This is a genomic window from Alteribacter natronophilus, assembly GCF_006007885.1.
Taxonomy (GTDB): domain Bacteria; phylum Bacillota; class Bacilli; order Bacillales; family Salisediminibacteriaceae; genus Alteribacter; species Alteribacter natronophilus.
In genome coordinates, this window is sequence record NZ_VCRO01000004.1 from 115343 (window position 1) to 170176 (window position 54834).

The 54834-nt window shown below is 50.5% G+C and carries 69 protein-coding genes (2 of these 69 only partly in view); 46 read left to right on the forward strand and 23 right to left on the reverse strand.

What is annotated here, in order from left to right; genetic code table 11:
• On the forward strand, positions 1-168 hold the 3' end of the coding sequence (locus tag FGB90_RS13370) for an MGDG synthase family glycosyltransferase (RefSeq protein ID WP_138811349.1). The gene continues 945 nt to the left of window position 1, outside the view; 168 of the gene's 1113 nt are visible here — the last part of the coding sequence; its start codon lies beyond the left edge, outside the window; the stop codon is at positions 166-168.
• Positions 169-845: 677 nt separating this feature from the next.
• Here the strand turns inward: FGB90_RS13370 and FGB90_RS13375 are convergent.
• Together FGB90_RS13375 and FGB90_RS13380 are read right to left on the reverse strand one after the other, a co-directional pair.
• Complete coding sequence (locus tag FGB90_RS13375; RefSeq protein ID WP_138811350.1) at positions 846-1952, reverse strand: class II aldolase/adducin family protein; 1107 nt, start codon at positions 1950-1952, stop codon at positions 846-848.
• Between the two features lie 5 nt (positions 1953-1957).
• Entirely contained in the window at positions 1958-3205 is a 1248-nt protein-coding gene (locus FGB90_RS13380; protein WP_138811351.1) for a zinc-dependent alcohol dehydrogenase, read from the reverse strand.
• Positions 3206-3392: 187 nt separating this feature from the next.
• On the opposite strand from FGB90_RS13380, the gene FGB90_RS13385 reads away from it, so the two are divergent.
• Positions 3393-4250, forward strand: coding sequence for a diacylglycerol/lipid kinase family protein (locus FGB90_RS13385; protein ID WP_171051822.1), 858 nt, complete (start codon positions 3393-3395; stop codon positions 4248-4250).
• Between the two features lie 216 nt (positions 4251-4466).
• Positions 4467-5204: a class I SAM-dependent methyltransferase gene (locus FGB90_RS13390; protein WP_138811353.1), complete on the forward strand. Its 738-nt coding sequence runs from the start codon at positions 4467-4469 to the stop codon at positions 5202-5204.
• 37 nt (positions 5205-5241) lie between these two features.
• Here FGB90_RS13390 and FGB90_RS13395 read toward each other — a convergent pair whose 3' ends face one another.
• The 4 genes from FGB90_RS13395 to FGB90_RS13410 form a co-directional block, all read right to left on the reverse strand.
• Positions 5242-6702: a hypothetical protein gene (locus FGB90_RS13395; RefSeq protein ID WP_138811354.1), complete on the reverse strand. Its 1461-nt coding sequence runs from the start codon at positions 6700-6702 to the stop codon at positions 5242-5244.
• Positions 6689-7252 (reverse strand): RNA polymerase sigma factor, encoded by a 564-nt coding sequence (locus FGB90_RS13400; RefSeq protein WP_138811355.1) that lies wholly within the window; start codon positions 7250-7252, stop codon positions 6689-6691. Before FGB90_RS13400 ends, FGB90_RS13395 begins: the two co-directional genes overlap by 14 nt.
• Before the next feature lie 146 nt (positions 7253-7398).
• The gene (locus FGB90_RS13405) at positions 7399-8265 is read right to left on the reverse strand and encodes a transglutaminase family protein (RefSeq protein ID WP_138811356.1); all 867 of its coding nucleotides are present in this window, start codon (positions 8263-8265) and stop codon (positions 7399-7401) included.
• A 233-nt stretch (positions 8266-8498) separates the two neighbouring features.
• Positions 8499-8936 (reverse strand): RDD family protein, encoded by a 438-nt coding sequence (locus tag FGB90_RS13410; RefSeq protein WP_138811357.1) that lies wholly within the window; start codon positions 8934-8936, stop codon positions 8499-8501.
• A gap of 211 nt (positions 8937-9147) precedes the next feature.
• Here FGB90_RS13410 and FGB90_RS13415 point away from each other — a divergent pair, with 211 nt between their 5' ends.
• Complete coding sequence (locus FGB90_RS13415) at positions 9148-9285, forward strand: lmo0937 family membrane protein (RefSeq protein WP_138811358.1); 138 nt, start codon at positions 9148-9150, stop codon at positions 9283-9285.
• A gap of 71 nt (positions 9286-9356) precedes the next feature.
• Here the strand turns inward: FGB90_RS13415 and FGB90_RS13420 are convergent, their stop codons facing one another.
• Both FGB90_RS13420 and FGB90_RS13425 read right to left on the reverse strand, forming a co-directional pair.
• On the reverse strand, positions 9357-10169 hold the full coding sequence (locus tag FGB90_RS13420; RefSeq protein WP_171051823.1) for an STAS domain-containing protein: 813 nt from the start codon (positions 10167-10169) through the stop codon (positions 9357-9359).
• A gap of 121 nt (positions 10170-10290) precedes the next feature.
• Positions 10291-10674, reverse strand: coding sequence for a DUF1761 domain-containing protein (locus FGB90_RS13425; protein WP_138811360.1), 384 nt, complete (start codon positions 10672-10674; stop codon positions 10291-10293).
• A gap of 216 nt (positions 10675-10890) precedes the next feature.
• On the opposite strand from FGB90_RS13425, the gene FGB90_RS13430 reads away from it, so the two are divergent.
• Positions 10891-11139 carry a hypothetical protein gene (locus tag FGB90_RS13430; RefSeq protein WP_171051824.1) on the forward strand — a complete coding sequence of 83 codons (249 nt, stop codon included), beginning with the start codon at positions 10891-10893 and terminating at the stop codon, positions 11137-11139.
• 156 nt (positions 11140-11295) lie between these two features.
• Here FGB90_RS13430 and FGB90_RS13435 read toward each other — a convergent pair whose 3' ends face one another.
• Positions 11296-11631, reverse strand: coding sequence for a hypothetical protein (locus FGB90_RS13435; protein WP_138811362.1), 336 nt, complete (start codon positions 11629-11631; stop codon positions 11296-11298).
• A 45-nt stretch (positions 11632-11676) separates the two neighbouring features.
• On the opposite strand from FGB90_RS13435, the gene FGB90_RS19720 reads away from it, so the two are divergent.
• Positions 11677-11844 carry a hypothetical protein gene (locus FGB90_RS19720; protein WP_171051825.1) on the forward strand — a complete coding sequence of 56 codons (168 nt, stop codon included), beginning with the start codon at positions 11677-11679 and terminating at the stop codon, positions 11842-11844.
• An 8-nt stretch (positions 11845-11852) separates the two neighbouring features.
• Here the strand turns inward: FGB90_RS19720 and FGB90_RS13440 are convergent, their stop codons facing one another.
• On the reverse strand, positions 11853-12101 hold the full coding sequence (locus FGB90_RS13440) for a hypothetical protein (RefSeq protein ID WP_138811363.1): 249 nt from the start codon (positions 12099-12101) through the stop codon (positions 11853-11855).
• A gap of 131 nt (positions 12102-12232) precedes the next feature.
• On the opposite strand from FGB90_RS13440, the gene FGB90_RS13445 reads away from it, so the two are divergent.
• From FGB90_RS13445 to FGB90_RS13460, 5 genes are all read left to right on the forward strand, one after another.
• The gene (locus FGB90_RS13445) at positions 12233-13393 is read left to right on the forward strand and encodes a hypothetical protein (RefSeq protein WP_138811364.1); all 1161 of its coding nucleotides are present in this window, start codon (positions 12233-12235) and stop codon (positions 13391-13393) included.
• A gap of 144 nt (positions 13394-13537) precedes the next feature.
• Entirely contained in the window at positions 13538-14341 is an 804-nt protein-coding gene (locus FGB90_RS13450; protein WP_171051826.1) for a class I SAM-dependent methyltransferase, read from the forward strand.
• A 71-nt stretch (positions 14342-14412) separates the two neighbouring features.
• Positions 14413-14559 (forward strand): hypothetical protein, encoded by a 147-nt coding sequence (locus FGB90_RS19725; RefSeq protein WP_171051827.1) that lies wholly within the window; start codon positions 14413-14415, stop codon positions 14557-14559.
• Positions 14560-14718: 159 nt separating this feature from the next.
• Positions 14719-15774: a hypothetical protein gene (locus FGB90_RS13455; RefSeq protein WP_138811366.1), complete on the forward strand. Its 1056-nt coding sequence runs from the start codon at positions 14719-14721 to the stop codon at positions 15772-15774.
• Positions 15775-16008: 234 nt separating this feature from the next.
• The gene (locus FGB90_RS13460; RefSeq protein WP_281280060.1) at positions 16009-17193 is read left to right on the forward strand and encodes an MFS transporter; all 1185 of its coding nucleotides are present in this window, start codon (positions 16009-16011) and stop codon (positions 17191-17193) included.
• 81 nt (positions 17194-17274) lie between these two features.
• Here FGB90_RS13460 and FGB90_RS13465 read toward each other — a convergent pair whose 3' ends face one another.
• Together FGB90_RS13465 and FGB90_RS13470 are read right to left on the reverse strand one after the other, a co-directional pair.
• Positions 17275-17901, reverse strand: a complete 627-nt coding sequence (locus FGB90_RS13465; protein ID WP_138811368.1) for an FMN-dependent NADH-azoreductase — start codon at positions 17899-17901, stop codon at positions 17275-17277.
• 100 nt (positions 17902-18001) lie between these two features.
• Positions 18002-18433, reverse strand: a complete 432-nt coding sequence (locus FGB90_RS13470; RefSeq protein WP_138811369.1) for a MarR family winged helix-turn-helix transcriptional regulator — start codon at positions 18431-18433, stop codon at positions 18002-18004.
• Between the two features lie 184 nt (positions 18434-18617).
• Here FGB90_RS13470 and FGB90_RS13475 point away from each other — a divergent pair, with 184 nt between their 5' ends.
• From FGB90_RS13475 to FGB90_RS13500, 6 genes are all read left to right on the forward strand, one after another.
• Positions 18618-18827 carry a helix-turn-helix transcriptional regulator gene (locus FGB90_RS13475; protein WP_138811370.1) on the forward strand — a complete coding sequence of 70 codons (210 nt, stop codon included), beginning with the start codon at positions 18618-18620 and terminating at the stop codon, positions 18825-18827.
• On the forward strand, positions 18824-19327 hold the full coding sequence (locus tag FGB90_RS13480) for a hypothetical protein (protein WP_138811371.1): 504 nt from the start codon (positions 18824-18826) through the stop codon (positions 19325-19327). The genes FGB90_RS13475 and FGB90_RS13480 overlap by 4 nt, the downstream gene beginning before the upstream one ends.
• A 187-nt stretch (positions 19328-19514) precedes the next feature.
• Positions 19515-19937 (forward strand): YhfM domain-containing protein, encoded by a 423-nt coding sequence (locus FGB90_RS13485; protein ID WP_138811372.1) that lies wholly within the window; start codon positions 19515-19517, stop codon positions 19935-19937.
• A 105-nt stretch (positions 19938-20042) separates the two neighbouring features.
• Entirely contained in the window at positions 20043-20504 is a 462-nt protein-coding gene (locus FGB90_RS13490; protein ID WP_138811373.1) for a VOC family protein, read from the forward strand.
• A complete protein-coding gene (locus tag FGB90_RS13495) occupies positions 20497-21738 on the forward strand; it encodes an MFS transporter (protein WP_138811374.1) in 1242 nt (413 codons plus the stop codon). The genes FGB90_RS13490 and FGB90_RS13495 overlap by 8 nt, the downstream gene beginning before the upstream one ends.
• Positions 21722-22174 carry a pyridoxamine 5'-phosphate oxidase family protein gene (locus tag FGB90_RS13500; RefSeq protein WP_138811375.1) on the forward strand — a complete coding sequence of 151 codons (453 nt, stop codon included), beginning with the start codon at positions 21722-21724 and terminating at the stop codon, positions 22172-22174. Before FGB90_RS13495 ends, FGB90_RS13500 begins: the two co-directional genes overlap by 17 nt.
• A 55-nt stretch (positions 22175-22229) precedes the next feature.
• Here the strand turns inward: FGB90_RS13500 and FGB90_RS13505 are convergent, their stop codons facing one another.
• Positions 22230-22493: a type II toxin-antitoxin system RelE family toxin gene (locus FGB90_RS13505; RefSeq protein WP_138811376.1), complete on the reverse strand. Its 264-nt coding sequence runs from the start codon at positions 22491-22493 to the stop codon at positions 22230-22232.
• Positions 22486-22725, reverse strand: coding sequence for a hypothetical protein (locus FGB90_RS13510; RefSeq protein WP_138811377.1), 240 nt, complete (start codon positions 22723-22725; stop codon positions 22486-22488). Before FGB90_RS13510 ends, FGB90_RS13505 begins: the two co-directional genes overlap by 8 nt.
• Positions 22726-22836: 111 nt before the next feature.
• Here FGB90_RS13510 and yqeK point away from each other — a divergent pair, with 111 nt between their 5' ends.
• From yqeK to FGB90_RS13630, 26 genes are all read left to right on the forward strand, one after another.
• Positions 22837-23499: a bis(5'-nucleosyl)-tetraphosphatase (symmetrical) YqeK gene (yqeK, locus tag FGB90_RS13515; RefSeq protein ID WP_138811378.1), complete on the forward strand. Its 663-nt coding sequence runs from the start codon at positions 22837-22839 to the stop codon at positions 23497-23499.
• A 60-nt stretch (positions 23500-23559) separates the two neighbouring features.
• A complete protein-coding gene (locus tag FGB90_RS13520) occupies positions 23560-23754 on the forward strand; it encodes a hypothetical protein (RefSeq protein ID WP_138811379.1) in 195 nt (64 codons plus the stop codon).
• A gap of 10 nt (positions 23755-23764) precedes the next feature.
• Entirely contained in the window at positions 23765-24187 is a 423-nt protein-coding gene (gene fosB / locus FGB90_RS13525) for a metallothiol transferase FosB (RefSeq protein WP_138811380.1), read from the forward strand.
• 12 nt (positions 24188-24199) lie between these two features.
• The gene (locus FGB90_RS13530; RefSeq protein WP_138811381.1) at positions 24200-24862 is read left to right on the forward strand and encodes a class I SAM-dependent methyltransferase; all 663 of its coding nucleotides are present in this window, start codon (positions 24200-24202) and stop codon (positions 24860-24862) included.
• A gap of 258 nt (positions 24863-25120) precedes the next feature.
• Positions 25121-26323: an MFS transporter gene (locus FGB90_RS13535; RefSeq protein WP_138811382.1), complete on the forward strand. Its 1203-nt coding sequence runs from the start codon at positions 25121-25123 to the stop codon at positions 26321-26323.
• 177 nt (positions 26324-26500) lie between these two features.
• A complete protein-coding gene (locus FGB90_RS13540; RefSeq protein ID WP_138811383.1) occupies positions 26501-26794 on the forward strand; it encodes a hypothetical protein in 294 nt (97 codons plus the stop codon).
• A gap of 93 nt (positions 26795-26887) precedes the next feature.
• The gene (locus FGB90_RS13545; RefSeq protein ID WP_138811384.1) at positions 26888-27616 is read left to right on the forward strand and encodes a hypothetical protein; all 729 of its coding nucleotides are present in this window, start codon (positions 26888-26890) and stop codon (positions 27614-27616) included.
• A 33-nt stretch (positions 27617-27649) separates the two neighbouring features.
• On the forward strand, positions 27650-28264 hold the full coding sequence (gene lepB / locus FGB90_RS13550) for a signal peptidase I (RefSeq protein ID WP_138811385.1): 615 nt from the start codon (positions 27650-27652) through the stop codon (positions 28262-28264).
• A gap of 37 nt (positions 28265-28301) precedes the next feature.
• Positions 28302-28832, forward strand: a complete 531-nt coding sequence (locus tag FGB90_RS13555; protein WP_138811386.1) for a histidine phosphatase family protein — start codon at positions 28302-28304, stop codon at positions 28830-28832.
• A 365-nt stretch (positions 28833-29197) separates the two neighbouring features.
• Positions 29198-30331 (forward strand): S8 family peptidase, encoded by a 1134-nt coding sequence (locus FGB90_RS13560; protein ID WP_138811387.1) that lies wholly within the window; start codon positions 29198-29200, stop codon positions 30329-30331.
• Positions 30332-30554: 223 nt separating this feature from the next.
• Complete coding sequence (locus FGB90_RS13565; RefSeq protein WP_171051861.1) at positions 30555-31829, forward strand: amidohydrolase family protein; 1275 nt, start codon at positions 30555-30557, stop codon at positions 31827-31829.
• Between the two features lie 900 nt (positions 31830-32729).
• A complete protein-coding gene (locus tag FGB90_RS13570; RefSeq protein WP_138811389.1) occupies positions 32730-33107 on the forward strand; it encodes a hypothetical protein in 378 nt (125 codons plus the stop codon).
• Positions 33108-33682: 575 nt separating this feature from the next.
• Positions 33683-34813 (forward strand): S8 family peptidase, encoded by a 1131-nt coding sequence (locus FGB90_RS13575; protein ID WP_171051829.1) that lies wholly within the window; start codon positions 33683-33685, stop codon positions 34811-34813.
• A 199-nt stretch (positions 34814-35012) separates the two neighbouring features.
• A complete protein-coding gene (locus FGB90_RS13580) occupies positions 35013-36269 on the forward strand; it encodes a tetratricopeptide repeat protein (protein ID WP_138811390.1) in 1257 nt (418 codons plus the stop codon).
• Positions 36270-36287: 18 nt separating this feature from the next.
• Positions 36288-36428: a hypothetical protein gene (locus FGB90_RS19730; protein ID WP_171051830.1), complete on the forward strand. Its 141-nt coding sequence runs from the start codon at positions 36288-36290 to the stop codon at positions 36426-36428.
• Between the two features lie 63 nt (positions 36429-36491).
• Positions 36492-37067 carry a hypothetical protein gene (locus tag FGB90_RS13585; RefSeq protein WP_138811391.1) on the forward strand — a complete coding sequence of 192 codons (576 nt, stop codon included), beginning with the start codon at positions 36492-36494 and terminating at the stop codon, positions 37065-37067.
• A gap of 119 nt (positions 37068-37186) precedes the next feature.
• Entirely contained in the window at positions 37187-37747 is a 561-nt protein-coding gene (locus FGB90_RS13590) for an NUDIX domain-containing protein (RefSeq protein WP_138811392.1), read from the forward strand.
• A 62-nt stretch (positions 37748-37809) separates the two neighbouring features.
• The gene (locus FGB90_RS19735; protein ID WP_171051831.1) at positions 37810-37974 is read left to right on the forward strand and encodes a hypothetical protein; all 165 of its coding nucleotides are present in this window, start codon (positions 37810-37812) and stop codon (positions 37972-37974) included.
• A 325-nt stretch (positions 37975-38299) separates the two neighbouring features.
• Positions 38300-39283, forward strand: a complete 984-nt coding sequence (guaC, locus tag FGB90_RS13595; protein ID WP_138811393.1) for a GMP reductase — start codon at positions 38300-38302, stop codon at positions 39281-39283.
• A gap of 73 nt (positions 39284-39356) precedes the next feature.
• Positions 39357-40118, forward strand: coding sequence for a RibD family protein (locus FGB90_RS13600; RefSeq protein ID WP_138811394.1), 762 nt, complete (start codon positions 39357-39359; stop codon positions 40116-40118).
• A gap of 214 nt (positions 40119-40332) precedes the next feature.
• Complete coding sequence (locus tag FGB90_RS13605; RefSeq protein ID WP_138811395.1) at positions 40333-40731, forward strand: VOC family protein; 399 nt, start codon at positions 40333-40335, stop codon at positions 40729-40731.
• A gap of 59 nt (positions 40732-40790) precedes the next feature.
• On the forward strand, positions 40791-41399 hold the full coding sequence (locus tag FGB90_RS13610; RefSeq protein WP_138811396.1) for a hypothetical protein: 609 nt from the start codon (positions 40791-40793) through the stop codon (positions 41397-41399).
• Between the two features lie 245 nt (positions 41400-41644).
• Positions 41645-42163 (forward strand): PH domain-containing protein, encoded by a 519-nt coding sequence (locus tag FGB90_RS13615; RefSeq protein WP_138811397.1) that lies wholly within the window; start codon positions 41645-41647, stop codon positions 42161-42163.
• Positions 42160-43110, forward strand: a complete 951-nt coding sequence (locus tag FGB90_RS13620) for an alpha/beta fold hydrolase (RefSeq protein ID WP_138811398.1) — start codon at positions 42160-42162, stop codon at positions 43108-43110. The genes FGB90_RS13615 and FGB90_RS13620 overlap by 4 nt, the downstream gene beginning before the upstream one ends.
• Positions 43031-43816, forward strand: coding sequence for a carbon-nitrogen family hydrolase (locus tag FGB90_RS13625; protein ID WP_138811399.1), 786 nt, complete (start codon positions 43031-43033; stop codon positions 43814-43816). The genes FGB90_RS13620 and FGB90_RS13625 overlap by 80 nt, the downstream gene beginning before the upstream one ends.
• Positions 43817-43836: 20 nt before the next feature.
• Positions 43837-44601: a putative hydro-lyase gene (locus tag FGB90_RS13630; RefSeq protein ID WP_210237241.1), complete on the forward strand. Its 765-nt coding sequence runs from the start codon at positions 43837-43839 to the stop codon at positions 44599-44601.
• Between the two features lie 115 nt (positions 44602-44716).
• On the opposite strand, the gene FGB90_RS13635 is transcribed toward FGB90_RS13630, so the two are convergent.
• The 3 genes from FGB90_RS13635 to FGB90_RS13645 form a co-directional block, all read right to left on the reverse strand.
• Positions 44717-45634: a peptidylprolyl isomerase gene (locus FGB90_RS13635; RefSeq protein ID WP_138811401.1), complete on the reverse strand. Its 918-nt coding sequence runs from the start codon at positions 45632-45634 to the stop codon at positions 44717-44719.
• A gap of 65 nt (positions 45635-45699) precedes the next feature.
• Complete coding sequence (locus FGB90_RS13640; RefSeq protein ID WP_138811402.1) at positions 45700-47703, reverse strand: M6 family metalloprotease domain-containing protein; 2004 nt, start codon at positions 47701-47703, stop codon at positions 45700-45702.
• Between the two features lie 379 nt (positions 47704-48082).
• Complete coding sequence (locus tag FGB90_RS13645; RefSeq protein ID WP_138811403.1) at positions 48083-49057, reverse strand: D-2-hydroxyacid dehydrogenase; 975 nt, start codon at positions 49055-49057, stop codon at positions 48083-48085.
• 191 nt (positions 49058-49248) lie between these two features.
• Between FGB90_RS13645 and FGB90_RS19740 the strand changes: the two genes are divergently transcribed.
• A complete protein-coding gene (locus FGB90_RS19740) occupies positions 49249-49407 on the forward strand; it encodes a hypothetical protein (RefSeq protein ID WP_171051833.1) in 159 nt (52 codons plus the stop codon).
• A 278-nt stretch (positions 49408-49685) separates the two neighbouring features.
• On the opposite strand, the gene FGB90_RS13650 is transcribed toward FGB90_RS19740, so the two are convergent.
• Positions 49686-49880: a hypothetical protein gene (locus FGB90_RS13650; RefSeq protein WP_138811404.1), complete on the reverse strand. Its 195-nt coding sequence runs from the start codon at positions 49878-49880 to the stop codon at positions 49686-49688.
• A gap of 22 nt (positions 49881-49902) precedes the next feature.
• A complete protein-coding gene (locus FGB90_RS13655) occupies positions 49903-50082 on the reverse strand; it encodes a small acid-soluble spore protein H (protein ID WP_138811405.1) in 180 nt (59 codons plus the stop codon).
• 78 nt (positions 50083-50160) lie between these two features.
• Between FGB90_RS13655 and FGB90_RS13660 the strand changes: the two genes are divergently transcribed.
• Positions 50161-50379, forward strand: coding sequence for a hypothetical protein (locus FGB90_RS13660; protein ID WP_138811406.1), 219 nt, complete (start codon positions 50161-50163; stop codon positions 50377-50379).
• Between the two features lie 22 nt (positions 50380-50401).
• Here FGB90_RS13660 and FGB90_RS13665 read toward each other — a convergent pair whose 3' ends face one another.
• The 4 genes from FGB90_RS13665 to FGB90_RS13680 form a co-directional block, all read right to left on the reverse strand.
• Positions 50402-51556, reverse strand: coding sequence for a Ger(x)C family spore germination protein (locus tag FGB90_RS13665; RefSeq protein ID WP_138811407.1), 1155 nt, complete (start codon positions 51554-51556; stop codon positions 50402-50404).
• On the reverse strand, positions 51553-52644 hold the full coding sequence (locus tag FGB90_RS13670; RefSeq protein WP_171051834.1) for a GerAB/ArcD/ProY family transporter: 1092 nt from the start codon (positions 52642-52644) through the stop codon (positions 51553-51555). Before FGB90_RS13670 ends, FGB90_RS13665 begins: the two co-directional genes overlap by 4 nt.
• Positions 52641-54077: a spore germination protein gene (locus tag FGB90_RS13675; RefSeq protein ID WP_138811409.1), complete on the reverse strand. Its 1437-nt coding sequence runs from the start codon at positions 54075-54077 to the stop codon at positions 52641-52643. Before FGB90_RS13675 ends, FGB90_RS13670 begins: the two co-directional genes overlap by 4 nt.
• 162 nt (positions 54078-54239) lie before the next feature.
• The gene (locus FGB90_RS13680; protein ID WP_138811410.1) at positions 54240-54575 is read right to left on the reverse strand and encodes a YolD-like family protein; all 336 of its coding nucleotides are present in this window, start codon (positions 54573-54575) and stop codon (positions 54240-54242) included.
• Positions 54576-54719: 144 nt separating this feature from the next.
• Here FGB90_RS13680 and FGB90_RS13685 point away from each other — a divergent pair, with 144 nt between their 5' ends.
• On the forward strand, positions 54720-54834 hold the beginning of the coding sequence (locus tag FGB90_RS13685) for a ribokinase (RefSeq protein ID WP_210237242.1). The gene runs 584 nt beyond the window's last position; 115 of the gene's 699 nt are visible here — the first part of the coding sequence; it begins with the start codon at positions 54720-54722; the stop codon falls past the right edge of the window.

Consider the following 54834-nt stretch of genomic DNA (forward strand, 5'->3'; position numbering starts at 1 on the left):
GTAAAAGCAGAACAGGCCGCGCAGATTCCCAACATCCTGAACACGCTGCTCCATGATGGGGAAACCTACAATGCCATGGCGGCGAGCGCCAGCCGGTTAAAAAGACCGGACGCAGCTGGAGAAATTGTCCGGGTGATCTGCGGCCGGCAGAAGGAAATACTGCAGTAAAAGGCTGATCGACCGATGTATGATGCAGACGGCGATCAGCCTTTTTGTCGGTCTTTAGCGTACTTTGGTCGTTCAATGGATTGACTGTTTGAAGCCGGATGGTATTAAAACTCGAGGGAGCAAGAGGAGATTTAATACGAAAAAGGCATAATCGTATTAAAACGTCCTGCAGCATGAGGAGTTATGATATGAAAAAGGCATAATCGTATTAAAACTCGTGGGAGCAAGGGGAGATATGATACGAAGAAGGCGTAATCGTATTAAAACGCCCATCAGCAAGAGGAGTTTTGATGCGAAAAAGACATAATCGTATTAAAACGCCCTTCAGGAAGAGCAGTTATGATACGAAAAAGGCGTAATCGTATTAAAACCTCCATTAGCAAGAGGAGATATGATACGAAAGGGGCGTAATCGTATTAAAACTCGTGGCAGCAAGGGGAGTTATGATACGAAAAAGGCGTAATCATATTAATATAGCAGCAAGAGGAGTTATGATACGAAAAAGGCATAATCGAATTAAAACGTCCTGCAGCAACAGAAGTTTTGATTCGAAAAGCCCGAAATCATATTAAAACCCCTGCCGGTAAGGACAGCCGGACCACCGCTGCAAGCGTCGGCCTGCAGCGGAGCCTGAAAACGGCACATTAATTAATCAGTCCACTCACCCGTGCCCCCCTCTACGACATCGGCACCTGTTTAATAATCTTCCCGTCAATCCGGTCAAAAATCTCATCGAGGGACGGTCCGGTAATCGTGAGACCATGGTTTTTCAGGCCGATCACGGCTCTGGCGGGATCTTCGGACTTCCGGATCAGCTCGGCCACATTTTCCGCAAGCTCGTACGTGCCGCACGGGTAGTTGATTTCCGTTGCCTCAATGCCGTCCATCCAGGCATGAATATGAACGATGGCGCCCACTTCTGGGTGTTCCCGGTAAATCATCCAGTGCTCGATCGCGTCAACACTCGCTCTTTTCGGCTGCACACCCTCGGGGATACTCACTTCAATCTGGTTGTTCTCTTCGTCGTACCCTTTGATGAAAAGCATGTCCCTTCCGATTTCCTTCATATCCGCCTTGTTGATACCGCTGGCGCTCATCCAGAAGTGCTGCTCGTCCTGGCGGGCACTGAGGTTGCCGTAGCTCAGTCCGCCGATGCCATACAGCTTTTTCAGATGGCGCATATCCTTGTCGCTCAGGTAGTTTTCAAGCGGAAAAGGAGCGGGAAGGAGATCGAGTTCATCAAGACGCTTGCCGGACTCCCTGAGCTGGGAGGTGACGTCACAGCCTTCCCACAGTTCGGAGGCAAGGTCTTCGTCAAAGTGGTTATTAATGACAAGCCTGGCCATGGCGAGCGGCTCCAGCCGGCCGAACACTTTCTCAAAGAAATGAGCATCTTTATCTCCACCTGCTGTACGACGATGAGTGAGCGTATAACATCCCTGCTCGGGGGTCATGAATGTGACCTTCATCTCGTCACCCTGATGATTGATATAGATCAGGTGATTGGAAAGAGAGCGGATGAGCAGTGGATAAACCTCTGTAAAAATATCAAACGGCTGGCCGCGGGTCTCCAGGATAGAGACGACAAACGTGGCCTGGGATTTACGGCGGAACGGGCGGACACGGTCTTTACTTATCAGGTTGAAAACGAGCTGGAGCGAATCGCATTTGGTATCGTCTTCTTCATGCTCAAACCCCCGTCTGCTGAATTCGTTTTTCAGGCCGGAACAGAACCATGACAATGTGTCTGTTGCCGGGGTTCCTTGAATATGAAAGTTCTTCATGCGGATCAGCCTCCTGTAGTGGTTTTGTTATGATCAAACACAACTTTCAGTACGTTCTTTGACTTTTTGCTCAATACGGTCTGAAATGCCTGGCGGTACTCGTGAAGCGGATATTGATGCGTAATCAGCGGCGAAAGATCGACTCGTCCTTCCTTCATAAGATCCACCGCAATTCGGAGTGTGTCCTGCTCTTCGCCCTTGTACATGTTTGTACTGTAGGCAAAGCATCCTTTGACGGCGAGTTCATTAAGCCACACTGTTGTCCAGTCAATGGAGTCAATGATGCCGGCAAGGCCCACCAGAACGACAGTCCCACGGCTGCGGGTAAACCGGAGGGAATCCTGTACACTCTGTTTTTTCCCCACACATTCATAAACAAGGTGAGCCCCTCCCTGCACAACGGATGGGCCGATCACGGGCTTCAGCTGCTCCGCCCCGAAGATCTCAGCTGTTTCCTTTACGTATGTCTCGCCTCTGGAAAGATAGACCACTTGGTCCGCACCGAATTTTTCTGCCAGCTCGCCCTGGAATTTGTGCTTGGCCAGCACAGTAATCCGGCAGTCGTAGTCGAGGGCGCGAAGAGCAGCCACAACAGACAGGCCAATCATCCCGCTTCCAATGACGAGAACGTGATCACCCGGTGACGGCGGATTACGAAGCACCGCGTGCAGTGCGCAGCTGAACGGTTCAATAAGGACGCCGTTCAGATCATCCACCTCTTCCGGAAGCGGAATGACCTGCGTCTTATGGGAAACGAGGTACGGCCCCCAGCTGCCCCCGGTGTCCCGGCAGGCACCGATTAACAGGCCGGCACCCACATCGCCTTTGGTTTTGCTGTAGCACAGGCTCTCGTTTCCGTTTTCGCACGCTTCGCATTTCGGAGAGATGCCCCTGCTTTCACAGGAGAGGACCGGATTGATGACAACGCGCTGGCCCGTCTCCACGTGCTCCACATTTTTACCGGTTTCAGTTACGACACCGACTGCCTCGTGCCCAACCGTAAACGGAAACGAGGCAAAAGGAGATGTAGCCGGACTGTCGTGAAGAAATATAAGGTTCATATCGCTTCCGCAGATTCCGCCGTACCTGACCTTGATCTTCACCCAGTCGTCGTTTGGCAGTTCAGGCTCCGGTGCCTGCTGCCATTTCAGACACGATAGTTTCGGGTGCCAGAAAACGGACGGCATCCATCTGCCTGCCAGTTTCGTAATGACATAATTGGAAAGTTTGAAATCGAACTGCAAAACTTTCATCAGGATTCACCTCTTATAGTTCTGCTTATTAGAATGCTGGAAAAACCGGTAATTTATTCTTCTATTATGAGGGTATTCGGGTTACGATATCAAACAGAAGATTCAGAACATTGCCAGGACGGGGTTTATCAAAGTATACTCGGAATTTGAAAGGGAAATGATGGGGGAAAGATCAGGGGGAGATTGTATGTACATCGTGATTGTGAACGAGAAGGCAGGGAACGGAAAAGCTGCCGGGAAGTGGAGAAGGATTGAAGAGGAGCTGCAGAAAGAAGGCGTGCCCTACCGTGCCACTTCGGCTTTTCCGGTAAATAAGGATCTTTTTAAGAGGGGGGACATCTCGGGGATCGTCGTGATCGGCGGGGACGGCACGTGTCATGAAGTGATCAATCTGCCGGAGACAGATGATATCCCCCTCGCCATCGTTCCGGCAGGTTCGGGAAACGATTTTGCCCGCTCAATCGGAGCAGACAGCAGTGCTGCCGAAGTGGTCGGGAGGCTTAAAAACAGGGATATACGCATGACCGATGTCCTTCAGGTAGATGGAAGACGATGCATGACCGTCTGCGGAATCGGTTTCGACGGCACGGTGGCGTCCCTGACGAACAAATTCCGGCTTAAAAAGTATCTCGGCCGTCTTTCCTATGTAATCAACGTCCTGCGGGCGCTTGGATCCTACGTGCCGGAAGACGTAACGGTAACGGTGGACGGAGAAGCCAATACATACAGCGGAGTCTGGCTCGTTGCTGCAGCCAACTTCCCATTTTACGGAGGTGGCATGAAAATCTGTCCGGAAGCCGACGCCCAGGATGATCAAATTGACATCTGCCTCGTCCACGGCATGAACAAGCCCCGACTGCTAAAGCTGTTTCCGCGGGTCTTCAGCGGAAGTCATATCGGGGCAGAAGGGGTCATAACCGTCAGGGGGAGGGATATAAAAGTGGAAAGCACGGCCCCTCTCGTAATCCATGGAGACGGGGAAATCCTCGGTACTACCCCGGTGAATGTGACTGTCTCTAAAAAGAAAATCCCGCTGATCTACTGAGGATCAGCGGGTACCGGCTTTTCTGCCGCGGATTACTCGTTCCAGCACGTCCCTGTATTCATGGAGAAAACAGGCGGAGAAGAACTCGAACAGCTTCTGTTTCCATTTTTTTTCGACAGGCATTCTAATGGCACGCTCCTTTGCAAACCTGATGTACCTGTTACTATGGTCTGTGAGAAGCTGATTTATTCGAGTAAATAAGAGGAGAATGCAGTAATGAAAATGTTTACAGAAAATATGGACCCCTACAGAAATCCTGTCCGCTACGATGAAGACTACGGCTCCTACACTCGCGATAGGGCTCTTCTTTTTGAGTGGGCAGAAAAGCAGGGAGGACCGGTAGTCGATCTTGCATGCGGTACCGGCCGCACAGCAATCCCTCTGGCAGAGAAAGGATTTACGGTAACCGGCATCGATCTCAACGAAGGAATGCTCGAACGGGCCCGCCAAAAGACAGCGGAGCAGAATCTTCCTGTCACCTGGTCACGCCAGGACTGCACCGACTTTACAGTGCCCTCACCGAGTCCGTTTATCTATATGACCGGCAATTCATTTCAGCATTTTCTCACGAACGAGTCCCAGGAACAGCTGCTCCAGTCTGTCCGCCGCGCACTCACTCCGGGCGGCGTGTTCATCTTCGGTACCCGATTTCCACTGCACGAAGATACCGGACCCGAAGAGATTTCGCAGTACGCAGACGAAGAGGGGGGACGCATCAGGCTCGAGGAGAAGTACGATCCCATCACACAGCTGCTGGAAAGTCTCACTGTACGTACTGCAGAGGACGGCACTGTCACCAGACAGCGCATTACGCTCCGCTACACGTATCCCCAGGAGATGGAACGCCTCCTTGGCACCTGCGGATTCACTGTCCTTCATCGCTACGGCACTTGGGAAAAGGACCCGCTTGAAGCGGGAAGCTGGGAAATGATTTATGTTTGCAGGAACGCATGAAAGTGGCACCGCCCCGGGTGGGACGGTGCTTTTTAGATTAATGTTTTTCAAGATTGTCCATAAAAAAATCAAGCCTTTTTGTAAATTCCCCGCTATTATAGTCTACTCTGTCAGCATGCTTATGAGTAAAATAATATTCTCCGAACCTCTCGACAATGCGGAAGTAGCCATCAATGAACTCCTCATGTGAGGAACCCGTGGATCCTGCATAGGAAAAAATGTACGGATCGCTGCCTCCAAGGTTTTCTTTAAAATCCAAATCGATCCCAAATGAGCTGTGAAAGATTTCACGGGCATTATCCAGGTCAAAACTGTCGTCCAGTTTACCGAATACATAGTAGCTGTTTTCTGATATTTCAGGATCGCTGAACCGGTAGAAATTGAAGTGTTCTCCCTGTATTTCCTCCACCTCGGTATTAGACGGGAGGTATGAGCTTAAATGCCATTCAGGAAATTCCATGAGAGACATTTCAACCACTTCATATTGACCGGTAAAGTGGGCTAAAATTGTATCTTTACTTTCTGGTCTCATTATTTCCGGATGCAATTCGCCTTCAGAGCCGTATACAGGGCGATTTTTAGTTATACTCATTTCAGACAGAGCAACCCAGGAAAGGCGGTCATCGTTTTTCTCTTCTATCTGAGATTCAGCAGTCAAAATGATCGGCTGACCAAAGAAGTCGAAAATGAAAAGTTCATACAGGCGGCCGTTCTCTTCATTTACAAACGCATATAGTTCCACCTCATTTATATCAAACTGGTTACTGTTACTGATGTATTCCTTCCCCGGTAAGCTGCTTACAAAGCTTTTCACCTCACCGATGTTTATGGTGCTTCCAGCTGTATAGTCCCAATTATTCAATATCTGCTGGACTTCCACGTCTACTTCGTCAAAACGGTCTTCAGGGAGGAAAGTGAAAGTCATTTTATCTGTACCGGATCCTTTGAATTCGGAACGGTAAACTCCATCATCATAATCCTCTCTCACTGACCAGTTACGGGGAAGTCTGACTGAGTAATGATCGTTACGTATGTTGAAGTACTCGAATTGGTGAACGTTGTAATTTATCATTTCATGGTTAAGGATATGCCGAAGGACACGATCATCCTTGCCAAGCTGGGGAAGATCATCAGGAGTTAGTGATTCTGAATTCCAGGGTTCGTCAGTTATTACAGCAGCATCCTCAACAATATCGTTGTCGTGATTGTCCTGATTGTACTCCGTCGATTGAAAGTCTGTCTGCCCATCAGTGAGGGTAGTGTGAAGAATGAGTATCGCTCCAACCCCCGCAGCCACTACCGTCGCCAGTCCTCCGAAAATTCCGTGCTTCCAGCGCGTGCGCCGCTTTTCTTTTTCCCTTGCATTGTGATTTTCCCCTAACCCCCGCGTGAATGCCTGGAGACTTGCTTCCTTTGTTTTTTCCGGGGCTTTTACCTGCTTTGTCTGCTTTTTCGTGAGCGATCGCAGCATGTCTTCTTCATGGTTATTTTTCCTCATAGGATGTCACCTCCATGCTGATGGATTCTGACAGGGCGGTTCGGGCCCGGCGCTGCATCGCTTTGATGGCGAGGACCGACTTGCCCATAATTTCGGCAGTTTCCTTCAGGGAAAAATCCTCGATAAACCGCAGATGGAGAACTGTTCTGTACTGGTCTGGAAGCTGGTCGATTGAATCGACGACATTTTCCATATGTAATTTCCGTAAGGCGGTATGTTCGGCAGATTCATCCCTGCCTCCGAGGGTTTCAAGTGCAGCTGATTCGGTTGAGACGGTCCGTCTTGCTTTATTTTGTTTCCGGTAGAAGTCGATCACCGCGTTTCTCGCGATTTTAAAAAGCCACGTCTTAAAGGACGATTTGCCTTCGAAACGTTCAAGCTGGCAGGCAGCTTTGAAAAAGACGTCCTGAAGCAGCTCTTCCGTATCGTGATGACTGCTGGTCTGATTATAGATGTAGTGAAACACGCGGTCGACGTAGCGTTCGTGCAGCAGTCTTACTGCCTGCTGGTCGCCTGCGAGTATATCCTCAATAAGTTCGTAGTCGGTCATCAGCGTTCCTCCTGTTTCTTTTTCACATATGTAGACGCAGAGGCGAAGGAAAAGATGCTCGTTTATGGAAAAGTTTATCATGTTTGCGGGACTGGGGAATTAAAAAAAAAGCGAAACCGCCGAGGGTTTCGCTTTGCTGTTTCTATTTACTTCTGAGCAACCGGTGCATCGAGGAGGGTACAGCTTACTTTCACCTCGAGATCCTGTCCGCCTCCGCGGTAAACGCCCTGAAGCGGGCTCAGATCCGAGTAATCCCTGCCGGTGCTGATGATGATGTGATTTTCAAGTGCCTCCACGTTGTTCGTAGGATCCAGGCCGACCCAGCCGATGCCCGGTACCATCATTTCAACCCAGGCATGGGTCGCCGCATCACCGACTAAGGCGGAATCCTCGCCAACGTAAAGATAACCGCTCACGTATCTTGCCGGAATCCGCTGGGAACGGAGCACCCCGAGCATCACGTGGGCAAAGTCCTGACAGACGCCGCCTTTGTTCGGAAACGACTCGTGGGCTTTCGTTTCAACACCGGTCACCTCGGTGTTGTAGGCGAAATTCTCGCTGATATAGCGCATCACACGGATGGAGCATTCAATCGGGTTATCACAGTCACCAACGGCGCTGATGATCTCATCGATCTGTTCGTCAAACAGAAAGGTGTACGGCGTGTCTTTCAGAAACGCCAGGTAATGACTTTTGAAAAGAGAGGAATGGAAAATTTCCTCCATCTGCGGCGTATATTCAATGTTATGGATGAACGGGCTTTTCTGGATACTCACCACCGATGTGGTTTTGACCTCCAGCTTTTCGTGGACTTCAGGAATAAAAAAAGTCTCCACTGTGTTGCCCCACAGATCCACGTATTCTTTCGTGAGTGACGACGGCTTTATTTTTGAGTCGTAGGCGAGAAGCCGCTGACATTCATCGGTCTTCGGCTTCAGGCGGACGTAGTTCAGGCTCTGGTCGACTTTTGTTTCATAATGGAATGTATTCGTATGTTCGATCCGGTACTTCATTTTTATTTCTCCTCTCGGGGGTCTGGCTCGGACGGCGGGTCAGCTGAATAACGGAAAGAGCATGAATGGCAGCGGGCAGGCCTCCCGTGGCTGTCGGTACGCGGTGCGGCATGCCCTTCCTCCCCCCCCTCTGCAGAATAAGTTACGCTTCTTTTCCCTTAAAGTCCCGGGGTTACACCTGCGCCGGCGGACAAAATAAAAACCCTTCCGCTGAGGGGAGGGTTAAATTTCTGCTATTCACTTTTTTCCTCACTCGTATGAGGCGGGTCATAGGTTACATAAGTGCCGGCAATAAAGTCGTGAATCGACCGTTTGTCTTCCCGAAGACCAACCATAAACGCACTGACGATGACGGCAATGCCAATGGTGATAGCATATACGAGACCGCTGATAAGGTCTCGCTTGATCATCGTCCAGAGCGTGACGTTGGAGCCGTCCATCTGCACGATCCTTACTCCGACAGCTCTTTTTCCAACCGTGTAACCGTACCAGAAAACCGGCACAAGAAGGAAATAAAGCAGGCTTAGCAGGTCAAGCGCTGAGTAGCCATCAAAGAAAAACTGTCCGTAGATGATGAGTCCGAGGATTCCCAGCACTATGGTGACGAGAATCCCATCGACAATCGCCGCCCCGAGACGGATCCAGAAACCTGCAGGTCTGTTCACATCCATACATATCACCTCCTTTTATAAAATGGTATAAAAAACCATTCCCTCCCCTAAACAGATTAAACTACTTACTCATCATGTACTAGGTCCTTGGGAATAGTTTTGAAAACGATGGTTAAAAGTAAATTCGACAGGGAATAGTGAGCCCAACGGCAATTATCTTATATTTGGAAAGACATCCTACTAACAATCATATTAAAGGAGGAAGATTTTCATGCTTTGGACCATTATTGGTATTCTGGTTTTACTCTGGCTTTTCGGCTTTTTATTCGAGGTGGCAGGCGGCCTGATTCACGTGCTGCTCGTCATCGCTCTGGTGGTGTTCATCATCAATCTCATCCGGGGCCGCTAGCTTTTGAAGCGCGCGCCAGTGTAAACATCAGAAAGCCCGTTTTCCTTTTAGAAGGGAAACGGGCTTTTTCTTTATGACGTCCGGCTCAGGTACTCAGCGAGAGTGCCGTGGGCGTTCAGGTTTTTGAAGTTAATACCGAGCTGAACGGACGTCTGGGCCACGGACGGCCGGATGCCTGTCACAACCATCTCCACTCCCACAAGCTGGAGGACGTCACGGATGCTGAAGAAGTTCTGCGCCACGTAAGTATCAAACTCAAGAATCCCTGACAGGTCGATCACAAGAGTTTCAATTTCCGAGTCGATAATTTTCGGAATGACGTTCTCCATAATATGCTTTGCCCGCTTTTCATTGAATTCACCCACCATAGGCAGTATGGCGGTGCCTCTTTTAATGGGAACAACCGGTGCGGAAAGCTCAACAACTTCTGCTTCCATGGTGTCAAGACGTTCCTGGTTGTTTATGTTAAAACGTCTTGTTGTGTTGCGGATTACATCATCAAAAACAAAGATGACTTCTTCGTAGAGCTCGGTAATTTCGCTCACGGTCATTCGGTCAAACAATCCATCGTCCTTAAGTTCGTTCATTAAAGAAAGGCGGAATGTGCTGATCAGATCGATGGTGTCCCGAAGGAAAGTGCCGTCTCGGAAAAAGGAGGTGTCCAACTCGTACGTAATGTTCATTTCCTCCGTTTCCTCCTGACTGCGGGTCAGGCTTTTGGCCACCTTGCTGATCAGCACCGGCAGCATTTCCCGGTGTTTCGTCAAATAATCGGTAGTCAGGTCGGTATCCAGTTTCCTGCATGCGTCATCAATCAGCCGTTCGGTCAAAGCGTCTTTTTTCGTCTCGAGATAACTCGCGATTGAATCAAGAATATATTCCACTTCCACTCTCTCCATTTATTAGGAATTGTGTTCTTTAACGAGTGTAACTTACAATCCGCGCCACTACAATAAAATAGGTGAGATAGCGGGAAAAAATTTGAATTGTTCCAGTTTTATAGACTTAAAACAGGCTCATTACAGTGCCGGCAGCAGTCAGAGCGATGAGATGATAGCCTGCCCCGATCATAAATGTCGTTCTCGCATCCCTGGTGGCATGCCCCAGACCGAAAAGAAAGTCCTTACTGTAGGCAAAAACGACGATCAGTCCAGTCAGAAAACCGAGAAAAGCGCCATCCAGTGCGGTCTCGGCACCGGATACGACCAGCAGCGAGTACAGAACAGCCACTGTAAAAAGCGTAACAAGGCTCACCAGGCCGTAATTCGGCTGTTTCGCATCACGGATGTTCAGCAGGTCCACCCATCTGCTGCCAAAAAGCAGAGGGGAGTAATAGAGCATCCCGATTGCGATGTAGAGAATTGTACCAATCAGAATGGGAAGGATCACAGAAAACCAGTCCTTTTTTTCTTTTATAATAGCATATCATCCTGTAAAAAGATGGTTGATTTTCATCTGCTGGTGTATAGTGGAAATAACAAAACCAGGAAGCGGGTGGGGAGCATAAGGTACCTGTTGAAGCCTTTTAAGACGTTCACGCTTTATTTTTTCCTGCTGGGGACAGCGATTTCTCTTTTCACATTTATGAGGGGAACCGGAGGCACGGTGTTTTTAAGCTACGACCTGCTGCTTGCCCTGCTCATGAGCCTGGACTTTATGCAGCCGCTGCTGTTTAACCAGGAGACAGTCGGGATGGAGCTGAATCCGGCGGCATTTGTGATCAAGCCGCTCACGTTTTCCTTTTACGGTGTTGTGATCGATCTCCTCATCCGGCTCGGGCAGAGGAACGGACGACGCAGGCTTACGGTGGCAGAGATGCAGGAGCTCACCCGGGACGAGCTTCCGAAACAATAGGGAAAAGGACAGTCTGACGCGGAGTCAGCGCTGTCCTTTTTTGTGGTAATGTATTGCAGCCTTCTTTAACAGCATATACGCTCCGGGTTTGCAGAAAGTTTCGCGTGTGTGAACATGAAAAAAACCCGGCTTCGGCAGCTCCGGGTTTTCAGTCTTTTACACTTCATCCGGGTCCTTAGTCGTAAACGCAATAAACACCGTAGCCGCAATGATGGACAGCCCCTGGTAAATGAGCACGTCCACGAGCGTGCGGACGCCGTCACCACCGCCGGTTATGGCGGTGAAAAGAATCGCAGCTGTATAAAAAGCAATAAATGAGGCCAGACCGCTCCAGACACTTTTTCCAATCCTGTTGGCTGCATAAACGGTAGCAAGCGTCAGCGCCACGAGGAAAACAGTGGAACCTTCCAGGACAAACTGATACACCAGTACACCGGTCAGCAGAAGCAGCATACCAGCAGCAACAGAGACAACAAACCTCGGCATCACCATGCATGATCCCCCCTTACCCGAATGTATGACGGGGAGGGACAGGAAATGCCTGCTCTTATCCCTCACTTCTGCTGGCAAATGGGGGAACAGTGTGTGGCTGGCGGTTATTTAGCGGTTAGCGGCTGCTATTTGGTATTTAATAAGGATGATTTAGCTTTTAATTTTATTCATTTAGTGGTTAATTCGTTTATTCAGCTTTTAGCAAGCCCATAAATCCTTAATTAAGCGGTCTCCCGCCTCCGGAAAAACGTAAATCCTGCCACGATGATCAGCGCTACCGCTACATTTGATGTCCACGTCCAGTCCCGTAAAAAAGGCACGAATCCTGCAGCGTAAGCCACTACCGCCATGACGAGAAACGAGGCCGCCTTAGTAAGTCGCGTCGACGGAACATTAAATATATATTTGGGAATCTCCACAACCGCCATGACGGCAAAGAGAAACACGAGCATCCACACAAACTCCATCACGTTGATCACTCCAGTCAGTGCCAGTTTACCACGGTAGCGCCCCCCGAAAAAGGTATGTGAAGCGTTTGCAGCGAATGTTACGATAGATCCCCTGCAGGGAAGAGGGTAGATACGAAACGGAGGCGATGCAGATGACGGCAAAAATTACGAGCAAGCTCGATGCGACGGGACGGGTGAGTGTGCCGCGGACGGTGCGGGACAGCTGGGAGATGGGTAGTGCTGTTCGGCTCGAAGTGCTGAAAAACGGGGATGGCCTGCGCCTGTCCAGGGCCAGACAGACAACCGGGGATTGTTACACTCTAAACAGCCAGAACCGCCTGTTCGTCCCTGCTGAACTTCGTGAACAGGCAGGATGGGAAGCGGATCTCATACTCGAGTGGAAGGTGGCGGACGACTTTGTCCTTATCGGCAGAGACCTCCAGGTATGCGAGATCTGCTACAGCGACCGGGCGCTGGCTCCGGTCCGGCAGACGTTTCTATGCGCAGACTGCCTGGATGAAGCGGGAAAAAACAAGCTTTACGCCTGGGAGAAGCCACTCGACCGGCTCGTTTCACGATTTACCGAGGCATGCAGTTATGCGTCCGACGGTGAAATGGCCGATTTAAACGAAGCAAGGGAAGTGGGCGGTGAGCTGCACGCTGTACTGCATTTTCTCGGTGTACCTGCGGATCACGAACTTCTTATAACGCTGGACAAAGCAGACCGGCGCCTGCGAAAAGTAATTGAGCCTGCCAGGATGATGGAAGCCTTTGAGGCGTGGCAGACAAAGACAGGAAAGAAAAAGCGGGCGCTTGTTTATGAACACCTCACCCGGACTGCTGGGAAAAAACAACGGAAACAGTCGGGTAAACTCGGGAAGCTGAACCGCATTGTCAACGAGGACTTCGAAGAGTCCTGGCACACGTTTAAGGTGGAAGAACTGTACAACCTGTTTGAAGCGTGCGATGTGGACACGAGGCGAAAAGCATACGAGCTGGCCGTGGAGGAAGCGGAAGCAGAGTGGAACCAGGCCAGGGGAGCAGGGGAGGATCACTTTCAGGCTTCGCTTGCGTCAGCAGCATCACTGGAGCAATCCGTCAGCGAGCTGATCGCGGTCTGCCGCTACCTGGAGGAAGCCGGTGAACATAGCGACGGAAACGATCTTGACAGACTTCAGGACCGCCAGCTGGAACTGTCCCGGCTCTGCGACATTAAGACCCGCCTCGATGAAGTGGACCGTCGGAAAGAGGAGCTGGATGTAAAGCAGAAACACATTCGCGGCGTAAAGAAGGAGATGCTCGGGGAAGTGTAAGGAGTGAGGGCGGCAAGACCCTGAGGGAGCCCGGTGGTTTTGCCCTCCCTCACATAACCCCCGCCCGGCAGTCAGCCGCCGTAAAACCGGTTCTACCTCGAAATGCTATACTTAATCCATCACCCTCAGAGGAGGCAGACAACGATGACTGACTACGGAGATAGTCTTTTTAAAGGTACAGCAGGCTACTATTCCCGCTACCGGCCTGTCTACCCCGCATCCCTTGTGCGTTTTCTCGTCCAGCGCTTTTCCCTCGACGGCACCGGCAGCCTGCTCGACCTCGGCTGCGGAACCGGCCAGTTTGCAATCCGCTTCAGCGACTGGGTGGACGGGATCGTCGGCATCGACCCGGAGCCGGAAATGATTAACGAAGCCGCCCGGCTGAGCCGCGAAGGGCGGATCAATAATGCAGAGTGGTTTAACGGTACGCTCGAAGACTACGAAAATGACGGAGGGCCCTTCCGCCTCGTGACGATTGCCAAGGCGTTTCACTGGATGGACAGAAGAACAGTGCTTGATCAGCTCCACCCCCAGGTCACTCCCGGTGGCGGCATCGCCATCATCGATACATACCCGGTGGGCCAGGCCCGGCCGAAATGGAAATCAAAGCTGGAAGAGGTCATTGCCCGCTGGTACGGACCGGAGCGCCGGGCCGGAAACACGACCTACTCCCGGCCCGAAACGAATCACGAAGACATCATCCGCCAGTCCCCGTTTGAGCTGGAGACGGCCACCCTGCCGCCGCACGAGCACGTCTGGACGATCGATTCGATTCTCGGACACCTGTACTCTACCTCCTACGGTGCCAGACACTTCCTCGGCGACCGCATACCGGACTTTGAAGACGACCTCCGGAACACCCTCCTGACCACCGAGCCCTCCGGTGTGTTCTGGGAAAAAACCGGCACGTCGGTTAAGCTTGCGCTGAAGACGGAGAAAAACAGGTAAAAATACGCTTTAATGGTTGTTTTATCCTCCTTTTGTCCCTATAATGAAAGAAAGTTAAAGGGGGACTAAAGTTGGGTGACGATGTAACTTTTTTTAACGGGTATGGGTTGGATAAAGTAGACTTCAGCAAAGCAGAAAAGGGTAAGACTGTTCTCGTCAAACCGGAAACGAATGGAGCCACAGCACTGAAGTACCCATTCTTTCCATACATGAAGTAAACAGAAACAGGGGTGCCGACTGGTTATCGGTACCCCTGTTTTTTTATATCTTCCGGCTGTGTACTCAGCTTTCATCGGGCCATTCGGCTGTCCTAATCACTCATCGTACATTGGTTGAATACGATATTACCGTCACTACATTGGGCGGGAGAGTGGAAAATGAGCCATTATTTTTTGCGGGCACATACAAGTAAAGGATACGTTTCCTTTGCAGAAGATACGATGAAGAATTTTAAAGATACAATTGTTTTAACAGGCGGAAGCAAAAAGCTGAGGGAAGATTTATTAATCCGGCTGCTGAATAAGGATGGCCAGGGACCGGCTGCGGACACAAGGTATATACATCTGGTGGACGGGAAAACCGTTGACGGGATTTCAATTGGAAGGGAGCTTCTGATTCTCGCAGAACATCCTCAGGACCATTTGGAAGTTAAAGACGTTCAGCGGATGAATCTGGACGAATGTATCCATTTAAATGGGAATCGATCATCGCTGGGGGAGAGTTTCAGTCAGATAGGGGAAGCGGAATCAAGAGTTCATCGCTCTTTCCGTGAAGGAGTAGCGATTCATGAAAAAAAGGAAGAACTGTACCTGAAAGGCATGGATTTCTCCAAAGCAGATCAGGCAGCCGAAGATGTGATTGACATTATGTTTCAAAATGCCGGGCAGGTCAGAAAATCTGCCTCACCCTTATCGGAAGAAATCCTCTTTGGAGGAGCCACAGCCTTTGGACCGGTCAATTTTATCAATGAAATAACCAGACCGCTTAATCACCGGCTGATCATTAAAGGCAGGTCAGGAAGCGGAAAATCCACTCTCATGAGAAAAGTGGTTAAAAATGCTCAAGCGAGCGGGCTGTCTGTAAAGGTTTTTCCGTGCGGCCTTGATCCTGAAAGCCTGGACATGGTGGTTCTGCCTGAACTCGGCTTTGCTTTACTGGATGGTACTGCGCCCCATGTGATCAACCCTTCAGGAGAAGGGGACCAGGTCATTGATATGTTCGAACGCTGTATGGACCCTGAAGTGGAACAGACATATGCAAAGGAGCTTCAGGACCTGTCCCTTGCGTACCAGCATAAAATGAGAGAGGGTACAGCCGCACTGAAAGAAGTGCTGGAATTAGAGGAGGAGATTGACCGGAAAATTGCCGCTTGTGTTGATCAGGCGGGTTTTAACAGTCTTGCAGAAAGACTATTGAAAAGAATTTCAGGATAATAGTATTCACCAGAACGTCCGGCGTGTTTGCCCCCGATAATCGGAGACAAACACGCTTTTTATTTGTGGTTATGTTTACAAAGCCTGAAGGTATTTGCCGGCCCGGGTCTTTACCGTGCTATAATGATATTATTTGTCCGTCCTTTTTGGGCAACCAGGACAGCAGCAGAGGAGCCTGAACCTGTTTTCAGCCAGGTGCAGGCTTTCTCTGATTGGGGAGAAAGGATGGGTGAAATGCAGGCAACCTGGAAATTAAAAGGAATGTTATTTTTTATACATTCGGCAATGACAATTCTCGTAAGCTACCTTCCGGTTTATTTTCAGCACCTGGGTCTTGCGGGTTCCCAAATTGGGATTCTGCTGGCGGTAGGGCCGCTTGCATCTATCATGTCCCAGCCGTTCTGGGGGTTTATGAGTGATAAATGGCAAACCGTAAAGCGGGTTTTGCTGAGCTGTCTTATAGGAGGATTAATTACCGGCTTTGTTGTATTTCAGATGACCGCTTTTCTGTGGATTATGCTGCTTTTATTTTTCTTCTTTGTATTTATGGCTCCGGCTGGAGGGCTTGGCGATAGTCTTGCCCAGAAAGTATCCTACCAGCGCGGGGTTTCTTTTGGGAGCATCCGTATGTGGGGATCCCTCGGTTTTGGGACTTCTTCCCTTCTTGCCGGTTTTCTTCTTGTGAGAATCGGAATCGAAAATATCTATTTTATATTTGCTTTTTTACTTTTAATAGCAATATTTTTCTGTACCAGGGCACCGGATAGTGAACCGGCCAAAAAGAAGGCAAGCCTCAAGGAGGCGTTAAAGCTGGGGAAAAATCCTTTACTGGGCTTCTTTTTGCTGATGATTTTCTTCATTAGTCTGACTCACAGGGTTAACGACTCTTTCCTCGGACTGTACATCGTGGAACTTGGAGGGAGCGAATCCCTTATTGGGACTGCATGGTTTATAGGCGTAATTACGGAAGCAGTCGTCTTTGGCATGAGTGCTTTCTGGCTTCGCCGTTTTCACCCGCTTACCTTTATCAGCATTGCTGCTTTCGTATACGTTGTAAGGTGGCTGCTGCTGATGATGGCAAACAGTCCGGCAGATGTCCTGTTTATTCAGGTACTCCACGGTCTGGCTTTTGGACTGTTTTATTTAACTGCTTTCCAGTTTATCGCACGGCTCGTGCCGGAAGAGCTGGAATCTACCGGTCACCTGCTTTTTATAAGTGTATTTTTTGGCGTTTCCGGGGTGATTGGCTCTCTTGCGGGGGGAATGATTATTGATTTATTTGACTTCAGAACCTTATATCTAGCCATGTTTTATTTTGCCATTGCAGGATTGGGTGCCTCGTTTATTTACAGGCGTTTTTATTTCAGGAGCGATCAGGGTAAAGCTGAACAAAAGACAGCAGCCGGGCTGGAACAGTAACCGGTTTGTCGGGGAAAAAGCAAAACAGGGGTGCCGCATTTTGAGCGGCACCCCTGTCTGGTCTGCTGCACGGAGTGTGTTTTAAAATTCCTTCGCTGTGTCAGCGGCTTTCTGTACACCCTGTGCAATGATTTCGTCTGTTTTGTCAGGGAACTGGTTGTGACCCTCAACGATCACTTTCGTAATATCTTCGATGCCCCAGAACCCGAGCATGTTGCTCATATAGTTTACGGCCATCTCGGCAGCCTGTGCCGGACCTTCGGAGTACACGCCTCCACGGGCGTTGAGCAGCGCCACTTTTTTACCGCCGAGAAGCCCTTCAGGACCTTCAGCCGTGTAGCGGAACATTTTGCCCGCCTGCGCCAGGTAGTCCATGTACGTGTGGAGAGCAGCCGGTACCGTGAAGTTCCAGAGCGGGAACGCGAAGACTACTTTGTCCGCTTCGAGGAACGGGTTCAGGTAGCTTTCCACGAATTCCGCGTCTTTTTCCTCTTCGGCAGTCAGCTCCATGCCCTGGCCTTTTTTGAACATTGCAGTGATTTTATCGTTGCCGTAGTAAGGAAGATTTTCCTCGAACAGGTCGATCTCCGTGATCTCGTCCTGCGGGTTAGCCTCTCTATAGCTGTCCGTGAACGACTTGTAGAGCTTCACGCTCACTGCCTGTTCGATCGGACGGTTGTTTGCTTTTACGAAAAGTACTTTTGCCATGGTGAATACCTCCAGAGATGTTGTTTTGTATAAAAATGGTTGTTTATACAACCTTTAGATCTGGTTCAGGTTGCTGTAGCAACCTCTGTAACGCAGAATTCTACAGCTGTGCTTCTGCGTTGGCTTTCATTTTCAAAAGCAGGCGCTCCAGTTCCGCCAGCTCCTCGTCTGTGATCCCCTCTGTGACTGATTCGTTGAATTTCTCGGCTACGGGAATCACTTTTTCCCCAAGCTCGCGGCCCTCGTCCGTGAGAAAGACTTTAACAGAACGCCGGTCCTCGGTGCAATGAACACGCCTCACGAATCCCTTTTTCTCAAGATTCGATGCCATCCGGGCGATGTTGGTCTTGTCCTTGTCCAGCGCGTCAACGAGCTGGTGCTGGGACTGGCCGTCCTTTTCCCAGAGAAGCATCATGATCAGGTTCTGCTCCGGCGCCAGGTTGTACGGCGCGAGCTTGGCCTTGATGAGACTCGTCATCATCAGATCCGCCTTATGCACTTTTATACTGATATAGTCTTTAAACGGGAGCATCGGTGGATCAGTCCTTTTGTGAAAAAATAGTTGCTATGGCTACTAAATCAACAGTTTCCATTGTAACGAGCCGGAGATTCTCTGTCAACTGGAGTGTATCTGGTTAATTATGGTTGACAAAATGTTAACTATTATTTACATTAAGCATAGGATAATTAACATAGGGATCAGAAAGGAGCGGGAGATGCTCAGAAATCGCGTAAAGGAGCTTCGGGCGCGCCACGGGTTTTCCCAGTCGGAACTGGCAAAACGGGCGGGCGTCACCCGGCAGACGATCGGCTTTATTGAAAAAGGGGAGTTTTCCCCATCCATTACACTGTCACTGCGTCTGGCAAAACATCTGAAAGTAAACATCGATGAGCTGTTCTGGCTCGAAGGGGAGGATGAAGAATGAACAAAAAGGATTTCCGGGTCCGGGTGCCGCTATGGAACATCGCAATATTTGCCGCACTGGCATTTTGGGCGTACGGCGGGGTGTACGCCGTTGACATGATGTGGAACGGGATTGAGGTCACTGTGGAAAACGGGGAAGCTTCCGTCCTGTGGAACATGCCGGCACTTGCTGCAGCCTTTGGCGGAATGGCCCTGCTGCTCATTGTTGTTACGGCATACTTCATTCAGGTGATCAGGCATAACCGCAGGAATCCTGAAAAAAAGCTCGGCGCCATCTACTTTTTCAAGCCGGTTGAACTGCTGGAGGATGACGAAATGGTTAGTCAGATCACCAACCGTGCTGCAAAAAAAGTGTACGCGTTTTACACGTCGCTGCTGCCACTGCTCGTTCTGCTCATGCTGTTTCCCCTTCCCAGGTACACCTTTATTCTGATCGTCTGCTTAGGTATTATGGCGCACAATGCCATCATTTATCGGGAGATGCGCAGGTTTGTTTCATAGGAAAATAGAAGCAATCGTGTCTGATTTTAAGGTTAGGAGGGGAAATCCCCATCCTCCTGTCGAAAGTAATAGCCAGGGATAACAAAAGGGATTTTTTCTCAGTTTAAATAACTGAATTGTGAATCTTTCATCATGCTTCATTCGTCTATATAAACAGAGGAACTACAGACCGGAGGGAGAGAGACGGGTGCAGAAGAAACAGGTATGGATCATGGGTGCTGCTGTGCTGCTTTTCGGTGGTATTGCCGGTGTGTTTTTTGCAGTGAATGCCATGTCCAAGGGAGAAGTGGCGGCGGTTGAAATTTCGGAACTGGACCGCCTTGGGAACCACGAAGTCATGAGAACGGTGGAAAGTGGAGAGCAGATCGAGAGGATTGTCCATGCGGTGCATTCAACCAGCGAATTGGATGGCGTCGTTGACTTTACCGGCGGGGACTACAAAATCGCTCTCATTTATGATGACGAAGTACGGGAGTGCTATCATGTCTGGCTCAACGAATACACCACTTCCGGGGCAGTGATGAACGTGGAACAGGGGAATGCCCTTTATGAACTATCCGAAACGAAAACAGAGGAATTAAAGGAGCTTCTACTGGACGGCGGTCTCTAGTACCCGCCCGGCCACTTCAGACCAGGGTCTTAGAATAAATCATTCCCGGCCTCCGTGAGGGAAAGCGGCTTTAACGGTACGCTTTCCTTAAAGGAGGTTTTTGGCATGATTAAAGGTTTGTACGAAGCACATCTGCCGGTCAGAAGCCTGGAGCATTCCGTGACATTTTACAAAGGGCTGGGCCTTACATACAGTCATTCGGTGGAAGACAGGCTCGCGTTCTTATGGATCGAGGAGGGGAAAAGCTGGCTCGGTCTGTGGGATTCGGAAAACGTGGAGCTTCCCTATCACCCGTCAACCCGCCATATCGCATTTGAAGTGACACTGCCTGACCTGAAGAAGGCGGTGGAGTGGCTCTTGGGACTGGGGCACGAACCAAGGGAGGTGTTCGGCTTTGAACCGGTCGAGCCGTTTGTGATTGCCGGAGAGGCATCGGCACACGCAAAAATTCATTTTAATGACCCGGACGGAAATAGTCTGGAGCTGATCTGCCGAGTTCCAAATCCCCTTCAACTGGAAGGCATGATGTACTTGAGCGAATGGGAGCAGGTGAACAGCGGTGTATAAGCGGGTTCTGAAAAACCGTAATGTCCGCATTTATCTCGCCGGAGCAGGCATCTCCCGGATGGGAAACGTGGTGGCCGGCATGGCGTTTCTCTTTCTGGCCTACGAACTGACCGGCTCGGCTGTTCTTACAACGGGCATCGCCGCTGCACAGGCGCTTCCCTATCTGTTTTTCGGCCTTATCGGAGGTGCGGTTGCCGACAGGGCGGATAAAAAGAGGCTTATGATTGCCATGGACCTGCTTCGTGTCCCGCTCGTTTTGTCACTCGTGGTGTTTTACCAGCTCGATCTGCTGGGTTACGGCGGCCTTGTGGCAGCAGCGTTTGCCCTCCAGACGTGCGGCTGTTTTTATAACCCGGCGTACCGGGCTGTCCTGCCGCTCATCACCGCGGAAGAGGAACGCACCACCGTTAACGGCCTGTACGATTCGGTGACCCGGGGCGTCCAGGTGGGAGGGCCGGTCATCAGCGTCGTGCTTTTAACTTTTGCCGAGACGATTCACTTTTTTACATTTGATGCGATTACATACGTCATCAGCGCTGCGCTCATTTTCCGGCTGAGCTGGCGGGAGCCCGTCAGGAATGTTGAGGAAAAAACAGAAAGCATTTTCAGTTCGCTTGCGGAATTTTTCCGCTGGGTGAAAAGACAGCGGGAGGCTCGTACGCTTTTTCTTGTAACGTTTGTGATGGTGTTTTTCAACACATGGGTATGGCAGGTTGGTCTGCTGATGCTCATGACAGAGACGACGGTTCGGGCAGAGGAGTGGTACAGCGGGCTGATGGGCTGGTTCGGGGCCGGTGTCATCACGGCGAACCTGCTCGTTCCGTTCATCTGGAAGCGGATGAGCCTTGGATTATACCTGGCAGGTTCTGCAGTGTGGGGTGCAGGAATTCTTGTAATTGGGCTGGGTACGGCACTTCCGGTCTATTTTATCGGCGCAGGGATCGTGGCGCTTGGGCTGCCGGTTGCAGGTCTTGCACGGGTTTATCTGCTTCAGACGCTTGTACCGGCAGGGATGCTCGGGCGCGGGTTCAGTTTTAACGCGGTGCTTCTGTATGGGTCGAACGTGATTTCCCTTGGCGTTTACGGTGTGCTGGCTCTCGCTTTTCCGTTGAAAGTACTGTTTGTTTTCAGCGGTTCAGTGATGATCCTTGCAGCATGTGGGGGGCTCCTGCTGGAGAGGAAACGAAGAGGCATACAGTTACAGGAAGGAGCGTTCTATGAGAATAATAGATGAAAGAGATCATTCCAGGCGTTTGCTTGAAGAGGTGCTTGCACGACCGCTTTTTGCCCATCTGTCGACCCTTCATGAGAACGTTCCCCGGGAGTCGCCGGTGTGGTTTTTGTGGGAGGACCGGTGCCTCTGGATCGTCGGGAACTATAAATGGGATTCTTTTCCGAAGCGCATTGAAAAAGAACCTGCATGCGCTGTTGGGATCGTGGATTTTAACCCTGAAACGGGCCTCGTTCAGCATGTGGGCTTTCGGGGGCGGGCTTTTCTTGAGCCTCAGGAGGCTTCACGTGTCGAGCGTCTGTTCAATCGTTACATGGGTGAAAAAGAACGGTGGGACCCGCGGTTTCAAAAAGTTCTGGGGGACCGGGACTGGGTGTTTGTCCGGTTTGAGCCGGAAACTGCTGTGGTGAGGGATCAGTCATACAGCGTTGGGGAGTGAAGTGTGCGTGTCATAGGGAAATGCACTGTCAAAATAGCAGAAGGGGATTTATGTATTATTTGTAAACATCTCCTCTGTTACCTGCAGTGATAATATAAATAACCAGCTCTTCCTCAATAACTTCATAAAGAATTCTGATTTTACCAATCCGAAGGCGAAATACGCCGTTTGTTCCTTTGAGGTACTTAATATCGAGGGTCGTAGTGGCAAATGGGGCTTCCGCAAGGGTGAGAAGAGTGTTTTCAATTCGTGTTTTCAGAGGCCTGTCCTGCTTCTTAATAAATTTGGCAGCATGTTTGGAATAAAGAAGTTTATACATCCTTGTCTTCTCCAAAGACATCGTCATGAGTGCAGAAATTCCCTTTTCCGTACTCCTTTCTTGCCTCGTGGATTAAGTCAAGTTCCTTCTGATCAGGGTCGTCAACTGGATGGGAGTTCTTGTCCTGTTTCTGCTGAAGTTTCTTTATACTTGCGACTGCATCGGCGAGCTGCTCGTCTTCAAGTTTATCAATCATACGGTGAGCCAGTCTGCGCAGGTCATTGATCGCCAATATTCCTTCACCTCCAGAATTTCGGGTTATTTATATTATATGCTGTTTTCCGGTGAAGTTCTATAAAAAACAGAACGGACCGGGGTGAAGTCTTTTAAAGAAGGAGGAAATATGAAAAGTATATTTGAAGAATACACAGCCGGTTTTCAGCTTACGGGAGATACAGTGAGGGATACCGTTACTTTTTTAAAGCATAACGGTTTTCTCGATACAGCCGAACATTCCATGAGAGTCGCAGAAGAGACGGTCAGGATTGCAAAAATGTATCAGGGCAACGAAGAAGCAGCAGAAGCAGCCGGTTATCTCCATGATATCAGCGTGGTCATACCGAACCGGGAACGTGCGCCAGTTGCAGAGAGACTCGGCCTCGAAGTTCTCGACGCCGAGAGACAGTTTCCTCTCATTATCCATCAGAAGATTTCCAGGTACATGGCCAGAGAGATTTTCAACGTGGATGACGAGGAAATCCTGAGTGCCATCGAGTGCCATACAACTCTCAAAAAGAACGCTTCACAGACGGATAAAATCGTATTTACTGCCGACAAAGTCGAGTGGGACCAGCCCCATAAAGCCCCTTATCTGGATGAGGTGAAAAAGGGGCTGGCTGTGTCGGTGGACCGGGCCGCTTTCGCTTATCTTGATTACATGTGGCAGCGGAGAAAGCAGCTGAGGGTGGTGCACCCCTGGCTTGAGGAGGCGCACAGTGAGCTGGCTGGGACGGTTTTTCTGCAGAGGGGGAGGGGGAATGATTGTGAGCTCAGTTGGAAATGGTGAAAGGTGGTGCGTGATAAACTGTCAGTAATTTCAAAATTCGGACGTGGAGGAAGAGGACTTATGAAAAAGAACCGGTCTTTGCTCGCAGGGCTTCTGGTGGGGCTGGCCGCTGCGGGCGGTTTTTACGCCGCAAATGAGCGGCTGGATTACAGACTGGGGACCGGCTTCTTTTTTACTGCTTTTGCAGTAAATTTTGCCGCTGGCTCCCTGGCTTCGAAGTTCTTCATGAATTTTGGCAGAATAAACGAAAGTTAAGGTGATGATCATGCAGGTAACCGGAATCAGTCATCTCTGCTTTTCCGTCTCTGATCTCGAGCGTTCCGTGGAATTTTACCGGGAGGTCTTTGGCGCCAAACTGCTTGTGAAGGGGCGGAGTACGGCTTATTTTGACCTCGGCGGCATGTGGCTTGCCCTTAACGAGGAAAAAGACGTGCCGCGGCGGGGAGCGGGCGAAACCTACACACATACAGCATTTTCCGTAAATGAGGATGAATTTGCTGAGACGCTTCTGAAACTTGAGGAGCTGAACGTGAACATACTCCCGGGGCGGGAGCGGTCTGAACAGGACGGCCGTTCTGTTTATTTCACCGATCCGGACGGGCACATGTTCGAGTTTCACACCGGAACCCTTGAGCAGCGTCTCGACTACTACCGGCGGGAGACGCCGCATATGACTTTTTACGAATAGGGAGTTTTTAGATTGGACAAAAAGAACAGTCTTTGGGAAAAACAGTATCTTAATACCGATCAGCTCTGGGCGTCTGAGCCTGAGGCGGTTCTTTCAAAATATGCCGACCTTGTGGATAAGGATGGGAAAGTTCTCGATCTCGGCATGGGTGAGGGGCGGAATGCCCTTTACTATGGGGGGAAGGGGTTCGATGTAACGGGAATCGACTACTCTCCAACTGCGGTGGAACGGACGCAGGAAAAGGCACAGCAGCTGGGCGTTAAACTCGACACCTCATCAGGTGATTTAAAAGATTACGAGATCACTCCCGGCAGCTGCTCACTCATCATCATGGCGAGCGTGTTGAACTTTTTCCGGGACGATGAGATTGACGCGATTCTGGATAAAGTGGAGAAGGGTCTGAAAAAGGGTGGTCTGCTGTATCTGAATGTCTTTGACACTGGGGAACCAGGCATGCAGAAACTGAAGCAAAATGCAGAGGAAGTGTCTCCGCACACTTTTTACCGGAAAAAATCGGACAGCTATGTGCATTTCTTTACACGTGAGGAGCTGGAAAAGAGGCTTGTGGGTTTTGAGATGGTACATAGAAGCGACTATCAGTCTCTCGATTTATCACACGGCGAGCCGCACATGCACTCCGGGATTGAGCTGTTCGTTCGTTTGAAGAAAAGTTAGCGGTAGTTAGAATAAATCGGAAATCCGTTAGAATAATAGAAAAAGTAGTTAGAATAAATCAATAATCCGTTAGAAAAAATTCATATTCAGTTAGAATAATTAAAAAACGCACGACTACTCTCCATTGGAGGTGACATAAACCATATGAAACCTTTCTGCAACCCGTTTGAGCATTAGCTCGTTTGATCCCGTGGCCCGCCTTTGAATGTGTGCATCCAGACGAACAATCCACACATTTCAAAGGAGGATCCTAAACCTATGCATAATCAGCTCAAACTGTTACTCAGTGGACGAATCATTACGAATCTTGCAGATAGCTTTTACTTAATCGCCGCGGTCTGGTACGTGTCGGTCACGAGCGGATCACCGCTTCTCGTGGGCGTCACAGGTGCCGTGGCGACGCTGCCGGCAGTGCTTTCATTTATTCAGGGACCGCTCATCGACCGCTACGAAAAACGGACGATTCTTGTGAGCGCCATGCTCGTGCAGGCGGCCTGCACAGGAGCGATGATGTCTGCCTTTTTCGCCGGACAGCTGTCGGTTCCGCTGCTTCTCGTGCTTCTTTTTACAGCACTCATGGCATCGAGCATCATGAGCCCGACGGAAAACACGCTTATCCGTAAATGGACAGAAAAAGACGAACTGACGAGAGTGAACAGCTGGTTTTCCTTTTCTTATCAGACCGTGGATATTATCGGCGATGCGCTGGCAGGTGTTGTCGTGGCTGTGGTCGGCGTCGGGATCATTTTCGGCGCCAATGCGGTGGTGCTGGGCGGGATCGGAGTTCTGTTCATCGTTTATATGAAACGGGACCGGATCCGGGAAAACACGTCGGCGGCTTCGTTTCTTGTAAACTACCGGCGTGACTTTGCCGACGGCTTCCGCTATGTGAGCAGGCAGCGTACACTCCTGAGTGTGTTTGCCGGTATTATCATCATGAACGTCTCAGGCGCCATGGGACTCGCAATGATTCCTGCGTTTGCCAAAGCGCCGGAGGAATACGGTTTCTGGCTCATGGCCACATCTGCAGGAGCCCTTACCGGCACGCTGCTCTCGTCAAAATTGAAGCATCTGCCGGTACAGCGGCTGTTCCCTTTACTCGGCTTCGGGATTGGGGCGGCGTGGATCGCCGCGTTCAGCGTCAGTCTTCCCGTCGTGCCGTTCGTTCTTTTTGCACTCGCCTGGATCGGGATCGGCATGTTCGGCGTTTACCTGCCGACGATGATCCAGGTCAACATCCCGGAGGAAAAGCTGGGCATCGGCTTCAGCTTTCTCTTCTCGTTTCTTGCATCCCTCACGCCCCTTGCGTTTCTGGCAGGCGGCGTGCTGGGAGAGTGGATCGGCCCCGGTGCCGTACTTCTAGTGAGCGGCAGTGGGTACCTGCTCTTCAGCGTGTACATGCTCGTGCACCCGCGAATGCGGAGGCTGGAGAATAAGGTGGAAGAGTCGTTTGTTTCGTAGATTAGGGTTTTGGCAGAGAGGTTTCCTTACCGGGAGGCCTTTTTGCTTTTATCCGGTTATTTGGTGGTTAATTATGGGGATTTGGCGATTAGTTTTTTTATTCAGCGGTTAGTGGAGAGGATACAGCTTTTACACTGCGGGATAGGGTGTTCGGCTTAAAAAAAGGAGTGATCACACGTGCTGGAAAAAAACCAGCTGGCTGCCGCGACTGTTTTTACGGCTGGCGTGATGCTGCTTCTGGCAGATCTGGTTGATGTGATGGACGTGTCGGTTCTGCAGTATCTCCTCATAGTGGCAGGGGGTGCCGCTTTAGCGGTCATCTCTCTCGTTTCGAAAAAAGAGAAAAGCCTGCTCTGCAGGGTCGGTCTGCACAAATACAACCGGACAGGGTGGGACGATGAGATGCCGTCCGCCGCAATCTACCAATGTGATCAGTGCGGCCGCCGAAAACGGGTCGTAAAGGCGGGTTGATCCGGCAGTATTGCAAAATTGTGAAAATGGGAGATTCCGTACTCATTTCATTGGAAGAAGGTGTTAAACTGGAGTTGTGGAGAGGTGAACAGAATGAATAAAACAGCTTTACTGACAGTGACACACGATCCCGATGGAAGGAATACCGGGATTTTTAATAAAGTACGATCCGAGCTTGAGGAAATCTATGATTCTCTTTTTATTACCGTAAGTGCGGAAACCTCCCCTCTTTTAACAGAGGAGCTGGAGGACAGCAGGTTTGCAGTCAGAGTCATCCCTAAACAGGGGGCGGCACATGCGAGGCGCCAGGCGGTGGATCTCGGTCTTACGGGAAAAAGTCAGTATTACCATTACTGCGATTTTGACCGGATCCTCACGTGGGCGACGAGGCATCCGGAAGAATTAAAAAAGACGGTGAACCGGATCCGGAGTGACTACGTGATCCTGGGGCGCACGGCTGAAGCCTTTGCCACTCACCCCGAAGAGTGGCGGGAGACCGAGAAAATCACAAACAAGGTATGTTCGATCGAACTTGGAAAAGAAGTGGATGTAACTGCGGGCTCCTGCGGGTTTTCCAGAGAGACTGCGGAAAAGCTCCGTCAGTACTCGGAAGCGAAAATGACAGATGCAGAGTGGCCGATGATTGCTTCAAGAATAGCCGGGAAAAACGTAGAGTATCTCGTCTGTGAAGGCCTTGAGTATGATCCGCATTTTAACAGTCCGAATCGGAAAACCACAGATTCTGACGCCTGGCTCAGCCGGCTCAGGCTCAGTTATATTATCAGTGAAACAGCCTGCCGGACCGGTAAAGAGCATGCTTAAAAAAGGCAATTTTACGAGAGGAGCCACTGCATCATGAGCACATCGGAAAAACTGGTACATAACGTGTCCAGCTGGGCAAAAGCGATTTTTATCAGTCTCTTTATTGCGATCCTCGTGACGGTTTTTATTGTGCAGCCATACACAGTGGACGGAAGCTCCATGGAGCCGTCACTAGCCGGCCTCGGCACGGAGGAATCGGGAGACCGGGTCATGGCGCTCAAAACACCGTACGTGTTCGGGAGTGCACCTGAGCTCGGTGAGATCGTCATCGTGGACAGCCGGGTCGACCGTGAACGGACGCTGAAAGATGTCTTCCTGGAAAGTCCGTTTCTCTCGTTTTTTAACAAGGACGAACACCCGGCAAATCATAAGTGGATTAAGCGCGTGATCGGCGAGCCAGGAGACCGGATTGAAATCCGGCGCGGGATTCTGTACCTGAACGGGGAAGCGCTCGACGAGGATTATCTGAAGGGCGGCATGCAGCAGGACTTTCCCGAGATCACGGTGCCGGACGATGCCATCTTCGTGATGGGCGACAACCGGAACGGCAGCAGGGACAGCCGAAACGTGGGGCCGGTGCCTGTGGAAAATGTGATCGGAAAAGTTGTGCTCCGCTATTATCCGCTTGACCGCATCGGCGGGCTGTAATTCAGCAAGAAATCAAATAGACGGAGGGGGATAAAACATGATCTACGTTGTCAGACACGGTGAAACCGATTTGAATAAAGAGGGCAGAATGCAGGGGCGGCAGGGTCTGCCACTTAACGATACCGGCCTAAGGCAGGCGGAGGACCTCCGCCGGCAGCTGAACGGTATGACGTTTGACTGCGTTTATTCCTCTCCTCAGGCCCGTGCCGTCCGGACTGCTGAAATTGTTTCGGGAAAACAGGCCGATACGGCAGCCGACCTCGATGTCTTTGATCTCGGCGAGGCCGACCGCCTGAAAACAGGGGAAGTCCGGATGAACGGCATTGTGCCCGATGCCTCTGTGTACCCGGGGCTGGAAGACGTTAATCAATTTGTGAAAAGAATCTTCCGCTTCATGACCGGTCTCGAAAAGAGATACAGAGGCACGGAGAAGAACGTTCTTATAGCCGGCCACCGTTGCACAACCGGGTGCATCGGTGCGTATTTTGAAGGTTTGCCGGAAGACGGCAATATTCTGCGTTTTTCGTCAGATACAGGTAAGTATAAAGTCTATCAGTTTCATGATTGAAGCAGTGAATTTGCAGTACTGTAAAAAGCTTATATGATGTTAAAACCTTAGTACTACAGTGTTTAAAAGTCGGAGATAGACGTCCGACTTTTTTATTTTCCTGTAAATCAGCCTTTAGTCCCGTTTTTGGAATAGTGATTTCACATTGTTGAACATTCGACAATAAACGACACGTCTGACCTCCATAAACACCCTGAAAATACTATTAAATTCCAAGCTTTATCGTGATAATATTTCAAGTATTCAGAAAATGGTGTGTATTTACCGTTGGATGGATGACTATATCGAAAGGGGTTTTGGGGAGAGGAGTTTTTAGTTCTGCACTGATTTATCCGACTAAACCTATGGAAATGGAGAGGATTATTATGAAGAAGTTTTTAGCTGCAGTCATTACGGCTGCCATGGTAACGGTACCTTTTCAGGCGGGAGCGTCCAACGGAGCAGGGGACGATCTTCAGGAATATCTTGTTCAGTTTAATGGTGCGCCGGCCAATGGCCTGCTTCAGGCGTTTGGTGTAAGTGAGGATCGCGTTCTCACGGAATTTAACCACCTCGATGTCGTCAACGTGGAGCTTTCCGAAGCCCAGGCCCGCGGTCTCAGCAATAACCCTCACGTAGAAGCAGTTGAGGAAAACGCGGAAGTGCACGCCCTTGGACAAACCGTTCCGTGGGGAATCCCGCACGTTCAGGGGACTGATGCACAGGATGCCGGTTATACCGGAGCTGGCCTGAAAGTGGCGATTCTGGATACAGGGATCGAAGCGACTCACGAGGATCTGGCTGATAACGTAAAAGGCGGTTATTCAGTATTCACGGATGCGGACAACAGTGACCCATATTACGACCCTAACGGGCACGGCACACACGTGGCGGGAACCGTTGCGGCTGTGGATAACGACCTTGGCGTCATCGGTGTGGCTCCTGAAGCGGACCTTTATGCAGTTAAGGTACTGAGCAATGCAGGAAGCGGAAGTATTGCGGGAATCGCGGAAGGAATCGAATGGTCCATCGATAATGATATGGACATTATCAATATGAGTCTGGGTGCGTCCCAGGGATCATCCATCCTTGAACAATTCTCCAACCTGGCTTATGACGAAGGTCTTCTCGTTGTAGCAGCAGCCGGCAACAGCGGAAACCGGGGCGGAAACAACAACACGGTCGGCTACCCCGCGGCCTATGACTCTGTCATCGCCGTAGCAGCTGTGGATCAGAACAACAACCGTGCCACGTTCTCCAGCACCGGACCGGCTGTTGAAATTTCTGCACCTGGTGTAAACGTACTCAGCACGACGCCTGGTGATAATTACGCATCCTACAATGGAACGTCCATGGCGTCTCCACATGTAGCGGGTGTGGCAGCACAGGTATGGCAGGCGAAACCTGGGCTTTCCAATACAGAGCTTCGCCAGCTGCTTAATGACACAGCAGTAAACCTCGGCCCGGCCCATCAGTACGGCCATGGCCTTGTCCAGTCGCTGGACGCAATCAATCAGTAATATAATGCATGAAGACACTTCGGGTGCGCTCCCGGGGTGTTTTTTGCGGTGAAAATATTTAACCGGTTACCTGAACAGACGCCCAGCGGTGAGTTCCGGCATCCCCGCCTCAAATCCGTACTTGAATTATCCCGGTGAAATCCGGTACAATCGTAAAAATGCGAACGGACGACTGAGGAGGATACACGTGAAAACTGCCTACACGAATGGAACAGTATTTACAATGAATGAAGCCCACGACTTTTACAAAAACGGCATCCTCGTTGTGGAGGACGGCAAAATTGTTTACGCAGGTCCGTCCAACGACCTGGAACTGAAGGACGTGGACGAAACCGTCGATTTAAAAGGGAAGTGGGTACTTCCGGGTCTTGTGAATACCCATTCCCACATCGTCATGACGATTCTCCGCGGCACAGGTGACGATATGAACCTGAAGGCCTGGCTCGAGGAGAAGGTGTGGCCTTTAGAGCAGCAGTTTACCCCGGAGATCGGGACGGCAAGCGCCCGGCTCGGTATTCTGGAAATGCTTAAATCCGGTACTACCACGTTTTCGGATATGTTTAACCCGAGCGGCATCGACAGCGATGAAGTGATTCACGCGATAGCGGACAGCGGCATCCGCGGCGCTTTTTCCCACACGGTGTTCAGCGCAGGAACCTCTGACGAGCAGCGGGCGAACCTGGAGGAGGCGGAGCGCTTTGCAAAAACATATCGCGACTTTGCTGATGGACGAATGACGACGATGGTGGCGCCTCACAGCCCGTACACGTGTACCCCGGAAGCGCTCGAGGAGTGCGCCCGCCTGGCAAAAGAGTACAGCATTATGGCTCACATCCACGTAGCTGAGACACACGGGGAGATCGAGGAAATCGAGAACCGGTACGGTGCCCGGCCGGTGGAGCATATCAGCAGAACCGGCTTATTCGATGTGCCTGCGATCATGGCCCACGGCGTCGTCCTGAACGATGAGGAACGGGCATTTATGCGGGAGCGTGACATTCGCGTGGCACACAACCCTGTAAGCAACCTGAAGCTCGGATCCGGTGTAGCGGACGTGGCAAGCCTCGTGGATGCCGGAATCAAAGTGGGCGTGGCAACGGACGGCGTCATGTCCAACAATAATTTTGATATGTTTGAAGAGCTTCGCCTGGCTGCACTACTGCAGAAAGGGACGTACCAGGACGCCACCCGCCTTCCTGCAGAACAGATTCTTGCCATGGCGACCCGCATCGGCGCGCAGGCGATCGGCATGCCGCACACCGGTGCACTCGTATCAGGAAAGCGCGCGGACTTTATCACGATCGACCCGTCGGACAAACCGCATCTCCAGCCGGAAGCGGAAGCATTCTCCCACCTCGTATATGTCGCCGGCGGAAGGGACGTGAGCGACGTATTCGTTGACGGCCGCCAGCTCGTAAAAGACGGCCGCTGCCTCACGATGGACGAGGAAAAAATCATCGCCGACGCGAACCGCCTGCGCGGGGATCTGCAGGCGTAGGAGTAAACGATTGGAACCCGGAGAAATCCGGGTTTTTTGATTGTTTATGGAGTAGGAGTCCGGCAGTGCTGTGGGATAAAGGTGAATCGCATCATAACGCGGGGGAACGAAAGGGTTTTAATACGAAAACGGGCGGGTCGTATCATAACGCGGTGGACCGATGGAGTTTTAATACGAAAAAGGGCGAGTCGTATCATAACGGAGGGGGAGCGAAGAGGTTTTAATACGAAAAAGGGCGAATCGTATCATAACGGAGGGGGAGCGAAGAGGTTTTAATACGAAAAAGGACAAATCGTATCATAACGCGGGGGAACGAAAGGGTTTTAATACGAAAACGGGCGGGTCGTATCATAACGCGGGGAAACGAAGGGGTTTTAATACGAAAAAGGACGGAACGTATCATAACGCGGTGGACCGATGGAGTTTTAATACGAAAAAGGGCGAGTCGTATCATAACGGAGGGGGAGCGAAGAGGTTTTAATACGAAAAAGGACAAATCGTATCATAACGCGGGGAAACGAAGGGGTTTTAATACGAAAAAGGGCGAGTCGTATCAAGTCGAGGGAAAACCAAGTAGTTTTAATACGAAAAAGGGCAAATCGTATCATAACGCGAGGCAATAAAGAAGTTTTAATACGAAAAAGAGCAAATCGTATCATAACACGTAAAGCAGGAACGAGTTATGATACGACTCAGCTGCCCTCCGGCCCAAAAATCACACCCACACCAACACTCTCCAACCCCACCTACTCCCCCTGTTCAAAAACTCAAAGTCACCTGCGGTTTAGTCAAAACGCGCCGGCGCTCTTCCGGAATTTTCAAACCCGGGCCCGCAAATCTGTAAGACAATGTTAAAATAAAGGAGCAGACTTACGGGTAAAGGTAGTGGTTGGATTGCAGATGAAAAAGCTTTTCTGGCGGAAACTGATGGTTTCTTTGATTATCGGGGTTTTAATTGCCATTTTCATGATCGGGATGGCGCTGATTCCGCCTGTTGAATTTTCAGTTGATGGACTTGTATTTATCATCTTTATTATCGCGTTTACGTTTCTCGGAGCCCTGGCTGTCGGTGTCAGTATCTCCCTGATCAGTGATTACATAACGAAGCGGCTGTCCGGTACGATTCGCATGACGGCAGCATTCGCTTCACACGCCATTTTCGGTTACCTCGTCGCCAGCGTGTTCGGCATCGGCGAAGCGTTTTACATCGCCCTGATGTTCGGCGTTCTCGATGAGTTCGTACGCTGGCTTGAGAAAAAAGGCTATATCAGGCTGTAGCGTAAAGACCTCCTTCCATTTGAGAAGGTGGTCTTTTACTATTAGGCTGTTTTCGGAAAGATTGTTGTTTTATTCCGCTGCAGGCGGACGCTTTCACCACAGGCACAAGTGCGACATCCGTTCATGCTTCACGGTGTCTTCTATGCCGCGGGCATCGCTTCAGCCTACCTGGGGAGTGCTTCTGCTTCTTCCTCTGCAAGGTAAGCTTCGAAGCTGTATTGCGTCGAAGCAGCTCGAAGCAATAACAGGATGTCAACGCTCGCACCTGATGCTATTCCCGCCGGAGTCGCCGCCTTTCGCTCTATAGTTAATTTGATCAATAGCAACAATCTATACGACACAGCTTACTTTTAAGGTGGAAAGTCACGGAAAACCGGGCTGCTTTATTTGTGACAAAAGTCCCTGATCCCAAATCCCTGTAAGACAAACAACTAAGTTCGACAATTATCGACACTTGTACTGCCCGTATTTCTCCTGATTTAACTATTAATATAAAACTTTTCCCGTGTTAATATTTTGATGATTCAGAAAACAATCTTGTCTTCTGGATCAAAAATTTAACAAGGGGTGTTGGGATGAGGATGAGACGTTTACTTGTTGCTTTTTTCACGGTGTTTGTGCTGTTTGGTGTTTTCACCGTCACGGCTTCTGCAGATGGTGAAAGCAGCACACAGGATTACCTGGTGATGTTCGACGGGAAAGCTGAGAAGGGGATTCTTCAGGCTTTCGGGGTGGATGAGGAAAATGTGAAACACGAGTTTGACCTCCTGCCGGTTTATCAGCTCTCACTTACGGAAAACCAGGCAAAGGGACTGGAGAATCATCCGCAGATCAAATATGTGGAAGCGGACGCAGAAGTAAAGAAATCACAGACGACGCCTTACGGGGTATCACAGGTTCAGGCGCCTGATGTTCATCAGTATGGGTATTTCGGGCAGGGAGTCCGGGTGGCGATACTGGACACAGGAATTGACTCGAGTCACCAGGATCTTAACGTACACGGCGGTCATTCCGTGTTCTCGAACTGGCCTGAAAGCAACCCGTATTATGACGGCGACGGCCACGGCACACACGTAGCCGGTACGGTGGCTGCCCTGAACAACAGCTACGGTGTACTCGGTGTGGCCCCTCAGGCACGGCTTTATGCAGTCAAGGTTCTGGACAGTAACGGCGGTGGATCGTACTCCGGTATTGCACAGGGAATCGAGTGGTCCATCAACAACGGCATGGATATTATCAACATGTCTCTTGGAGGGACCGCCCACTCTTCCATTCTCCAGGCATACTCTGATTACGCCTATAACCAGGGACTGCTTGTCATTGCTGCAGCAGGTAACAGCGGAAATGCAGCTGGAACAGGAGACTCCGTTAATTACCCGGCACGGTACAGCTCAGTGATGGCAGTGGCTGCGGTAGACTGGAACAACAACCGTGCTTCTTTCTCCAGCACCGGTCCTGCAGTTGAAATTTCGGCTCCTGGTGTGAGCATTCAGAGCACTTACCCTGGTAACCAGTATGTAAGTCTTAACGGAACGTCGATGGCATCGCCGCACGTAGCCGGTGTGGCTGCTCTACTGTGGCACTATCAGCCGGGCTACTCAAACGCTCAGATCCGGAATGTCCTGAACCAGTCGGCACAGCCGCTCGGGAACAGCAATCACTATGGAAATGGACTCGTTCAGGCGTTTGATGCCTTTGTCTATTAAAAAGGGCGTGCGTCAGCATACTTAACGTAAACGTAAAACACCTCCTCTGACCGGGGAGGTGTTTTTATCTGGCTGAATCTAACTGCCTGTATAGTATGATGGAGGCAGGAAACTTGAAAAAAAACGCGAACGGTTAAGGAATCTGACGGGAAATTCAGCCGTACTTTTTCAATAGGAGAGAGAGGGGTTATCGGTTAAGATGAAAATAGAACTACGGCCTACAAAAGTGTACGGAAGATTAATAGCAGCCAAACGAATTCATCTTGAAATTACCCAGGAGGAGCTGGCGAAGGAAATCTGCTCGACAACCTACCTGAGTAAACTGGAAAACGACCGTATCGACCAGCCGAATACCGAAACGATCCAGCTGCTCATGAAAAAGCTTAACATCGACTTCAGGAATGTGTTTCAGGATCTCCACGAGATCGGGGAGCTGATCTCTGAGCTTTATAAAAGTATTAATAAAAAGCAGAAGGATAAAATCGATGATTACTGGGAGCGGCTCCAGACCCTGATGAAAAAGTATGACGATCCTTCCTTTGATTCGGATTTTATGCTCATCCGGTTCCGGTATGACATTGCACAAAGAGAGACAGACAGAGCCGCTGCAGTCAAAACGCAGCTTGACAGTATCTATAAAACCCTTACTGCCGAGCAGAAAATGTACTTTCATTACTTTACAGGACTTTATCTGTCCATTTTACATAAAACATCAAGCGGGATTGAATCTTTTGAAAAAGCTCTGGCCATCCAGAAGGAGCTTCCGGTCAGGGATTACTACCTTGTTTATCACACAGCTCTTGCCTACAGTCATCAGAACGCCCCCTCCCAGGCGCTGTTTTATGCGATGGAGTGTCTGGAAGTCTTTCAGGAGAGGCTCGAGTATATGAGAGTCATAGACTGCCAGATGCTTCTCGGGATTAACTATACGAGAATCAGGCAGTTCGATAAAGCGCTGTTCCACTACAAAAACATATTAGACCTGTCGATTTACTTTGGGAAAGACGATCTGACCATAAAGGTGTATCACAACATGGGATATCTCTACTCCGAAAAAGGAGAGCCCGAAACAGCGGTCGATTACTATAAAAAAAGCCTGGAGAAGCGTACCGGACAGGATGACTCCTGCCTGAACACGATCTATTTCATTGCCAGGGAGTACGTAAAAACCGGGGAACAGAGGAAAGCGGAACAATGGATCGACAGAGGACTGGGTCTCGGGAGCAGGGAAAACGCCACCGTCATTAAACTGCGGGCGCTCCGCCTGTCCCTGAAGGAGAACAGGGGGGATTACCTTCAGTTTCTTGAAAACTCCGCGATCCCTCACTACCGGAAAACCAACGATAGAGAGGCACTGATGGAAACCTATGAAGAGCTTGGCGACCTGTATGGGAAAGTGTACAAGTATAAACAGAGCGCCGAGTACTATAAACAGGCCCTGGGCTGCAGGCAGTAACTGAAAGGAGGTGAAGGCATGAATAAACGTTTCAGAAACATCCTGATCGGCGGTATGGTTGTGATTTTCTCCCTGACTCCTCTGTTCTTCAGCGGGAGTGTAACCGAGCATCACGTCGACTCCGAAAAGCCTTACATTGAGCATCCGGACTGGGACTAATCAGAGTGTACACTTATTGGACTCCATGTCAGGAGTTCAACGGATCATTGGGAGGGTATAAGCATGGAGGATATCACCCGATTCAGAGAGCCACTGCTGGAGGCTTTCCGCTATTTTTCCTATTTTCCCGGTGCCCGTGAATATGATCAGTTTGCGCGGGAACGGCAGCTGGTGAGCAGTTTTGCCATCCGGAAGGAAACAGGAAAGACATTCGAAGCAATCCGAATGGAAATGGATCTGCCGGACAAGCATCAGGCACATCGTGATGAATGCATTTCAGCCCTGCAGCAGGCGGCTCTCATATACTCTGAGCAGATTACACTGAGCCAGTACAGAACGTGGTACAAAGAAGATCCCGAAAACAGACCGTCTCCCGGTCAGGTCAGCCGTGCAGCCGGTACGTTTAACCAGGCAAAAATCAGGGCGGGCCTTGAGCCGAATTACAGAAACATGGAACGGTTCATGACGAGGGAAAAATGTCTCGAGGCACTTGAAAAAGCAGTTGCCTGTCACGGCGACATGCTGACGCAGAAAGACTACGATATCTGGCGTTCGGAGGAGGATCCGTCCGGACGAACAATCGGGAACCGGTTCGGTACCTTTCAGACAGCCGTAGAAGCCCTTTTACATAAGGGATAGTTCCGGACAGACCACGAGTCTGTCTGTTTTTTTCACACCACACCTCCCAGGCAGCCAGAGGGGCGATCAGTTTTCCCGGCCGCTCTGCAGGCTTTCCTGACCGAAAGGAAAGGTAAATAATGAATGTACAGGCAGTCATCAATCACGAATCAAGAAACCAGATTGAAAAGTATTTGCATCGGTATTCTGAAGAAAAGCATATACATTCATTATTTTCGTTTGCCATTGGAAGTAAAGAGCTGTTTTCAGCAAGTGCCCTTCCCGCCCACATTACGGCTGCAGGAATCGTTCTCAGCCAAAATGAACCGGGAAGCATTCTGATGGTCTGCCATAACTGCACGGAGTGGATGCTTCCGGGAGGGCACGTTCATCCTGGGGAACTTCCTCAGGAAGCGGCTAAAAGAATTATTGCTGATGAGACCGCTATGGAAGTCGCGCTGCACCGGGGCCACCTGCCTGACGTTTTTCCGGCTGACATCCGGATTCGTAAGATGGCAGAGACGGAGGAGGGCCTGGTACCGTCTCATTATCACTATGAATTCTGTTACGTATTTTTGACCAGGAGTGCACTGCCTGAACACCGCGTAGGAAATAACCGGATCCTTTGGGGGGACGGTGCCGGGGTACCGGGGATGGAAAGGGTTCTCCGGAAGACGGGAGAACCCCGTTTCTGCCTGTAAGGATGGAATGCTGTTTCAGAGGGTGCCCCGTGAGGAACGTGGTCAGTAAAGGAGGTGCGGCCATGCCTTATTTACTGGCCGCAGTCGGCGGACTGCTGCTTATAATCGCCCTCGGTGCAGAAAGCGAACCGTTTCCATTTGCACGCCTCCTCGGCATTCTTATGATTGCAGCAGCTTCTCTGCTCTTTCTCACCCGGCAGGGAAAGCAGAAAGATCATATACGTTGAGGAAAAAGAGTTATGGAAGAATCCGCCCCTGGATAAGAAGGGGCGGATTCTTTTTTCAGCTGTATTTTGCCTAAGGTTGATTGTTTGGAAGAAAAGGCCGATTGTGTGCAGGATAAGGCTGATTTCCCGGATTTACAGGTTGATTTCTCAGGTCCAGCACTATCGATATCCCTTTCCGTACGTTACCACATCACCACCTGTTCCATATTCGTGATTTTCACTGAATTACTCTTTGACAATCCACAGGAAATCGTGTACATTACTCAATGGACGAACAATAAAAGATTGTTAATGAATAAACATTCGCCTTTTAGGAGTGATCCGTGTGGAAAATGTATTCGATTATGAAGATGTTCAGTTAATTCCCGCAAAATGCGTTGTAAATAGTCGTTCTGAGTGTGATACAAGTGTGACCCTCGGCGGTCATACGTTTAAACTTCCGGTCGTGCCTGCAAACATGCAGACGATCATCGATGAAAAGATTGCCCTGTTTTTAGCCGAAAAAGGCTATTTCTATATCATGCACCGCTTTGAACCTGAAAAGCGCCTCGCATTCGTGCGCGACATGCATGACCGTGGCCTCATCGCCTCCATCAGTGTGGGGGTGAAGGAAGAGGAGTATGATTTTGTCCGCATGATGGCTGAGGAAAAAGCTGTACCTGAATTCATCACGATCGACATTGCCCACGGCCATTCCAACGCGGTGATCCGCATGATCGGCCATATCAAGGAGCATCTGCCGCAGACGTTTGTGATTGCCGGAAACGTCGGTACACCAGAAGCGGTCCGTGAACTTGAGCATGCCGGAGCAGACGCCACCAAAGTCGGAATCGGACCGGGTAAAGTATGCATTACGAAAATCAAAACCGGATTCGGAACCGGCGGCTGGCAGCTCGGTGCCCTCCGCTGGTGTGCAAAAGCCGCTTCGAAGCCGATCATCGCAGACGGCGGCATCCGCACTCACGGAGATGTGGCCAAGTCCATCCGCTTCGGCGCTACGATGGTCATGATCGGGTCCCTGTTTGCCGGACACGAGGAGTCACCAGGCGAGACGAAGGAAGTGGAAGGCAAACTCGTGAAAGAGTACTTCGGCTCCGCCTCTGAATTCCAGAAAGGCGAAAAGAAGAACGTGGAAGGCAAGAAGATGTATGTGGAACACAAAGGATCCCTCGCCGACACGCTCACGGAAATGGAGCAGGACCTCCAGTCCTCCATCTCTTACGCCGGCGGTAACACCCTCGACTCGATCCGCACGGTCGACTACGTGATCGTGAAAAACTCCATTTTCAACGGTGATCGTGTATTTTAATGGGAACTTCAAGTAAGGCAGCCTGGCAGATCCGTCAGGCTGTCTTTTTTCTGTAAAAAGAAGGAATTGTAACATGCGGCTGAAGAAGGGATACAGGAGAAACAACATTATCAAAGCAGGGAAGCGGAACAGGGGAGATCATGCGATGACAAGACCGGAAATAGTAGTGAATGTTTTCAGCTCGGCGGACGGAAAAATCACCACGGCACCAGGCAGAAATGTATCGGAATGGACAGCAGCGGGAGTAGACGGGGAGGCTCATGACGCTGCCCACCGTCTCTACGATGATCTTGGCTGTGACGGCCTCATTTCAGGAAGCGAAACGCTCATGGTTTACGGCAGTCACTGGGTGGATCTGGAGAAGGCGGTCTATGAACCGCAGAAATCGAAGGCGTATATCGTATTTGACGGGAAAGGAAGAATCAACTGGCACCAGACTGAAGGGCTGATCGTGGTCACGAAGGAAAACGTGAGTGAGGACTACATACGCCAGCTTGAAGAAAAAAACATCAGCTATATTCAGGCAGGGTCAGGGGATTTCATCGACCTGCCTGCGGCTCTTGAAAAACTGTACGAGAAAGGTTTCAGGAGGCTTGGAATCAGCGGCGGAGGAGGGGTTAACGGCGCATTCCTGAGAGCCGGTCTGATCGACGAGATCAGCCTCGTTCTGGCCCCGGTGGCCGTCGGTGGAAACACCACCCCCTCCATCTTTGACTGCAGCGATCTGAAGGATCTTGAGGGTGTGACCGAGCTGGAGCTGCTTGCCTCCCGTCCTGTTGGAAGAGGATCAGTCTGGGTTCATTACAAAGTAAAAAAGGCGGTTCCTCAGCCCTGATTTTGGAAGGGTGTTTTCGCAAAGAAACTGCTTTTACAGTTATATATACGTAGCGAAAGGCGGCGACTCCTGCGGGAAAAGCAACTGGCGAAGACCCCGCAGGGTGTTTTTCCCGAGGAGGCTGAGGCGTTGCCCGCGGAAAGCGTCCGCCTGGAGCATCATAGAACAACCATCTTTCCGAAAACAGCCAATATGAAAATAGGAGGAACTGCACATGCTCAAACGCGTTGGCACAACGTACATTCCTGTGACCCATCCGGAAACGGCTTCCCGCTGGTATAAGGAGAAACTCGGTGCCGAGGAGGAGTACCGTGACGGGGATAAAGCCATTATGAATCTGGCGGATCAGAGCTTTTTCCTTGTCAAAGCAGCCCGGGACGAGCGGGCGGAATTTACCGACAGCAGCGGCAAAAGACGTTTTACCCTCACTTTCGAAGTCGACGGCCTCACCGCTCTTAAAAATCTCCATGCCGATATGAACGAAAAAGGCGTAAAAACCGGCGACATTGAAAACCGCGGCCACGTCGGTCGCAACTTCGTGTTTTACGATCAGGACGGTAATCCGTTTGATGTGTGGAGCGAACTCAGTCCGCAATATAAAAACCATCTCTAACAAGCCCTCACCGTAACCCCAAATCACTGGTAGCGTCTGTAAAAGTGGAGGTGCAGCCGATGAAACAAACGTATTTTGCAGGCGCAAGTGCATGCCTGCTATTCCTGTCTGCATGCGGGACAGGTGGGCAGGACGACGAATACCGGGCAGACGGCACGGCCGGAGAAGGTTCGGAAGATGAAGCAGAAGGGCAGGAAAGAGAGCTTCAGACAAGTGACGAAGCAGAGGACGGGGACTTTACCTACCGGATTTGGCTCGATGAAGCCTACTACCAGGAGTACGAGGAAATTCTCCTCCACGCCGAGCTGACGTACACGGGCGATGAAGAGGAAATCGATATCACCCATAACCCCTCGCCGTTCTGGTTTCCGATGGAGGAACGGGACAGAGGCTTTGAGGTTGGTTATTACCAGATCGATATGGGTGGAGGAACAACCTTTGGTCCAGGCGATTCCATAACGGAGACATTTGAAGGACCCGCAGGCGGTTATGGTGAAACGGATCCCGAGTCATACCGGACTTTTATGGAGGACATTCATGAAAACGAAGGATTTCCGAAAGGGCATTACGTGGTGAACGGCTATGCTGAATTCACCGTCATGGAAGGGAAGCAGGGTGGTGACCACATCCGGCTGGAGGGTGAAGTGGAATTCATTGTCGGTGAGTAGCCTTTCTTCATCCCCCGGAGAGTCCGCCTGTACACCGGCGGGCTTTTTTTCGTCCACTCACGACAAAAAAGCCGGGAAACTGTCGTTTAAACAAACGTTTATTTAACCCGCATACCGTGTCGAAGTAAAAGAAACGACCATCCTGTTCCGAGTCGAAACAGCGGTCAGGCTATTTCCCGGGAAAGGAATCACGACGCCTTGTGTCGAAAGGAGTACCGGTGATTAAAAAGGAGTGAAGCTGAAACATGGTCTTTCTGCCGAAAAGGATCCGCGGCTACTGGTGGTACAGTTCAGCTGTGGCACTGCTCGTCGTATTCTCCTTTTTCATTCCGGCATTCCACGCCGAATCCCAGGCAGCAGGCTTGTTTTTCGGCATCACCGGGTTGATTGCCACTGTGTTTTTCGTCTGGACGGCTGCGGAGGTGAAATACATACTTGATACGCGCGGACTGAAAGTGAAAGCAGGGCCGTTCCGGTCTGTGATTTCCTATGACCGGATTACGTTGGTCGCTCCTGCAAAAGACACTATGGGCGGGTTTCGGATGATGCTTTCACCAGGAGGAATCCAGATTCACTACGAAGGCGGCTTCAATACTGACGTAAAAATTTCTCCGGGGGATCAGGCCGGATTTGTCCGGGCACTGAAAGACCGGTGCCCGGGCTTAAAGATAGACTCTGAACTTGCCGTTAAAATTCAGCTTGATAGACATATTAACCAGCAGGAAACCGGGAGGACCTCACATGTGGAAAAAACAGAGGATTGAGTGAAACCGAACGCGGAACGTTTGAAGTATTTACAGCGGGTACAGGAGATCCGGTCTGCGTCACCCATCTTTACAGCGCCTTTAACGAACGGGGAAACTACTTTGCCGATACCCTGACAGAAGCGTTTGAGGTTTATCTCGTGAACCTGAAAGGTGCCGGAAACTCTGAGCCTGTCAAAGATGAACAGGACATGAGCATGGAATCAGGTGTACGGGATCTTGAAGCAGTGCGAAAATCGCTCGGGCTCTCCCGCTGGGCGTTTGCAGGCCATTCCACAGGCGGGATGCTCGGTCTCGTGTACGCTATCGTGCATCCCGAATCCCTCACAAAACTTCTCGCAGGAGGAGCGGCAGCCTCCAACGAATATATGAAACACGAAGGGAGCATGTACAGTCCCGCAAGCCCCCTCAATAAAAGGGTGCTTGCGTGCCTGAAGGTGCTTCAGTCGACTGAATCTACGACTGATGAACGAAAGGCGGCCGGACGGGAATGGACGGAAATGTCCCTTTACGCTCCGGAAAACTATGATCAGTACTTCTCTCAGCCGAGCAGCGGCAGTGTGGTGAAGGAGCGTCTCGATTACTACTCGTTCAAGGAACTGCCTGACTTCGATCTCAGAGACAGCCTGAAGAAAGTCCAGATCCCGGCCTGGATCTACTGCGGCCGCCACGATACCCAGTGTCCTCACGTGTTTTCGGAGGAAATAGCGGCTCTCATTCCAGGCGCCCGGCTCATCACCTTTGAAAAAAGCAATCATTCACCTTTTCTCGAGGAAAAGGAACTGTTCTGTGATATGGTTAATTCGTTTCGGGAAAAAGTAAGAACGGAGACAATAACAAATGAAAACATTCACGGAGGTGAACCGCATGAATATCGTAACCTTTCAAACCGACATCATTCCCGGCGATCCGGAGGCGAACCGGCAGGCCATGAAAGAGCGCTTTGAGCGGGAGGTGAGCGCCGCAGATACCGACCTCGTCGTGCTGCCGGAAATGTGGACGACCGCCTACACCCTGCCCGACCTCCACCGGCATGCCGAGGAAATGGAAAGCAAAACGGTGGAACTCCTGCAGCAGCTTGCAGTCAAAAACAATGTACATATCGTAGGCGGGTCCATCGCTGTTCTTGAAGAGGAGAAAGTATATAACCGGGCAATCGTGATCGACCGCAGTGGGAAACTCGTCTATCACTACGACAAACTTCATCTTGTTCCCATGCTCAACGAACCTTACTACCTTGCCCCAGGTCGGGAAAAAGTAAAAGTGTTTGAGCTTGATGGTGTGAAGATGGGGCTCATCATCTGTTACGACCTGCGCTTTCCGGAAATTATCCGCCAGCTGGCTCTTGAAGGGGCCCAGGCCCTGTTTATTCCCGCCGAGTGGCCCGATGCCCGTGCCGGTCACTGGGAAATCCTTCAGCAGGCAAGAGCCATCGAAAATCAGATGTACGTAATCTCCTCCAATCGGATCGGCAGCTACGACGGTGTTGATTTTGCCGGCCGGTCCATGATTACGGACCCCTGGGGGAACATCCTGGCGAAGGGAAGCCCTGATCAGGAGGAGTTTCTGCATACGTCCCTTGATCTGGAAAATGTTAAAGACGTGCGCCGCAGGGTCCCGATTTTTGACAGCCGGGTTCCGGAGTTTTATTAATATCAGGGAGGATGAGCCAAATGAGAACACCATCCCGGATTCGTGGAGAAATCCGAAGTGGGGCATGGAACACACCCACAACAGGTGTCTGTTCTGATTATCTTCAGACAAACCTTGTTGTAATGCCGAAGATATATGCGGCCGACTTCCAGGAGTATGCAAAGCTAAACCCGAAACCCTGTCCGGTGCTTGAGCAGCTGCCGCCGGGGTCCTGGAGTCCGGTGCTGGCTCCGGATGCCGACATCCGTAAAGACCTTCCGGGTTACAGGGTGTACAGGAACGGGGCACTGACAGACCGGCTGACGTCCATTGAGGAGCTTTGGCAGGACGACTTCGTCAGTTTTTTAATCGGGTGCAGTTTCACTTTTGAAGATGCTCTCGTAACTGAGGGAGTCCCGCTTCGCCATATCACGGAGAACAAAAACGTGGCCATGTATAAAACAAGTATTGATACAGAGCCTGCCGGTCCTTTCGGGGGGGAAATGGTAGTTTCCATGAGGCCGGTTCGCAAGGATAAAGTCATTCTGGCATATGAAATTACAGGCCGTTTTCCAAAAGTTCACGGGGCACCTGTACACGCTGGTGACCCTGAGAGGATCGGAATAGCTGATTTGAATCGTCCTGATTACGGAGAGGCCGTTGAGGTGCGCCACGATGAAGTCCCGGTATTCTGGGCCTGCGGCGTTACTCCCCAGGAAGCTATTCTCCAAGCAAGATTACCGATTGTCATTACTCATGAGCCGGGACATATGTTTGTGACGGATAAAAAGTACGATGAACTCTAATTGAATCGGACGTCCCTTCGCAGAGGCGTTCAAGAGCACTACAAAAATAATTAGAATCTGCAAAACGCCGCTCCCGGACTGGGAGCGGCGTTTCACATGTTCAGGCTCTGGACTTTTATTCCGTATCCTGTGCAGGTTCTCCAAGGTCAAACAGCTCATCCATACCATCGATTTGCACCTCAAGCAGTTCCTCGCTGATCAGGGATCCGATCCGGCTGTGGGCTTCTGCAGGATCCACTTTTTCGTTCACGATTGAGTTCCTGATTTCCCGTTTCTGTTCCTCGAGGCTTTCTTCACTATCACCCGGATCTCTTTTATCGGTCACTTTAATAATATGGTAGCCGAACTGTGTGGCTACAGGATCGCTGATGTCACCAGGATCCATGCTGAAGGCAGCCTCTTCAAATTCCGGTACCATCATACCTGTGGCGAAAAAGCCCAGGTCTCCACCGCTGTCTGAGTTGGAAGGGTCTGTAGAGTATTCGGCTGCAAGCTCACTGAAATCGGCTCCTTCATCGAGAAGTGTTTTCACTTCCTCTGCCGTATCAGAATCGTCAACGAGAATATGACTGGCCTCGACTTCGGTGTTCATATCAGCATAGCGCGCTTCAATCTCTTCATCCGTGACTTCTATACCGTCCGCTTTAGCTTCTTCCTGCAGGAGGGTCACCTTGACCATGTTCCGGAAGGAGGCTTCGTTTCCATATCCCTGCTGGTCAAGCCACAGATCAAAGTCTTCTCCAATCTGTTCTTTCAGCATGTCCACTTCCCGCTCCACATCCTGGTCACTGACTGTGTAGTGCTCCTCCAGAATCTGAATGGTGACAAGTTCCTGCAGAACTGTTTTGCCGAAACGGTCGACCAGCGCTTCATAGAACTCATCCCCGGTAATGACGCCTGCTGCTGTTTCCGCTACGACATCGTCACCACTTACCGTTCTTTCCTCCGTGGAGGCGTCACTTTCATTTCCCGTACAGGCAGTCAGGACGGCAAGTCCCAGTCCGGCTGCGAGTATTCCTGCTGACTTTTTCATAAGAAAAGCACTCCTTTACTCAGTTATGTAAGAGGCGGACCAGAGCCGGTCCGCCCAAAAGGCAATTATCTTCCGTTGCCCCTGCCCGGACCGACACGGCGCGTTGTCTCGGATGACTGGCTTTCATCTGTTTCGGATGAAGCTGTAAACGTCATCTCTGTCGGACGCGGCCCCTGCCCGCTGCCAGGCTCAGGAATCTGAACGTAAACAGGGACCTCTGCAGTTTCCCCTGCTTCCACTTCAATCAGGTTGTTTTTGAGCACATGCTCCCAGTCTGCCTCGATATCTGTTTCAAGGCGGAAAATATCAGTTTCTTCACCGGTATTGGTGACTTCAAACGTATAAGTGGCGATTCTTCCCGGTGCTGCATGATCGACATCTCCTGCAGCGGCGGTCACTCCGCGCTCATAAGGACCTGCTCCGTCCAGGTGGCGCACGGCTACCCGGTAGGACAGTGCTTCGTCGTCTGCGACAACCTTATCGAGCACATAGAAGTGGAGGCGGTTATATTCATCCACATATTCGTTTACAACCCCGTCGGCTGTTCCCGCTTTAAACAGGGAGTTAGCTAGCTGCTGATAGTCACCGAGGGAAAGCATCTCCTCAGTTCCATCAGGCCTTACAAAGTCGACGAGTTCAATATCCTCCGGATGGGCATCAATAACCCAGATATTCGGCCAGGCTTCATTGTTTCTTGTTTTGGCCATCAGAACCCCTGCATCCATCTGGAAGGAGTCAAAGCCTACACGGTCAACGACTTCGATGGTGTAGTTGTTATACCACCGTTCGCCCCGCTGCATGTCTGCACGCCAGTCGTCTTCAAGATAATTCCTTGGGGTATGATCCACCATTTCAATGTTGAGGCCGTAAAGACCGTCCCGGCCGAATTGCTCACCGGAAGGAACCGAGCGGCTCAGTACTTCAGCAAAAACAGGACCTGTTTCCTCCAGATCATCCCGGTTGACGTTCACGTACTGGTCTTCCGTGATGTAGCCCTGTTTGATTTTGTTGCGCAGCATGTGGTGGGACGGAGCGGAGGCCCCTTCATAGGACGGGATCGTCCAGCGGGTGTGATTTCCGCCCGGTCCGTTAAAGGCACCGCGGCTCATCAGTTCCCACGGTCCGGAGTACGTCCGGGAAACCGGATCCGCATAAGGGTTGTTATAGTTGTCGAGAAGCTCCATAATGTGGCCGAATTCATGTGCAAATACAGCCATTCCGCTGCTTTCCCCCTGAAGGGAAATCCCCTGACTGATGTTGGCCCGTGCCCAGAGACTGGATGCTGCCAGCCACGAAGTCCACGATACGTATCGGGTGTTGGCCCAGTTATTCAGCTCGTCCCGGTACTCTTCCGGCGGACCGAATTCGTCCGTCACGTCCTCCGGATTTTCAAACATCATTTCACCGAACTGCTGCCACACGTCGGATTCGTTGTAGCCTGCATGAACGATAAACGTAAAATCGTAGTCAATACCGGAATCTTCAATATCCTCTTCTGCAGCCGCCAGCGCGTGGTTCATCAGGTTATAGGTGCTGTAACCCTCAGGCATGTCCACCTGCTGGCCGAATTCACCCATCCCGTACTGGAACATGTTGTGCTCCATTTCATAGACACCGTAGGCATCGAGATCCACCGCCCACTGGCCAAAGGAATTCTCCCGCCAGAACTCATCAATCGTACGGTAGTGGTTCAGCTCAGACGGCGTATTTAAGTAATCCAGCCACCACTGCGGAAGCTCTTCACGGGGAATATCACCAACGCCGATCGGGTTTCCGGCAGGGTCGGACCCCTCAGGCTGGCTCAGGATAAATTCCTGGTCGGGGAAGTCCACGAGGACAATAGCCCCTTTTATGTCGAGTTCGGGTTCAATATGATCCGCCTCGTTCCAGTTGATCCCGGGAATCGGCCTGTAATCGTCCCATGTCATATCGCGCGGGAGTTCCCACGTTTCCTCATCAATCGGATCGGGAAATTCTGACTGACCTGGTGGAGAAGCAAAAGCGGTAGTCGAGGAAAAGAGAAGCAGTCCGGTGAGAGAAAGAAGTAATGGTGTTTTTTTTACCTTCACAATAGCCCTCCTTTAATAATTGAACTCAGTCTCAGTCGAGCCCGTCTTCACCTCCTTGAAGTTCTGGCATTTAGACACCCTAAACATAACAAATATTACGAATATTTAGTATTCCTAAATTTAAGTTGAGCAGAAAGTATGAGGGCGGAAGAGAGTGAAAGTATATGAGAATAATGAGAGAGTATAGTACTGAGGACAGGAGGAAGCTAATTTGGGAAAAATGGAGTGGAAAAGTTTTAGAGGAAAAATATCGTGAGGCAGCAGGTTTGGGGATGCGTGTGAAAAAAAGCCCGGGTCTTTTCGGACGGCAGGATGCAGAAACCCTGACGGGAGAGGTAAAAAAAGGGGGCAGACCTTTACGGCCCGCCCCAATTACTATTCAGTACCCTTTCCCGTATTCCAGCTCGTTAACCGGAAGCGACTTACCGGCCACATAGGCTTTCAGGTTTGGAATGAAAATATCCTCCATCACCCGCTCGTTGTAGTAGACCGTCGACCCGGACGTATGCGGGGTGACAATCACCTGCTTCATCTCCCAGAGCGGGCTGTCATCACCGAGCGGCTCCTTTTCAAACACATCCAGTCCGGCTCCGGCGATTGTACCGGCTTCAAGCGCCTGAATGAGTTCTTCTTCAACGACGAGTCCGCCGCGGCCGATATTGATAAAAAAGGCGGTTTCCTTCATGAGGTTAAACTGCTTTTTTCCAAACATCTGAGACGTGTCGTCGGTCAGAGGAAGCGTTGCGATTACGTAGTCACAACGGGGCAGGAGCTCATCAAGCCTGTCCGGCGTAGTCATCTCGTCAATCCATTCGCAAGGTTCTCCGGAGCGTCGGACGCCGAGGGTCCTCATGCCGAATGCCTTCAAGAGGCGTGCCGTTTCCCGGCCGATGGACCCGGCCCCCACGACGGCTGCTGTTTTCCCGTGCATTTCCAGCCCGTTATTTGCGTGGTGCCACGTTTTCGTCTGCTGCTGGCGGACGTATGTATGGATGTTTCTCGTCAGGCCGAGCATAAGGGCGAGAATGGTTTCTGATATCGGATTGGCGTGCACTCCGTTGGCACTGGTCGTTGTTACGCTGCCTTCCTCGAGTTCAGCGAGGGGCAGTCCGTTAATGCCCGCGCTCCACGTCTGCAGCCAGCGAAGATTCGATGAACCGTTTCTGACCGGATCGTTCATTTCTTTTTTCCAGCCGGCGATTACTTCGGCGTCCTGGATGTGGGGAAGCCACACATCGCTTTCTTTACCGGCAATCACGTCCCAGTCAGGGACAATTGATTTCACTTCCTCAAGGTGGAGGTCGGCAATATTATGGGTGATCAGCAGTTTCCGCGCAGAATCGGATTGGGACATCGTAAACTCCTCCAGTTCGTCATTTGGTTTCATAAAAAAAGTATAGCATAGACCAGGTAAACGAACGGGAGTCATAAACCGTCAGAATCGAACGGAAACCAGCTTACAAAAAATTTACATTGTACATGTTTGGAAATTCTGATGGGGGGTACTTAAAAGTAATAGATGGAAAAACGAGGAGGAATCATACTTTGGAATTGCGACGGCAGATTATCATTCAGGAACTGAACAGGGAAGGTGTCTTTGAAACTGAAGATGGCCGCATCATTACACAGCTTTCACTCCAGGAACTCGAACTTGAAAAGTGCCGTTACACCAACAGAATGATGCTCGAGGAAGCAGGAAGCTGATGGAAAACCGAGCTTCTTCCGCTGCCGGAAGGAGGCCGCTGCCGAAGCGGCTTATTTTTTTTGCTCTGTTAAATCTTAATGTTGATTTTTAATAGTTGATTGGAGAGAACGCGCGACACTCCTGCGGAAAGGGAGCGCAGTGAGCGAAAATCAAAAACGAACTTTAACAGAGCCATTTTTTTGTCCTGACGAGTAATCAGGGGCATGGTAAAGTATTAAAAACGGAGCGCTATTGAGAACGCCTCAGGAAAGAAAAACAGCAGAAAAAACGGACCGGATTACCTCGGCCCGTCTGTATCTTTTCGTCTTTCCGCACGAACTGGTATTTCACGGCCGGCTGCTTCATGGGCGCCGAGGCCGTTCTGCTTTTTCACATCTGCTTCAATCTTTTCATCTTCCATTGCGGCGCTGTTCATCGCTTCACGGGCGTCAGTGTTCAGGTTGTGTCCAGCCTGTTCGTTCCACTTGCTCAAAATTTATTCGCCTCCTATGCGATCAGTGCTCGGTGAGCTGCGAAAGAGGAACTTCCTGTTCCTGCTGGGGGTTGTCCAGCGGGTAAATCCGGGCTGTACCTCTCTGTTCGTCCACGTGCTGAATGTAGACCTGGGTGTTAAAGTAGGTAACGTTTGCCATCATAGGTGACTGGCTGATTTCACTTGCGCGTCCTGCATGCATGCTGCGCACCTCCAATTACTTTAGTCCTTTATACTATTTGCCCTCATGAGCAATCATATTCCGAAAGGAGTGAGCCGGATGAAAAAATACACCGTCGATCGGGTAGTTGAAAATGTGTACGCCGTCCTTATGCCGCACGACCCGGCCGAAAAGGACTTTTCCCTTCCCCTGACCGAGCTTCCCATCCAGGTGAAAATGGGGGATGAAATCGAAATCGAAATGGCAAAAGGAAAAGTGACGGCAGCCCGCGTCGTCAAGCGGTACCGGCCTGCCGCAGGTAAACCGCGCCGGGGGTGAGGCGGGGATGACACCCCCGCTGTTAACGTCCGATCTTCTTTTTTGTATGCATCCCGCGCTGGCCGAGTTTTGTCATTTCAATATCGGCTTCAATGGTAAACTCAGCCTCCTGCCAGCCGCCTTCGTCCCACTCAAGCGTTTCAAAATATTTATGATCCATCGCCCAGACCCGGTGGCCGAGAAGCCAGGGTTCCACGTTAATCTCCTGCATTTTGCTGATGGTACTTCTCAGTTCCCGCTCCACCTGTGCGGCAAGCTTCTTCTCAATTTCACTGATCACGTCCTCCGTTGTGTTTACTTCCATGTCAGCCATGTCCACGAGCTCTCCAACACCGTTAACGTTTATATTAAAGTGAACCGGATTATTTGTTTCATAGTCCACCTCCGCTCTGAGGTCGAGCCGGATCGAGGCATCGACCACTTTTCCCCCACTGCTGATCGGCACTGTGTAATTAAGCTCCAGAACTTCCTCTTCTTTAAGAAGGCGGCTCATTCCGACTTCTTTTCCTTTCAGTTCCGCCACCATGTTCTCTTTTTTAAACACAGCAAGGTTTTCGATGACGATTTCGTGATCGGCCGAATGAGCCATCGGGAGAGTGGAGGCCTCGGAAATCATGTTGTAATCCCGGATAAACTCAAACAGCCTGCTTTCGTCAGTACGCGATATTTTCTGCTCGGCGTGAAAGAACCGGTCCAGATACAGGGCAGGCAGACTGATCAGAGGAGATTCGGTAGCAAGAAACCCCTCCACCGATTCCGGCTCTTCTATAATCATCAGATAAACCTGGTTGGAAAGAGGGGGGCGCCGGCCCACAAAATCAATCAGATCCCCAAGTCCTTTCTGGGCCAGTTCCTCACTGATTGCCACAACCTTCAGGTGGCCGAAAAAAAGGACAGTGGGCGTCCTGGATTCAAGGCCGGCGACAGCATCCAGGATTGAATCCCCTTCCTGGCTGAACGTTTTAAATTCGTTGAGGTTAACTCCTTCTTCAGCCCCGATGGCTGTCATAATTGGAACCTGGATCGTCACTTTGTACTCCTGTTCCTCCCCTTTTTCAATGCCAAAGGCAATAATCATCGTCCGGTGATCAATTTCTCTCGCATCCTCCATTGCACAGCCTGAAACTGAACCTATGAGCATGAGCAGCGCGAGCAGAAGAATTCCTTTTTCCCTCATGCCCGTTTCCCCCTGATAAATAAAAACACCAGGAGAAACAGAGGAAGGACGAAGCTGTAAATGAGGACGTTGATATTATACGCCTGCAGGTTCTGTCCGATATATGGCGGGGTCAGAAGAAACAGTACAAAGACAATGACAGCAGCAGACGCAATCAACGGCCACCGTTTTCTGCTCCCGGTGCATTTGTGGCTGATAAAGAAAACAAACCACAGCTGAATCATATAAATCTTAAAAAAAGATACAACCCAGATACCGAGAAAAACAAGATCGAGCCGCTCAAAAACCCCCATCCGTGTCGTTAATGCCTGCACCAGGGACGTAATGGGGGAAAGCTGAACAAGGGACTGTTCAAACCCGAACGTGCCGAGTGTAATGACAGCCACAAGAACGTAGGTGATCATCAGAAACGTTATGGCTGCAATTGCAGGAGGGCCGACAGAAACGTCTTTTCGTACGAACGGGAGAAATCCCAGTACAGCGATAATTCCTCCGTACCGGGCGGCATCCGAAATACTGCTTTTAAAGAAATCGGTTGCTCCGACACCGAAAACCGGAGGGATGTAAATCCATCTGAAGTATCCTGCAAACAGCAGGGCAATAAGAAGAAACAGAACGATAAGCTCCAGAAAGAAAAGAAGGACAACAAATCTGGTGATCGTTTCTATACCTCCGTACCAGACTGCAAATCCTCCGGCGGCAAGAAAGGTAAGCGCCAGAATCCATTCACTGGTATTTGGAAGCAGGTAGACGGCTGTAATCATTGTCAGCCCTTTCAGACCGTTCAGAATACTGTAGATCACACTTCCGAAAAAATAGAGAAGAATGGCCCCGTACAGCCAGGTCCACATCCGGACTTTTACTTCCTTAAAGAGGTCCCGGGACTCGTAATGCCGGGAAAATCGGTGAAGCAGATACAGAAGCAGAAAATACGGCAGCGCTGAGACCGCCAGTTTCAGCCAGGCACTGCGGATTTCCTCCTCTGCCACGTACGGAAGAAAAATCACCCCAAGAGTTACTGTGGAGCAGTAGACAAAGACAAAAATATCGAATGAGCGGAATCCTTTTGTGTTAATGCCCGTAGTCACGATGGTTCCCCCTTATCCCGGTTCTTTGTCCGAAAGAAAATATCTGTCAGTTCCTTTCCGTTAAGCGGCGTCAGCGGAGAAAGAAACGGCTTATGGAATGATTTGATATGACACAGATGAATCATAAGCAGGCAAAGAGCAAGCATTAAACCGAAAAGGCCGAGAAATGAAGCGGCAAGCAGGAGGCCATACCGGATAAGGCGCCAGGAGCTGGAAAACTCCCAGTTCGGCATCGTAAAGTTTGCCACCGCTGTAAAAGCGATCACGATGATCATTGTGCTGCTCACGATACCTGCTTCCACAGCTGCCGTTCCGATCACAAGACCACCTACGATCCCGATCGTCTGACCTACAAAACTCGGCAGACGGATACTGGCCTCCACGAGAACATCAAGAGCGACCATCATCAGAAGTGCCTCCAGGGGAGCGGGAAACGGAATCTGCGCCCTGGACTGTGCGATTGTCAGAGTGAGGGTGGTGGGAATCAGTTCAGGGTGAAAAGCAACTAATGCTACATACAATGCAGGCAGAACAGCACCGACGATCATGGAAAGAAACCTGATTACACGGGGAAACGTCAGATTCCACGGTACGGTATAACCGTTTTCCTCACTTGTCTGGAGCAGGTCCATCATTGTAACGGGAATAACGAGGCAGTACGGTGTGTTGTCGGCAATGATGATTACTTTTCCCTGTGAAAGGGCGTGGGCGGCATTGTCGGGCCGCTCCGTCATAAGGGTCTGGGGAAACAGGGCATAGTAGTGATCCTTAAGGACCATACCAAGCTCTCCCACTGAGAAAAGGTGATCCTTGCGGTACTGCTTAATGCGCCGTTCCGCTTCCTCTACAAGCCCCGGGTCCGCATAGCCTTCGAGATAGAGAAGGGCGGTATGGGTTCGGCTGCCTTTTCCCAGTTCAAATTCCTTAAGCCTGAGATTCTCATGCCTGATCAGTTTCCGGACGAGAGAGATATTCGTCAGGCTGTCTTCTACAAAGCCGTTGTGGGAACCATAGATGTGATTCTCCACTTCTGTAGTCGCGACAGGCCGCTTTTTATAATCAGTGAGAGGAAGAAGGCAGGGAGGCTGGCCGTCTGCATGAACGAGAACATCTCCTTTGGAAAGAGCGGCGATCAGCTCCTTCCACGTGGCAGGACGGGCCAGCCCGGGAGTGCTTAGAATATCTCTTAAATCAGTGATTTCAGCAGCTTCCATGAGGGGAGTAAGAACATTGTCTCGAATCTGATCGTCGTTTGTAATGTCGGAGAAGAATGCCAGAAACACTTTTTTGCCGGATCGTGTGGTAAAGCTCCGTGTATCAAAATCGTCCGATTTCTCAAAGGCCGCCGTAATCTTCTCTTTCATTTCTTCTATAGTACAGGCGTACAGCTCCACAGTTGCTCCTCCCTTCACACCCAATGCTGCCCTTAGCATAAGGAAAACCCCTGCAGGTTATTCCTTCAGGGGTAAAAACAGGAAGATTAAATAAGGGTGTTTCAGGAAGCATGTCCCGGGCCCGCAGCCGTAACAGAAAAAATTCATTATGTATACGCTGGAAAATCGGCTGACAAGGGGCCGGGCACGTAAAGCACCGGCTCAGTCCGACACTTTTACGTCTGTAAGGTCGGTAAAAGAAACATAAGCGGCTTCTCCATCAGAGGTGACAAGGTGAAGTTTCCGCCCGGCATGGTTGATGTAGTGAACATAGCCGTCGACCTGCATGAAATGACCGTCCTTCCAGCAGGTGAGAGACAGTGGACAGTTCCGTGCCATCGCCTCGCACAGGGTCCGCTCAAATTCCTCCATCTGCTGGGGGTCAAGCTGGGGTTTGGGTTCTTTGAAATATGACTGCTGATGCTCCTTCAGCATCCGCACATGCTCCGGCAGCATAAGGGACGTCCATTTAATTGTTCCCCTGTCTTTTTCGTTCATCGGTCATCCCTCCTGTACTTATCATAATGAATTTCGGTAAATAAAACAAGAACGTGTGTTCTTATTTTTAGTGTATGGAGAAACCGCTGAAAACATGTCATGATAAAAGAAGAAAAATACGAAGCAGGGAAGGGTGACCGTAAAATGGCAAATGTACTCGTGGCAGGAAGCTATATCACCGATTTGATGGCACGCACGCCACACATGCCGGGAGCCGGGGAAACCGTGCTCGGCGGCCCGTTCAAAATGGGGCCGGGGG

Coding starts and splice junctions, on each gene's coding strand:
- FGB90_RS13375 (WP_138811350.1), bottom strand. CDS start 1,952: ATGAAGAACTTTCATATTCAAGGAACCCCGGCAACAGACACATTGTCA.
- FGB90_RS13380 (WP_138811351.1), bottom strand. CDS start 3,205: ATGAAAGTTTTGCAGTTCGATTTCAAACTTTCCAATTATGTCATTACG.
- FGB90_RS13385 (WP_171051822.1), top strand. CDS start 3,393: ATGTACATCGTGATTGTGAACGAGAAGGCAGGGAACGGAAAAGCTGCC.
- FGB90_RS13390 (WP_138811353.1), top strand. CDS start 4,467: ATGAAAATGTTTACAGAAAATATGGACCCCTACAGAAATCCTGTCCGC.
- FGB90_RS13395 (WP_138811354.1), bottom strand. CDS start 6,702: ATGAGGAAAAATAACCATGAAGAAGACATGCTGCGATCGCTCACGAAA.
- FGB90_RS13400 (WP_138811355.1), bottom strand. CDS start 7,252: ATGACCGACTACGAACTTATTGAGGATATACTCGCAGGCGACCAGCAG.
- FGB90_RS13405 (WP_138811356.1), bottom strand. CDS start 8,265: ATGAAGTACCGGATCGAACATACGAATACATTCCATTATGAAACAAAA.
- FGB90_RS13410 (WP_138811357.1), bottom strand. CDS start 8,936: ATGGATGTGAACAGACCTGCAGGTTTCTGGATCCGTCTCGGGGCGGCG.
- FGB90_RS13415 (WP_138811358.1), top strand. CDS start 9,148: ATGCTTTGGACCATTATTGGTATTCTGGTTTTACTCTGGCTTTTCGGC.
- FGB90_RS13435 (WP_138811362.1), bottom strand. CDS start 11,631: ATGGTGATGCCGAGGTTTGTTGTCTCTGTTGCTGCTGGTATGCTGCTT.
- FGB90_RS19720 (WP_171051825.1), top strand. CDS start 11,677: ATGCCTGCTCTTATCCCTCACTTCTGCTGGCAAATGGGGGAACAGTGT.
- FGB90_RS13445 (WP_138811364.1), top strand. CDS start 12,233: ATGACGGCAAAAATTACGAGCAAGCTCGATGCGACGGGACGGGTGAGT.
- FGB90_RS13450 (WP_171051826.1), top strand. CDS start 13,538: ATGACTGACTACGGAGATAGTCTTTTTAAAGGTACAGCAGGCTACTAT.
- FGB90_RS13455 (WP_138811366.1), top strand. CDS start 14,719: ATGAGCCATTATTTTTTGCGGGCACATACAAGTAAAGGATACGTTTCC.
- FGB90_RS13460 (WP_281280060.1), top strand. CDS start 16,009: ATGCAGGCAACCTGGAAATTAAAAGGAATGTTATTTTTTATACATTCG.
- FGB90_RS13465 (WP_138811368.1), bottom strand. CDS start 17,901: ATGGCAAAAGTACTTTTCGTAAAAGCAAACAACCGTCCGATCGAACAG.
- FGB90_RS13470 (WP_138811369.1), bottom strand. CDS start 18,433: ATGCTCCCGTTTAAAGACTATATCAGTATAAAAGTGCATAAGGCGGAT.
- FGB90_RS13475 (WP_138811370.1), top strand. CDS start 18,618: ATGCTCAGAAATCGCGTAAAGGAGCTTCGGGCGCGCCACGGGTTTTCC.
- FGB90_RS13480 (WP_138811371.1), top strand. CDS start 18,824: ATGAACAAAAAGGATTTCCGGGTCCGGGTGCCGCTATGGAACATCGCA.
- FGB90_RS13490 (WP_138811373.1), top strand. CDS start 20,043: ATGATTAAAGGTTTGTACGAAGCACATCTGCCGGTCAGAAGCCTGGAG.
- FGB90_RS13500 (WP_138811375.1), top strand. CDS start 21,722: ATGAGAATAATAGATGAAAGAGATCATTCCAGGCGTTTGCTTGAAGAG.
- FGB90_RS13505 (WP_138811376.1), bottom strand. CDS start 22,493: ATGTATAAACTTCTTTATTCCAAACATGCTGCCAAATTTATTAAGAAG.
- yqeK (WP_138811378.1), top strand. CDS start 22,837: ATGAAAAGTATATTTGAAGAATACACAGCCGGTTTTCAGCTTACGGGA.
- FGB90_RS13520 (WP_138811379.1), top strand. CDS start 23,560: ATGAAAAAGAACCGGTCTTTGCTCGCAGGGCTTCTGGTGGGGCTGGCC.
- fosB (WP_138811380.1), top strand. CDS start 23,765: ATGCAGGTAACCGGAATCAGTCATCTCTGCTTTTCCGTCTCTGATCTC.
- FGB90_RS13535 (WP_138811382.1), top strand. CDS start 25,121: ATGCATAATCAGCTCAAACTGTTACTCAGTGGACGAATCATTACGAAT.
- FGB90_RS13545 (WP_138811384.1), top strand. CDS start 26,888: ATGAATAAAACAGCTTTACTGACAGTGACACACGATCCCGATGGAAGG.
- lepB (WP_138811385.1), top strand. CDS start 27,650: ATGAGCACATCGGAAAAACTGGTACATAACGTGTCCAGCTGGGCAAAA.
- FGB90_RS13555 (WP_138811386.1), top strand. CDS start 28,302: ATGATCTACGTTGTCAGACACGGTGAAACCGATTTGAATAAAGAGGGC.
- FGB90_RS13560 (WP_138811387.1), top strand. CDS start 29,198: ATGAAGAAGTTTTTAGCTGCAGTCATTACGGCTGCCATGGTAACGGTA.
- FGB90_RS13565 (WP_171051861.1), top strand. CDS start 30,555: ATGAATGAAGCCCACGACTTTTACAAAAACGGCATCCTCGTTGTGGAG.
- FGB90_RS13570 (WP_138811389.1), top strand. CDS start 32,730: ATGAAAAAGCTTTTCTGGCGGAAACTGATGGTTTCTTTGATTATCGGG.
- FGB90_RS13575 (WP_171051829.1), top strand. CDS start 33,683: ATGAGGATGAGACGTTTACTTGTTGCTTTTTTCACGGTGTTTGTGCTG.
- FGB90_RS13580 (WP_138811390.1), top strand. CDS start 35,013: ATGAAAATAGAACTACGGCCTACAAAAGTGTACGGAAGATTAATAGCA.
- FGB90_RS19730 (WP_171051830.1), top strand. CDS start 36,288: ATGAATAAACGTTTCAGAAACATCCTGATCGGCGGTATGGTTGTGATT.
- FGB90_RS13585 (WP_138811391.1), top strand. CDS start 36,492: ATGGAGGATATCACCCGATTCAGAGAGCCACTGCTGGAGGCTTTCCGC.
- FGB90_RS13590 (WP_138811392.1), top strand. CDS start 37,187: ATGAATGTACAGGCAGTCATCAATCACGAATCAAGAAACCAGATTGAA.
- FGB90_RS19735 (WP_171051831.1), top strand. CDS start 37,810: ATGCCTTATTTACTGGCCGCAGTCGGCGGACTGCTGCTTATAATCGCC.
- FGB90_RS13600 (WP_138811394.1), top strand. CDS start 39,357: ATGCGGCTGAAGAAGGGATACAGGAGAAACAACATTATCAAAGCAGGG.
- FGB90_RS13605 (WP_138811395.1), top strand. CDS start 40,333: ATGCTCAAACGCGTTGGCACAACGTACATTCCTGTGACCCATCCGGAA.
- FGB90_RS13610 (WP_138811396.1), top strand. CDS start 40,791: ATGAAACAAACGTATTTTGCAGGCGCAAGTGCATGCCTGCTATTCCTG.
- FGB90_RS13615 (WP_138811397.1), top strand. CDS start 41,645: ATGGTCTTTCTGCCGAAAAGGATCCGCGGCTACTGGTGGTACAGTTCA.
- FGB90_RS13625 (WP_138811399.1), top strand. CDS start 43,031: ATGAATATCGTAACCTTTCAAACCGACATCATTCCCGGCGATCCGGAG.
- FGB90_RS13630 (WP_210237241.1), top strand. CDS start 43,837: ATGAGAACACCATCCCGGATTCGTGGAGAAATCCGAAGTGGGGCATGG.
- FGB90_RS13635 (WP_138811401.1), bottom strand. CDS start 45,634: ATGAAAAAGTCAGCAGGAATACTCGCAGCCGGACTGGGACTTGCCGTC.
- FGB90_RS13645 (WP_138811403.1), bottom strand. CDS start 49,057: ATGTCCCAATCCGATTCTGCGCGGAAACTGCTGATCACCCATAATATT.
- FGB90_RS13655 (WP_138811405.1), bottom strand. CDS start 50,082: ATGCATGCAGGACGCGCAAGTGAAATCAGCCAGTCACCTATGATGGCA.
- FGB90_RS13660 (WP_138811406.1), top strand. CDS start 50,161: ATGAAAAAATACACCGTCGATCGGGTAGTTGAAAATGTGTACGCCGTC.
- FGB90_RS13665 (WP_138811407.1), bottom strand. CDS start 51,556: ATGAGGGAAAAAGGAATTCTTCTGCTCGCGCTGCTCATGCTCATAGGT.
- FGB90_RS13675 (WP_138811409.1), bottom strand. CDS start 54,077: ATGCTAAGGGCAGCATTGGGTGTGAAGGGAGGAGCAACTGTGGAGCTG.
- FGB90_RS13680 (WP_138811410.1), bottom strand. CDS start 54,575: ATGAACGAAAAAGACAGGGGAACAATTAAATGGACGTCCCTTATGCTG.